The following is a 42,158-nucleotide window of genomic DNA, read 5'->3' on the forward strand; positions in this document are numbered from 1 at the left end:
GTAACTGCAGCCGTCGGGAGCGCGGCGCACAGTATAGTCAAGCGATCCGGCACACGACAGAACGACGCTCCGCACCGTACCATCCGCCAAGCACCTCAGCGCCCCGTCACCATCCCGCCGTCGACGTTGTACAACTGCCCGCTGACCCACGAACCCTGCTCACTGCACAGATAGACGACCATGTTCGCGACATCGAGTCCGCTGCCGGCGCGGCGCAATGGCACGTAGCTCATCAGCAGGCGCTGCCATTCCTCGCCACGCCCCATATCGTCGATGCGATAGGTGTCGATGATTCCCGGGCAGATCGCGTTGACGCGGATTCCGTGCGGACCGACCTCGGCGGCCATCGCGCAGGTGAGCGCGTGAATGCCTGCCTTCGACGCCGCATAAGCCGCCGTCTGTGCAGCCATCAGCTTGCCGCCGACCGACGAGATGTTCACGATGCTGCCTCCCTGGCCCTGCTCCACCAGCACGCGGCCGAAGGCTCGGCTCATGTAGAAGCTGCCGTTGAGGTTCACGTCGATGACCTTGCGCCAGGCATCGAGATCGAGATCGATGACCGCCGCGCGATCGTCGCCGCGTGCGGCGCCGGCATTGTTCACGACGATATCCACGCGCCCGAACTCCGCGAGCGTACGTGCCACCAGCGCATCGACCGCGTCCGCGTCCGACACATCGCTGACCAGCGCCAGCGCCCTGCGCCCGAGTGCACGCACCTCCCCGGCCACCGATTCGATGTCATGCCAGCCGGCGGCCTGCTCTTCAACCGGATAACGCTCGCGTGCCCGTCCAGTACCCGTCAGCACCACGTCGCAGCCCGCGCGCGCAAGCTCCACCGCGATCGGACGCCCGATCGAGCGCATCCGTCCCGCCCCGGTCACCACCGCCACCTTGCCCTCGAGCCCCGTGATCTGCATGCTTCCGCCTCCCGTCCGGTTTTCACAGCCTGCGATTCTAGCCGCAAGCCACGCCTATAATCGCGCTTCGCAACGACGCACCCCGGACGCACGATGGCCCTGAAGGCGACCAATACGCCCACGATCGGTGACCCCTCGCTGCTGTCGGCGGAAGCACTGAGCGCGCTCCTGGCTACCGATCCGCTGCACGGGCTCGACGATGCGGAGGCCGCGCGTCGCCTGCTTGCCGACGGACCGAACCAGCTCGCCAGGCAGCGCTCGCCAGCACGCTGGCAGCGTTTCCTGGCCCAGTGCCAGGATCCACTTATCTACCTGCTGCTGGCAGCGGTTGCGGTCACGCTGCTGGCGTGGCTCATCGACGGCATGCACGGCGTACCGATCGACGCCATCGTGATCGTCACCATCGTGCTGCTGAACGCGGCGATCGGCTTCCTGCAGGAGCAGCGAGCCGAACGTGCAGCCGACGCGCTTGCACGCCTTTCGGCGCGACATTCAACGGTGATCCGGAGCGGGCGGCGCGAGCGCATCAGCAGCACCGCGCTGGTGCGTGGCGACGTGCTGGTGCTCGAGGAAGGTGACAGCGTGGGCGCCGATGCACGGCTGTTCGCGGCCAGCGCGCTGCGCGCGCAGGAGGCCACTCTCACCGGCGAAAGCGAAACCGTGACCAAGGACCCGGCGCCGCTCGCTCAGGCGCGCCCGCTCGCCGAGCGCAGCAACATGGTGTTCAGTGGCACCGCCATCACCCAGGGAACGGGCACCGCGATCGTCACCGCGACCGGCATGGCGACCGAGATCGGCGCGATCGCCCATCTGCTCGCCACCACTGCCGAGGAATCCACCCCGTTGCAGCGCGAGGTGCGCGAACTGGGACGGCGACTCGGCTTTGCGGTGGTCGCAATCGCCGTGGTCCTGGTATGCACGCTGTTCGCACTGAACGGCTTCGGTGATGTGCAGGACCGTATCGACGTGCTGATGCTGGGGGTCTGCCTCGCGGTTGCAGCGGTACCGGAAGGACTGCCGGCGATCCTGTCGCTGGTACTGGCAATCGGGGTCGAACGCATGGCGAAGCAGCGCGCGATCGTGAAGAAGCTCGCGTCGGTGGAGACGCTCGGTTCCGCTTCGGTGATCTGCTCCGACAAGACCGGCACGTTGACGCGCTGCGAGATGACGATCCAGCGTGCGGTAACGGCTTCCGGAACGATTCGCATCGGCGGTACGGGCTATATGCCACAGGGGCGCATCGAGCGTGACGACGGCGCCGTGGTCGACGGCGCGCTGCGCGCCGAACTCGTCGCCCTGCTGAGTGTCGGCAGTCTCGCCGGCACCGCCGGGCTGCGCGAGGCAGCACCCGGGCGCTGGGAGATCCACGGCGATCCGACCGACGCAGCATTTCTGGTGGCCGAACGCAAGCTCGGGGTGCACGAATGGCGCAACCGCCGCTTCCGGACCATCGCGACGATTCCGTTCACGGCAGAGCGTCGCATGATGTCGGCCGTCGTGTGCGATCGCGAGAACGATGGCGAGCGGGTGCTCGTCTGCAAGGGGGCGCCCGATGTGCTGCTGCGCCACTGCACACATCTGCTCAACGCAAGCACGGCGGTCGCGCTCGATGCGCAGGAACGTGCCAAGCTGCTCGCCGGCGTGGAGACGCTGGCCGATGCCGCACTGCGTACGCTCGCCGTCGCGTATCGCCCACTGGGCAGCGCTGAAACGGCAGACGACGGCAGCGCGCTCGAACACGATCTGGTGTTCATCGGCATTGCCGGCATCATCGATCCACCGCGCGAGGAAGCGCAGGAGGCGATTCATGAAGCGCAGTGTGCCGGTATCCGCGTGATCATGATCACCGGCGACCATCCACGCACGGCGCGGCGCATCGCGAGCGATCTGGGCATTGCCCACGACGGCGGCGCGGTGCTGAGCGCGCGCGAACTCGATGCGATGGACGCACCCGGCCTCGCTGCTGCAGTCGCCACGACTTCGGTCTACGCGCGCGTGACCCCGGCACACAAGATGCGCATCGTCGGCGCGCTACAGGCGGGCGGACACATCGTCGCGATGACCGGCGACGGCGTCAACGACGCCCCTGCCCTGAAGGCTGCCGACATCGGCGTCGCGATGGGGCAAGGAGGTACCGAGGTTGCACGCGAAGCAGCACGCATGATCCTCGCCGACGACAACTTCGCCACGATCATCGTCGCGGTGCGCGAGGGGCGGATCGTCTTCGACAATATCCGCAAGTTCCTTCGCTACCTGCTGTCGTCGAATATCGGCGAGATCCTGACGGTCGTGCTCGGCATCATCGGTGCGGCGGCGATAGGGCTGGACGCCGGCGACGGCAGCGTGGTGCTGCCCTTGCTGGCAACGCAGATCCTCTGGATCAACCTGATCACCGACTCTGCACCTGCGCTGGCGATGGGAATCGACCCGCCAGGCGAAAACGTGATGCGCCGCGCTCCACGCCCGCCCACACGGCGCGTGCTCGATACGCAGATGTGGTCAAGCGTGCTGCAGACCGGACTCGTGATGGCGCTCGCAGCGTTGTTCGCACTCGACCTGCAACTGCCCGGCGGCCTCGTCGAGGGAGAGCGCACGCTGCAGAGCGCGCGCACCGCGAGCTTCACGACACTGGCATTCGCACAGTTGTTCAACTGCTTCAACACACGCTCCGCGATCGCGAGCGTGCGGCACGGGCTGTTCACCAACGTCTGGCTGTGGGGCAGCGTCGTGCTGGCAGCGGTGTTGCAGGTTGCGGTCGTGCAGTTGCCGGCGGGCAATGCGGCATTCGGCACGGTACCGCTCACGCTCACCGACTGGCTCGTCTGCACCGGGCTCGGATCCAGCGTGCTCGTGCACGGCGAGCTCCGCAAGCTGGCGCTGCGCGCCTTCGCCGCCCGCAGCCGCCGGGCGGCTGCCCGGCGCGCGGCTTACACCAGACCCTGCGGATTCTCCGGCAGGTAGGTACGGAACAGATCACCGAGGCCGGCCGCCGCATGCGGCGGCACCCGGTACCAGGTACGGATCTGCACCGAACCATCGGCTTCGAAACGATAGGTCTCGATGCTGTACTCGAAGCGATCCACACCACGATCGCTGAAGTGGTTTTCCAGCAGCCACGCGACCTCGTTGGCACAGATCAGCAGACTGCCTGGATGGATACGAAAGCGTACCCGCGGCTGGAACAGGTCGAACGAGGCAAGCGCGCATTCCTCGAAGCCGTGCTTCGGTGCGGTACCGACCGGATCCAGCATCGTGAAATCACCCGGCGCAACGGCACGCCAGTTGCGTGCCCAGGCGTCACGATCACTCGCATTCCACAGCCGTACATAGTTCTCGGCCCAGTTCTTCAGCTCTGCGAACGTCGGCACTGCCATCGCCTTTCCTCCTTCCTCGATTGTCCGTGACCGCAGTATGCACTCATCCCCCGGCCACGCGGCGCCGCATCGCAAGCAGATTGCCTGCGACGATCAGCACGACCCCACCCACGGCTGCCACCGTCCAGCGGTAGTCTTCAAAAAACGTCGAGATCAGCAGCGCAACGATCGGGATCATCAGTGAGGTGTAACCAGCCCGGTCCGGTCCGATCAGCGCAAGCAGGCGCACGTAGGCACCAAAGGCCACGACCGAACCGAACACGGCCAGATAGAGCAGTGCGATCGCGAACGACGCTCGCTGCGGAAACCCGAACTCGACCCCCTTGAACACGCCGATCACGAGCAGCAGCATGGTGCCGTAGAACATGCCCCATGCGTTGATCGAAATCACCGGCAGGCCGAAGGTGGCGTTGCGTGTGGCGGCGATATTGCCGAGCGATGCGCAGTACGTTGCCGCCAGCGCCAGCAGCAGCCCGTGCATGGCGCCTGCTGCCGATTCGAGCCGCTCGATTTCGGGCCAGAACAGCAGCGCGACTCCGCCCAGACCCAGCACGCCACCGGCGAGCACCATCGGCGCCACCGGCCAGCGCAGGAACAATGCGGCGTTGAAGGAGTTCATCAGCACCGTGAGCGCGAACACCACCGCGACCACGCCACCGGTGAGGTAGACCTCGGACGAATAGGTCAGCCAGACATTGAAGCCAAACATACATGCGCCCTGCAGCGCAACGAATGCGTGCTCGCGCAGGCTGAGGCGAATGCGCGCGCGTGCCAGCAGGCACCAGCCGAACAGCAGCGCCGAAGCGATCGCAAAACGGTAGATCACCGAGACCATCGGGTCGATCTCGCCGAGCTGGAACTTGATGGCGATCCATGTCGACCCCCAGGTCAGCACGCAGATCGCATACAGGAAGAACGCTTGCAGCGTTATGGCACGAGTTTGCATCAGGGAGACACGGTGGCAGCAAGCTGCGTATCCTGAAGCGATATGGAGTTCGTCGCAATCGCCATGCCGCGATGCTCCGCCTCGACGAAGGAACAGCAGATGGGAAAGAAGTCGCTACGGCAAGACCCGGTGGAACCTGCCTCCCCCGGTGCCTTCGCAGCACTGGCTGCGTTGCGCGGCACGCTGCCCGCTGGTCCCGAGCCGCAGGCGGTGGCTGCGAGCGCACAGTCGCCATTCGCAGGACGTATCGTGGTCACGCGCGAGCGCAAGGGACGCGGCGGGAAAATCGTGACACGGGTGTGCGGCATCGATCTCGACGGCGACGCCCTCGAGGCACTGGCGCGCGAGATGCGGCAGGCGTTGGGCACCGGAGGAGCGGTGGAAGGCGACGCCATCGTATTGCACGGAGAACAGTCGGCACGCGTCACCGGATGGCTTGCAGCACGCGGTGCGACACGGGTAGTCAAGGGCAACTGATACGCACGGATCCGCCATCGTGAACGTGTGCATGCTCGATGCCATGGGCGCACACCGGCTGCAACCGGAGCATCACGCATGCAATGGCCAGATCAGCGGTATCGCCGCGATCGTGACCGCCGCCACCAGGCAGTTCATCGGAATGCCGATGCGCAGGAAATCCGAGAAGCGGTAACCGCCCGGTCCGTAGACCATCAGGTTGCACTGGTAGCCGATCGGTGTCGCGAAACTCGCCGAAGCGGCCATCATGACCGCCATCACGTACGGCACATCGTGGAGCCCCGCACGCTGGGCAACCGCGAGTGCAACCGGCAGCATCAGCATGGCGGCAGCGTTGTTGGTGATCATCTCGGTCAGCATCATCACGCTGAGGTAGACCAGCGCGAGCAGCAGCCACGGATTCCCCCCCGCAAAGCCGACGATGCCATTGCCAAGAAAGCTCGCGGCTCCGGTCTTCTCCAGCGCATTGCCGAGCGCGAAGCTCGCCGCGATCGTGACCAGCACGGGCAGGTCGAGGCTGCGTCGCGCTTCGTTCGTGCTGATGCAGCCCGTGGCAAGCATCGCCGCCACGCCGAACAACCCTGCGTACAGCATGCTCAGCACGCCGCTGGTCGCGAGTGCGACGATCGCAACGAGGATTCCCCACGAGATCCACGCGTGTGAATGGTCCGGCAACTCGTGTTCGAGCACGTTCATCAGCAGGAAATCACGCGAGTGTTTGAGCCGGTTGACGACGGCCGGCCGCGCCTCGAGGAGCAGCAGATCACCCGGCTCGAGAATGATCGAACTCAGACGTCCGCGTATGTGTTCGCCGTTACGCGCCACCGCAAGCACGACCGCGCCGTAGAGGTCACGAAAACGCCCGTCGCGGATCGTCTGCCCTACCACCTCGCAGTGTTCGGCTACAACCGCTTCGACCAGCCTGCGCTCCGGCACATGGCGCTCCAGCGCCGGCTTGCTGCCTACCGCGGGAACCAGCCCGTTGATGCGCAGGATATCGACGATCGCCTCGGTCTCGCCGACGAACACCAGACGATCACCGCCTCGCAGAATCTCCTCTGGCGCGACTGCGGTGATGACGCCGCCATCACGCTCGATCTCGGCCAGGTAGATACGCTCCAGATTGCGCAGACTGGCCTGCTGGATCGTCTTGCCGACCATCGGACCATCCTGTGCGACCGCGACTTCGAAGGTGAACTTGCGCGTATCGGCAAACGTCTGGTCCGGACTGCGTCGTACCCGCAGCAACTTCGGCGCCACGATCACGACGAACAGGGTGCCGGCGGCCGCCACGATCAGCCCGAGCGGCGCAATGTCGAACAATGCGAAGCCGGGCTTGCCGGTCAGCGCCTGGTACTGTCCGTTCACGACCAGGTTGGTGCTGGTACCGATCAGCGTGATCGTGCCGCCGAGGATCGACGCGTAGCTCAGCGGAATCATCAGCGTCGAACTCGGGACGCGGATGCGTCGTGCCCACTGGCTCACGGCCGGGATCATCGTCGCCACCACCGGCGTGTTGTTCAGAAACGCCGAAAGTCCCACCACAGGCACCATCAGGCGCACCAGCGCATGCCGCGGTCCCGTCGGCTTGCCAAGGACTTTCTCGACGACCAGATCGACACCGCCGGAAGCGCGAATTCCTGCTGCGATGACGAACATCGCGGCCACGGTCATCAGGCCGGTATTCGCAAAGCCGGCCAGCGCCTCATCCGGCGTGAGGATTCCGGTCGCGCCGAGCAGCAACAGTGCCCCCATCAGCACCACATCGGTACCCAGGCGCGGCACGGTTATCAGCGTTGCCAGCACGGCCACGGTAAGAGCAACCGTGAACCACCCTTGCCAGTCCATCGATGGACCTCCCCGAACGGACAGGCGCACATTCTAGAAGGAAGCAGGATTCGCATGACAATGCCGAATCGGCATTAGGATATGCGCCGCGCAGCATCGGATCCTCCCGCCGCTGGCAGGCAGCTCACACTGCGGCGCTGACAATCCTCCACACAAGTTCTAGCATAGCGCCGGTCGCAGGCGCAGCATCCACCGGGCACACGATGAGCGAACCGCAAAAGACCGCCGAGGCTTCACTGGAGACGCTGCATCGCATCTTCACCGTCCCCGAGGCACCCGACTCCACGCTGGCGCGCCTGGAAGCCGGGATATCGGCCAACCTGCACGGCTTCCTGCGCGAGCACATCGTTGCGACCCGGCGCAGCATGAGCGACATCGAAGACGACTTCACGGACACACGCATTCCCGAAGACCCTGTGTTCGTCTCGGAACAGGCCGAGTTCCTGATGCGCAAGGTGGTCGCGGAATCGGTTCATACCGCCTCACCGACCTTCGTCGGCCACATGACTTCGGCGCTGCCGTACTTCATGTTGCCGCTGGCGAAGATGATGATCGCGCTGAACCAGAACACCGTGAAGACCGAGACGTCCAAGGCGTTCACGCCGCTCGAGCGCCAGGTGCTCGGCATCCTGCACCGGCTGGTATTCGGCAACGATGATGCGTTCTACGCACGCTACGTGCAGGACTCCCGGCACGCACTTGGCGCGTTCTGCTCCGGCGGCACGGTCGCGAATCTCACCGCGCTGTGGGTTGCGCGCAACAATGCACTGCCAGCAGACGGAAGTTTCGAAGGCGTGAGCCGCGAAGGACTGCATCGGGCACTGGCGCACCATGGCTACGATGACGCTGCAATCGTGGTGTCGCGTCTCGGGCACTACTCGATCGGCAAGGCGGCCGACCTGCTGGGGCTGGGAGTGAAATCGGTGCATGCAGTCGAGGTCGACGCTCACAACCACGTCGATCTCACCGCGATGGAGCGTACCTGTCGCCGGCTGCGCGCGCGTGGCGTGAAGATCATCGCACTGATCGGGCTGGCCGGGACCACCGAGACCGGCAGCGTCGACGCACTGGCACCGCTGGCCGAACTCGCTGCCGGAATCGGCACCCACTTCCATGTCGACGCCGCATGGGGTGGACCAACGCTGTTTTCCTCGCGCTGGCGCCACCTGCTCGCAGGCATCGAGCACGCCGACTCGGTGACCCTCGATGCCCACAAGCAGCTCTACGTACCCATGGGCTCCGGCATGACGCTGTTCCGTGATCCGAGCGCCGCGCGCGTCATCGAACATCACGCGCGCTACGTGATTCGCGAGGGATCACGCGATCTTGGCAGCAAGACGCTGGAAGGATCGCGCCCCGGCATGGCGATGCTCGTCCACTCGGGTCTCGCGATCCTCGGACGCCGTGGCTACGAGCTGCTGATCGACACCGGCATCGACAACGCGCAGCACTTTGCGGCGATGGTGCGGGCCGCACCCGATTTCGAACTCACCAGCGAACCGGAACTCAATATCCTGACCTATCGCCACGTTCCGCAATCGCTGCAACAGGCTCTGGCCACCGCCGACGCGCAGACCGCAGCCCACATCAACGAGGAACTCAACGCGGTCACGCGCGACATCCAGCGCCTGCAGCGTGCAGCGGGCAAATCCTTCGTGTCGCGCACCACGCTGCATGCCCCCAGGCACCGGGGCCAGGCCATCGACGTATTCCGCGTGGTGCTCGCAAACCCGTTGACCGACCTCGCGATCCTTGCGCAGATCCTCGACGAGCAGCGTGCGCTCGCCGCGGGCGACGCGGTGGCTGCACGCCTCGCCGCCTGCCTGGCCGCGCTTGGACTGCCTGCGACACGGCCGCTACAATCGCGCGCTTTCCCTGCCCCCGGGTGATCCGCCCCCATGAATCTGCGCGACCAGCTCAACAGCGCCGTCGAGACCGCGATGCGCGCCGTCGGTATCCCGTCCGACTGCCAGGCTCTGCTCACGCAGAGTACACGCCCCGAGTTCGGCGACTATCAGGCCAACGGCGCGATGGCGGCAGCGAAGCGCATGCGCAGCAACCCGCGCGAGCTCGCGGCGCGCATCGTCGCCGCATTCGACGGTGGTGCGATGGTCGAGCGGCTCGAGATTGCCGGACCAGGGTTCATCAACATCCACCTCTCGGACGATTTTCTCGCCACGCACATCGAGACCGCTGCCGGCGATCCACGGCTCGGCATCGCCGCGCGGGCCGATCCGCACACCGTGGTGGTGGACTATTCCTCGCCGAACCTCGCCAAGGAGATGCACGTCGGGCACCTGCGCAGCACGATCATCGGCGATGCGGTGGTACGTGCACTCGAGTTCTGCGGCGAACGCGTGATCCGCCAGAACCACGTCGGCGACTGGGGCACGCAGTTCGGCATGCTGATCGCGCACCTCGAACGCATCGCAGCCGGCGGTGGCACCATCGACGGGGCCGCACTGGCCGATCTCGAGGCGTTCTATCGCGACGCCAAGCTCGCCTTCGACAGCGACCCGGTGTTTGCCGACAAGGCGCGTGAATACGTGGTGCGCCTGCAGTCCGGCGATGCGCACTGCAGGCTGCTGTGGCAGCGGTTCATCGATATCTCGATCGCGCACAGCGAGGAGATCTACCGCAAGCTCAACGTGTCGCTGGCGCGCGCCGACATTCGCGCCGAGAGCGCCTACAACGACGACCTGCCGCAGATCATCGCCGAACTGGACGCACGCGGCCTGCTGGCGCTCAGCGAAGGCGCACGCGTGGTCTACCTCGACGAGATGCGGGACCGCGAGGGCGGTCCGATGGCGGTGATCGTGCAGAAGGCCGACGGAGGCTATCTGTATGCGACCACCGACCTCGCGGCAGCGCGCTATCGCGCGCACGGGCTGCATGCGGACCGCATCCTGTACTTCATCGACGACCGCCAGAAGCTGCACATGCAGCAGGTGTTCGCGATCGCACGCCGGGCCGGCTTCGCCCCCGCTGCGGTATCGCTCGAGCATCATCCATTCGGCAAGATGCTCGGCGAGGACGGACGGCCGTTCAAGACACGTTCGGGCGGCACCGTGAAGCTGGCCGAGCTGCTCGACGAGGCGGTCGATCACGCGGCACGACTGCTCGCCGAACGCAACGCGGACCTGACGGACGCCGAACGCAACACCGTTGCACGCCAGGTCGGGATCGGTGCGGTGAAATACGCCGATCTTTCGAAGAACCGCACCAGCGACTACGTGTTCAGCTGGGAACACATGCTGAGCTTCGACGGCAACACGGCTCCGTACCTGCAGTACGCCTGCACCCGCGTGCGCAGTGTCTTCCGCAAGGCGGGAATCGATCCACGCTCCGTTGCCGCTGCGGTGCGCATCACGGCACCCGAGGAACGCGCGCTGGCGCTGCGGCTGTTGCAGTTCGCCGAGGCACTGCATGCGGTCACCCACGATGCGGCACCACACCTGCTGTGCGCCTACCTGTACGAGCTGGCAGGACTGTTCATGCGGTTCTACGAAGGCTGCCCGATCCTGCGCGACGATATCGACGATGCCACGCGTGCGTCGCGACTGCGCCTCGCCGACATGACCGCACGCACGCTCGCCACCGGCCTCGATCTTCTGGGCATCGAAACTCCCGAGCGCATGTAAACTGCGGGGATAGCGTGTTCGAAACCGAAAGCCTGCTGCTCGCCGTACTGATCCTGATCGCTGCGATCCTGTATGCCGCGATCGGTCACGCAGGCGCTTCCGGCTACCTGGCCGCAATGGCTCTGTTCGGTGTCGCGCCAGCGGTGATGCGACCCACTGCGCTCACGCTGAACATCCTCGTTGCCCTGATCGCGACCTGGAAGTTCTATCGCATCGGTGCGTTTTCCTGGCGCGTCTTCGTGCCACTCGCCGCGGGTTCGGTGCCGTTCGCATGGCTGGGCGGCACACTGACGCCGCCCGCAGGCGTCTACAAGGCACTGGTCGGAGCCGTGCTGATCTACGCGGCACTGATGTCGCTGAAGCGTGCCGGCCAACCGCCTGGCGATACGCTGCGCGCACCACCGCCGGCGCTGCTGCTGGTTGCCGGAGGCGGACTCGGTTTGCTGTCGGGACTCACCGGTGTCGGCGGGGGCATTTTTCTCAGCCCCTTGCTGCTGCTGATGCGCTGGGCTGAAGTCAGGCAGGTGTCGGGAATCGCTGCGGCATTCATCCTGCTGAACTCGATCGCCGGACTGGCAGGCGTGGTGCGCGTGGCACCGGCGCTGCCGGAGGCACTGCCGCTGTGGGCGATGGCAGCGGTGTGCGGCGGACTGGTGGGCGCCGAACTCGGCAGCCGGCGCATCGGCAGCACGGCGATCCAGCGCCTGGTCGCGGTGGTGCTGGTGATCGCCGGCATCAAGATGATCGCCACCGCATGAGCAGCACGGCAGTGCAGCAGGTCCGGCGATCACGCGCTAGAACACGCGGTACCGCTTGCGTACGTGGCGTTCGCGCACCGCGATCTGGCGCCGCCGCTCGCGGGCATCGATCAGCGGCGTATCCGGCGGCAGGCATTCGCGGATGCGATCGAACCCCACCTTGCGCGCCGTGATCTGCGGCCACTGGTCCTGCGGTGGCCTCTGGCTGTAGGCCCAGCGCGCCGACAGGAAGCCCTGCTCCAGACCCGTGGTATCCAGCCAGTTCGGCACACCGGGATCCCGGTGTGCGACCACCAGCCGGATCGCACCGTCACCATCGACGCGCGACTGCCCGCCGTTCAGCGAGGTGATCCGGTTCGCGTATTCGAGTGATTCGCCCCACAGATTGCCAAGCTGGAAACCGATATAGGTCGGCGCCGTGCTGACCCGGCTCTCGATCACCAGCGCTTCGTCGGGCCCGAGGTCCCACACACCGCCCGCGTACAGATTCGTGCTCATGCCGCCGCCGGTGGCGCCGGATGCGGCGTTGACGCGATTGAATCCGTTGCGTGGGAACGCCATGCCGGGCGCAGTACCGGGACGCTCACCGTAGGTACCCATCGTGATGGTCCAGAAGGCGTTCCAGAAGTGCATCTGGCCGCGCACGATCGCACCCATGCGGCGCATGTCGGCGGCGGCACGCTCGGGCGTGTACGCCTGTACCGCGTCGACCTCCCCGTCGAGCGGGGTCATCTCGAAATGGATCGCATCCTCACGGGTCCAGTCGTAGAACAACTGGCGACCGCTGATGTAGTCCGCATGGCGTTCGACTGCCGACTGCGGATCGGCAGCATCCCGGGATGCAACCCGCTTCATCGTCGCGATGAAGTTTCCGGTGTGACCCGCCGGGCGCTCGGGAGCAAGCAGGATGTCGAAACTGCCGTCGGCGTTGATCTCGATCATCGAACAGTCGAGCATCCCGGTGCGCGCCTTCACACCGGGGCGCAACTCCGCGAGATCACCGCTGTCGCCCGAAAGCTGCCCGCAGCTGACCTCGAAGATCAGGTAGTGCGGTGCCTTGCGACCGAGTGCCGTCGCCGGCTCGCCCTTCCAGTGCCGCGCATCGCCCATGACACCGCGCAGCCGATAGCTGCGCCTGCCGTCGATCGGTGCGTAGAAGTACACCGCATCCGGATTGTCGATGGTGCTGCGGTTCACGATGCTCAGCGCGTTGCGAAACTGCGGTCGCAACACGTCTTCGTGGAACGCTCGCTCCACCGCGTGATGCACGAAACCCATCAGGTAGCGGTAACCCTCGGCGAGCGTGCGGTCGGTCGGCGGTGGCGGCATCAGCGCCGGATCGTCGATCGCATCGCGTGCGCGTTGCAGCTCCGCGATCAACGCGTCCCAACCCGCGCGCAAGGTCTCTCTGGCATCACTCATCGGCTTCTCCTGCAGGCCCGCCGTTTCGATTCGTATCTGTAGATGCTGTCGCAAATGCCTTCGATCGTCGATGCGAGCAGCACTGGACGATCCCTTTGCACCGGTGGGACGCCGCAAATGCATCCCTGCAGGCTCGAGTGCCGCATCCCTGCGGCACACGCTCCCCGATGCAAAGGGATCGTCCCGCGCTTCACGGCGTTTTACGACACCCTCTGTAACTGCAACTACGCTCAACCGGGCGCATAGCCCATGACCGCCTTCGTTTCGAGGAAATCATGGAAGCCATACGCCCCCCATTCACGACCGTTGCCGGATTGTCTGTAGCCCCCGAACGGTGCGCCCAGATCGGGTGGGGCGCCGTTCAGATGCACCATGCCGGTGCGCAACGCTCGCGCGACCCGTTGCGCACGACCCGCATCCGCCGAGCTGACATAGCCCGACAAGCCGTACGGCGTATCGTTCGCGATCCGGATCGCATCGGCCTCGTCACGATACGGGATGATCACGAGCACCGGTCCGAATATCTCCTCGCGTGCAATCGTCATCGCATTGTCGACACCGGCGAACACGGTCGGCCTGACATGGTAGCCCGTCTCGAGCCCCTCCGGCCTTCCGATGCCACCGCAGACGAGCTCGGCACCCTCGTCGATCCCGTTCTGGATCAGCCGCTGGATGCGTTCATGCTGCCGATGGCTCACCACCGGCCCCAGCGTCGTCGCCTCGTCGCGCGGGTCGCCTGCACGTACCAGCGCTGCAGCTTCGCGCGCCAGGCGGGCAACCTCGTCCATGCGATCGGCCGGAACCAGCATCCGCGACGGCGCGTTGCACGATTGACCGCTGTTGCTGAAACAGTGCAGTACGTCGCGTGGCACCACCGTCGCGAAGTCGGCATCGTCGAGCAGGATGTTCGCCGACTTGCCACCGAGCTCCTGGCACACGCGCTTCACCGTATCCGCGGCTGCCTTGGCGACCAGGATACCTGCGCGCGTGGAGCCGGTGAACGACACCATGTCGACCTCCGGGTGCGCAGCGAGCGCGCTGCCCACGCCGGGGCCGTCACCGTTGACGAGGTTGAACACGCCCGCTGGTACGCCGGCCTCGTGCAGCACCTCGGCAAACAGGATCGCGTCGATCGGCGCAATCTCGCTCGGCTTCAGCACCATCGTGCAGCCCGTTGCCAACGCCGGAGCGACCTTGCAGGCAATCTGGTTGCCGGGCCAGTTCCACGGCGTGATCAGCGCGCACACGCCGATCGGCTCGCGGAATACGCGCGTCGTTCCCATGTCATCCTCGAACGGGTAGTGGCGAAGCGCTTCGATTGCGGTCGCGAAGTGCGCCACCGCCATCGCCGCCTGCGCACGGGTCGCAAGTCCGATCGGCGCACCCATCTCGCGCGAGATCGCATCCGCGAATTCCTGATAGCGTCGCTGGTAGACCGCGACGATGCGCTCGAGCAAAGCGATACGCTCCTCGCGTGTGGTTGCGGCAAAGGCAGGAAACGCGGCACGCGCGGCACAGCAGGCACGATCGACGTCTGCCGATGAGCCGATCGCGATCGTCGCAAATGCTGCCTCGGTCGAGGGGTCGATCACGTCGAGCGTACGTCGTTCGAGCGGTTCGACCCATGCGCCGTCGATATAGAAGCGTTCGTAGTGCGTCATGTTTGCCATCCCTCCAATTCGACGTGCCACAGCCTCGTCGGCATGAATGCCGACCCGCGTGGGTCGGGTTTCAACCCGACGGGCCAGTCCCTGTCGGCATGAATGCCGACCTACGTGGCATGAATGCCAATCCACGGCGCGATGCCGATCCGCGTGGGTCGGGTTTCAACCCGACGGGGCCGATCCCTGTCGGCATGAATGCCGACCTACGTGGCATGAATGCCAATCCACGGCGCGATGCCGACCCGCGTGGGTCGGGTTTCAACCCGACGGGGCCCGATCCCTGTCGGCATGAATGCCGACCTACGTGGCATGAATGCCGACCCACGGCGCGATGCCGACCCACGTGGGTCGGGTTTCAACCCGACGGGCCGATCCCTGTCGGCATGAATGCCGACCTACGCGAGCAGCGCCTCGTCCAGACTCATGACGGCTTCGGCTCCGGCACGCACGACTTCGGCGTGCATGTGCGCACGCGGCAGGATCTGCTCCGCGTAGAAACGCGCCGTCACCAGCTTCGCCGTGCAGAACGTCTCGTCCACATCGCTGACGGCCAGTCTCCGCGCCGCCGCCCGCGCAGCCACTGCAAGCTGCCAGCCGCCGGCAACCGTGCCTGCCAGCATCAGGAAGTGGTAGGCGACACTCCCGGCCAGCACGCCGTCACGATCGGCGTTTGCCGCAATCCATCCGGCCGTGTCCTGCAGCGCCACGATCGCCTGTGCCAGCCTGGCTCCGACATCGGCCAGCGGACCGTTGTCCAACGTGGCAGCAACATCGTGCATCTCGGCGATCAGCGAACGCAACCCTGCACCACCGTCGCGCAGGAACTTGCGCCCGACCAGATCCAGCGCCTGGATGCCATTCGTGCCTTCGTAAATCGGCAGGATGCGCGCATCGCGCAGATGCTGGGCCGCACCGGCTTCCTCGATGAAGCCCATGCCACCGTGGACCTGTACCCCCAGCGAGGCGACCTCGACCGCCATCTCGGTGCACCAGCCCTTGACGATCGGCGTGAGCAGCGCAAGGCGTACCTGAGCCTGTGCGTCACCACCACGGTGAATGTGATCCTGCCCGGCCATCGCCACATGGACCAGCGCGCGTCCCGCCTCGGTCAGCGCACGCATCTGCAGCAGCATGCGGCGCACGTCCGGATGGTGCACGATCGTCACGCGCGCAGCGCTTCCGGGCGCAGTTCCCTGCACACGCTCGCGCGCGTAGGCCACGGCCTGCTGGCGTGCGCGCTCCGCAACCGCGACCCCCTGCAGGCCGACCGTGAGCCGTGCGTGGTTCATCATCGTGAACATGCACACCAGCCCTTCGTTCTCGCGCCCGACCAGGAAGCCCATCGCGCCGCCGCCATCACCGAAGCTCATCACGCAGGTCGGACTCGCATGGATACCCAGCTTGTGCTCCACCGACACCGGGCGCACATCGTTGCGTTCCCCAAGGCTGCCGTCGGCATTCACGAGGAACTTCGGCACCAGGAACAGTGAGATACCCTTCACACCGGCAGGCGCATCAGGCAGGCGCGCCAGCACCAGGTGGATCACGTTGTCGGTCATGCCGTGATCACCCCAGGTGATGAAGATCTTGGTGCCGCTGATCCGGTAGTGTCCGCCCTCGCGCTCGGCGCGCGCCCGTACCGCCGCGAGGTCCGAACCGGCCTGCGGTTCGGTGAGGTTCATCGTGCCGGCCCACTCGCCGACAATCATCTTCGGCAGGTAGGTGCGCTGCAGTTCGGCATCGGCATGCTGCATGAGCGCATCGATCGCACCCTGCGTGAGCAACGGGCAGAGGCTGAACGCGAGGTTGGCCGATTGCACCATTTCCTGCACCGCGGTGGCGAGCGCCTGCGGCAACCCCTGCCCGCCATGGCGGGTCGGAAACGGCAAACTGTTCCAGCCGCCTTCGATGTACTGCCGGTACGCATCGCGAAAGCCTGCCGCCTCGACGACCCGGCCGTCCTCGATACGCGCTCCCTCGCGATCACCACTGCGGTTCAGCGGTGCAATGACCTGCGCCGTCAGTTGTGCCGCGCCGCCGAGCACGGCCGCGACCAGGTCGGGAGTCACTTCTTCAAACCCCGGCAGTCGCGCGAAGTCACGAATCAGCACGTGCTCGTCGAGCACGAAGGCAATGTCCGCCAGCGGCGGGTTGAACTCACTCATCGGGATCCTCCGTGCTTGTCCCGGTCGCAGTGTCGCATCGACCATCACCAAACCGGTAGCGCTTCAGTCGTTCGCGCAGATCCTTCTTGCTGAGCTTGCCGGTAGCCGTGTGCGGCAGTTCATCGAAGAACAGCACGTCGTCCGGCACCCACCAGCTCGCCACCCTGCCATCGAACCAGTCGAGCAGTTCCTCGCGCGTTGCGTCTGCGCCCGCACGCAGCACCACGCAGAGCAGTGGCCGCTCGTCCCAGCGCGGGTGAGGCGCACCGATCACCGCCGCCTCGGCGACCGCCGGATGCGCCATCACGGTGTTCTCGAGCGTGATCGAGCTGATCCATTCGCCGCCCGACTTGATCACGTCCTTTGCACGATCGGTGATCGTCACGTATCCACGCACGTCGATGGTCGCGATGTCGCCGGTATCGAACCAACCGTCGTCGCGATGCGCATCGCTGCGACCGACACGGAAATACTCTGCGCACACCCACGGCCCGCGTACCAGCAGCGAACCCGGGGTCTTGCCATCCCACGGTTGCTCCTGCCCCGTCGCATCGACGACGCGCACCTCCACGCCCCAGACCGGACGCCCCACGCTCAGGCGCTGGCGCCACTGATCCTCCGGCGACAGTGCCGCAAAATCGGCACTCGGCGAGTTGAAGGTACCAACCGGGCTCGTCTCGGTCATGCCCCAGGCGTGGTGTACGTGGACGCCGTGCACCGTCTCGAACTCTTCCATGATCGCGCGCGGGCACGCCGCCCCACCGACGATCACACGCCGCAACGACGGCAGGCGCTCGCCGCTGGCCCGCAGATGCGCAAGCAAGCCAAGCCAGACGGTCGGCACACCCGCGGCGACGTTCACCGCCTCGGTCGCGATCAGGCGGGCAAGCGCGGCACCATCACCCATGCGCGGCCCCGGCAACACCAGTTTCGCACCGGCGACCGCGGCACCGTACGGAATGCTCCATGCGTTGACGTGAAACATCGGCACCACCGGCAGTACCACGTCGCGCGCGGTGGCGCCCATCACGTCGGGCATCAGGCAGGCGTAGGTATGCAGTACCAACGCCCGGTGGTCGTACAGCACTCCTTTCGGATTGCCGGTGGTTCCCGACGTGTAGCACAGGGCACAGGCGCCGCGCTCATCGAGTTCGGGCCAGTCGAACACGGGCTCGCAGGCTGCCAGCAGCGTCTCGTAGTCGTGCGCATTGCGCAGGCCCGAGCCGGCCGCGGCGCCGGCCGGCCCCAGGATCACGAAGCCTGCCACGCAATCGAGTCGATCCTGCAACGCGACCAGCAACGGCACGAACAGCGGATCGACGAACAGCCAGCGGTCGGCCGCATCGCGGATGATGAACTCGATCTGGGCCGGAAACAGGCGCGGGTTGATCGTATGACAGACGAAGCCGGCACACGAGGTGGCGAAATACAGCTCGAAATGACGATGATCGTTCCACGCCAGCGTGCCGATGCGATCGCCGCTCACCGCTCCGAGCCGGCGCAACGCGCCCGCCAGTTGCGCCGCTCGTGCAAAGGCATCGCGGTAGCTGTAGCGATGCAAGGGTTGGTCAGCAGTCACCGAGACGATTTCCCTGTCCCCGTGCAGGCGTCGCGCGTGTTCCATGATCGAAGTCAGGATCAATGGCCGATCCTGCATGAGTCCGAGCATCCGGTCTCCTCCTTGCACCATGGTGACGTAGTCCCGGTCTGGTATCGTAGAAACGACACGCGAGTGACCAGTGTAGCGCCAAGCGATAACCGGTCCAGCAACACTTCCGGAGCCAGATCGCATGGGCGATGACAGCAGTGAGCATTCCTCCTTCGGGAAACTCGTCGGCGAGGTCCTGCCGCTGAAGGGCGACGTGGTGGTCAACCTGAAATGCGCCCGCGAGATCACTCCCGGCACGCTGGAGCGCCGTCGTGCAGCCGAGGCGCTGGCGGCCGGGAACGCCAATTCGCTGCCGACCGAACACATCCCGCTGGTGGAGCCGCACGCCGAACTCGCTTTCGTTCGCCCCGGCGTGCAGCACGGTGTGTACCGCCGGCTGCGACTCGGTGAATACCGTTGCGATTCGCGGCTGGATCTGCACGGGCTCACGGTCGCACAGGCTCGCGAGATACTGTGGCGTTTCGTCGCCGACTGCATGCGCCACGACATCCGCGTCGGACTGGTCACGCACGGACGTGGCGTGGGCCGCAGCACGCCGGCCCTGCTGAAAAGCTGCGTCGCTCTGTGGCTGCCGTGCTTTCCCGACGTACTCGCCTTCCATTCCGCGCCGCGCCATCTGGGCGGCACCGGCGCGACGCTGGTGTTGCTGCGCAAGAGCGAGCGCGCGCGCAGCGAGAATTTCGAGCGCCACGGCAAACGCACGCGCTGAGCGCGTGCCGCTCGCATCACCAGCCCATGACGTCCTTCACGAACGGGATGCTGAGTCGCCGGCCGGCGCCCAGCGAGGCCGCGTCGAGGCGATCGAGCACGGCGATCAGCGCCCCCATCGAGCGCTGGCTGCGCGACCAGACGAAGCGTGCCACCTCGGGGTCCAGCACCAGGCCACGGTTGCGCGCCCGCAACCGCAACGCGTCGATGCACGCCTCGTCATCGGGCAGCGCGAGCGCGACAAACTCGCCGCCCTGCAGGCGCGAACGCAGATCGGCGAGGCGAAAGCCCGCCTGGGCCGGCGGCAGCGTTGCCGCGATCAGCAACCTGCATCCCGTCTCTACACAGCGGTTGTGCAGATGAAACAGCGTCTCTTCCCATCCGGGCAGGCCAGCCACGGCGTCGGCATCGTCCAGGCACACCAGTGCATACGCTTCCAGACCGGCCAGCAGCTCGCCCGGCGGCGCGTCGCGCAACGCGGCAAGCGGCAGGTAGACGATCACGACTCCGTTCGCCTCCAGCGCGTGACACGCAGCCTGCAGCAGGTGCGTGCGCCCGCTACCCGGTGGCCCGTGCAGGTACAGACTGCCCGATCCGCCCATGACGAAATGTTCGATACGCGCGACGGCAGAGCGGTTCGCTTCGCAGAGATGGAAATTCGCAAACGATGCGTCGTCGGACAGGCGCACCGGCAACGGCAGTTGCAGTGCCATCAGGCCGCGCCCGATTCCGGCGGCTGCGCATCAGCCGGTGATCGCGTACCAGCCGGCGACTGCGCGGGCACTTCCGCCACCGCGATGTCAGCCGCCACAGGGCCATAGAACACGCTGGCGCGGTAGCGTTCGTGTACATGGCGCAGCAGCACCATGATCACGGCCGAGACGGGCAGTGCGAGCAGCACACCGGTGAAGCCGAACAGTTGCCCCCCCGCCATCACCGCGAAGATCACCACCACCGGATGCAACCCGATCCGGTTACCCACCAGCCGTGGCGTCAGGTACATGCCCTCCAGCGCCTGGCTCGCGACGAACACCGCAAGCACCCACAACAGCTGCGGCCAGTCACCGAACTGCACCAGCGTCGCGATCGCCGCCGATCCCAGCCCGAGCACCAAACCCAGATAGGGCACGATACTCGCGAGGCCGGCCAGCATGCCGATCAACAGCGCGAGATCGAGTCCCACCAGCATCAACCCGACCGTGTAGCACACACCGAGCGCGAGCATCACCAGCAGTTGCCCGCGAATGAACGCACTGACGACCTCGTCGCACTCGCACGCAAGCTCCAGCACCGTGCGCTCCCATGCGCGTGGCAGCACGTCGTGCATGCGTGTGAGCAAGCGATCCCAGTCGCGCAACAGATAAAAGGTCACGACCGGGATCAGCACCAGATTCACGACCCAGCCGACGAGCGCGATCGACGAGGCAGTCGCCGAGCTCAGCAGGCGCTGTGCGAAACCGCCCGCGCTCTGCCAGTTTGCGACCAGCGCATCACCAAGCGCCTGGATCGGCAGGTCACCCTCCGCGATACCGAAGCGGCGCTGCAACCACGGCAGCAGCGTGCTGCTGAACCATTCGATGACGACCGGGACCTTCGCCGCCATCACGTGCATCTGCCGTCCCAGCAGCGGCACCAGCACCAGCACCAGGCCCGCCAGCAACAGACCCATGCACAGGAAGACCACACATACTGCCAGCGTGCGCCCCAGCCCGGCACGCTGCATGCGATCGACTGCGGGATCCCAGAGGTACGCGAGTGCCATGCCGGTCAGAAACGGCATCAGTATCGGGCCGAGCAGGTGCAGCAACCAGCCGACGGCCACCACCACGCCGAGTACGAGCGCTCGCTGTGCGACACTCGTCGAAGTAACTGCCTCGTCCATGCGCGCTCAGCTCCCGGACCAGCGATAGTGCAGTTCGGCGGTGTCCCCGTGCGGCAGCAGTTGCGGCAGCAGTGACAGTTCGCGCAATACGGAGTCGGTGTCGCTCGCGGTCACCAGATCGAAAAAGAACGAATCGCGATCGACCAGCACGAGCTGGACCCGGCGTACCGACGTCATCTCGCGCAACAGCCTGTAGGTGCGGTAGTACGCCTGGAACGTACTCAGCCCGTCCACGCGAAGGCGCAATTGCTCGCCCTCGGTCTCGGCAGCGCGCACCGCATAGCGTGCCGCCACACCTTCGGCACCGAAGTCGACGATCTCGCCGGCGAGCGTCTCGACGGCTGGCGCGCTGCCCTGCCCTGCGCTCGTCTGTTCGCCATCGAGGTACAGCCATTCGCCGAACCACCCCCCATCGCTGCCAAGCGCGAGCTTCGCGATCAGCACCGGACCCGAGCCATAGCGCTCGCTCGCCGCACGCAGTGCCTGCGCATCGAGCCCCCACACCGGTTCGACACCAACGGTGGCGCTGTCCTGCAGGTCCATTTCCGGAAAGCGCAGCGGAATGTCACGCCGCGCACCGTGCCAGCGCAGCCAGGCTGCGAGCGTCGCGTCGGTGTCACGATCGAACAGACGCGGCCCCGCACCCGATCCATCGTCGATCGCCAGCCACAACAGGATCGCCGGTCGATTCGGCGGCAGAATCGGTTCGCCGGCCCGCTGCAACACGCTCGCGATCATCTGCGGAGAGAACACGGCGTGCAGGCCGAGTTCCTCGGCGGGTCCCTGGCTGCGTGGCGGATACACCAGGCGAGTGAAATAGAACTGCTGCAGTTGCCGGTCGGCGTCCCGGATCGCTGCCGCCACGACCGGGTTGCCCAGCACGTGTTGCGAGCCGCTGCTCTTCACGAACACTTCCGCCAGCGCAGCAGCAGCCGCTGCCGAGCGTGCCGCACTGTCCTGCGCCGCGACCGGCACCTCGGCCTCGTTCAGCGTGATGGCGCTCGCCGCCAGCGCCCACGACGCAAGCACCCACAGCACGAGCAACGGGAAACCCGTCCGGAAAATGCGTGGATTCATGAAGCGGATGCCGTTGCACCGAGGATGGCGTTGCGCGCCATTGTAGCAAGGCTGCTCCGGTTTGCCGCTGCGAAGCGCCGACTGCTAGAATCGCGCGCCCCGAACGAGCGGCGAGCGCCCATGTCCGAAGCCAGCAACCGTGGTCTTTCCTACAAGGATGCCGGCGTCGACATCGACGCCGGCAACGCGCTGGTCGGGCGCATCCGCGACATCGCACGCCGTACACGCCGTCCCGAGGTGCTCGGTGGAATCGGCGGCTTCGGCGCACTGTGCGAACTGCCTGCACGCTACCGCGAGCCGGTACTGGTGGCGGGTACCGACGGCGTCGGCACCAAACTCAGGCTGGCGATCCAGCTCGGCATCCACGACACGATCGGCATCGACCTGGTCGCAATGTGCGTGAACGACCTGGTGGTGGCAGGAGCCGAGCCGCTGTTCTTCCTTGATTACTACGCCACCGGCCACCTCGACGTCGAGGTCGCTGCCAGCGTGATCCGCGGCATCGGCGCCGGCTGCGAACAGGCCGGCTGCGCGCTGGTCGGCGGCGAGACCGCCGAAATGCCGGGCATGTACGCCGGCGACGACTACGACCTTGCCGGTTTCTGCGTCGGCGTGGTCGAGAAGAGTCGCATCATCGACGGCAGCCGGGTTGCACCCGGTGACGCACTGATCGGACTCGCGTCGAGCGGCGCGCATTCGAACGGCTATTCGCTGATCCGCAAGATTCTCGAAGTGAGTGGCGCCGATCTCGAGGCCGATCTCGACGGGCGCCCGCTTGCGGCAGCGCTGTTGGCCCCGACGCGCATCTACGTGAAACCACTGCTCGCGCTGATCGCAAGCTGTCGCGTCCACGCACTTGCGCACATCACCGGCGGCGGCCTGCTGGAGAACGTGCCACGCGTGCTGCCCACGGGCTGCGCCGCAGTGATCGACACCGCGAGCTGGGAGGAGCCGCAACTGTTCCGCTGGCTCGCCAGTGCCGGCGGCGTCGCACGCCAGGAGATGTATCGCACCTTCAACTGCGGGGTCGGCATGGTGGTCTGCGTACCGGAGCAGGACTGCGAGCGTGCGATCGGCGAGCTGAACGCCGCCGGCGAACAGGCGTGGCGCATCGGACGCATCGAAACGATCGGCAGCGACGGCGAACAGGTGCGCCTGCTTGGCTGCTGAAACGATACAGCGCTGCCGTCTGGTCATCCTGGTCTCCGGCAGCGGCAGCAACCTGCAGGCGTTCATCGACGCCTGCCGCGATCCCGCGTATCCATGCACGGTCGTCGCGGTGATCAGCAATCGTCCCGGCGTGCACGGCCTGGTGCGTGCCGAAGCCGCCGGAATTCCGGCCGAGGTGCTCGATCACACCCGGTTCGCGAGCCGCGAGGAATTCGACGCAGCACTGCTCGCGCGCATCGACCTGCACGCGCCGGACCTGGTGATCCTGGCCGGCTTCATGCGCATCCTGACGCCCGCGTTCGTACAGCACTACGCAGGACGACTGCTGAACATCCATCCCTCACTGCTGCCGAAATACCCCGGCCTGCATACGCACCGCCGTGCACTGGAGGCCGGCGATCGTGAACACGGTGCGACCGTGCACTTCGTGAGTACAGACCTCGACGGTGGCCCGGCGATCGTACAGGCTCGTGTGCCGGTACTGCCGCAAGACGATGAGTCAACGCTCGCCGCGCGCGTGCTCGAGCGCGAGCACCTGATCTATCCGTTCGCCGCACACCTGTTCGCTGCAGGCCGCCTGCGGCTGAACGCAGGCCGGGCCGAACTCGACGGGACCGCGCTGCCCGCGTATGGCATGGCGTTCGAGCCGGCAGGCACCGAACCCGACCAGCACCGGCAGGGTGGCGAATGATTCGCCTCAGGCTCGCGGCAACGTGACTCCGGTCTGGCCCTGGTACTTGCCACCGCGGTCACGGTACGAAGTCTCGCAGACCTCGTCACTCTCGAAGAACAGCATCTGCGCCACACCCTCGTGCGCGTAGATCTTCGCCGGCAGGTTCGTGGTGTTCGAGAACTCCAGCGTCACATGCCCTTCCCACTCGGGTTCGAGCGGCGTGACGTTGACGATGATGCCGCAGCGCGCGTAGGTCGACTTGCCGAGGCAGATCGTCAGCACACTGCGCGGGATCCGGAAGTACTCGACCGTGCGCGCCAGTGCGAACGAGTTCGGCGGGATGATGCAACTGTCAGACTTCACGTCGACGAAACTGCGCGGGTCGAAGTTCTTCGGGTCGACCGTCGCCGAATACACGTTGGTGAAGATCTTGAACTCGTCGGAGCAGCGCACATCGTAGCCGTAGCTCGACGTGCCGAAGGAAATCACCTTGCCCGCCTGCGTATGGCGCACCTGATCGGGCTCGAAGGGCTCGATCATTCCGTGCTCGCGCGCCATGCGGCGTATCCACCGGTCCGCCTTGATCGTCATCGTCGTTACTGCCGCTTCAGTCGTTGGTTACCTGGATATCCGGTGCGGCACGTACGCTCGATACGTTGCGCCGGTGCAGCGTGAGCGCCATGCGGCGCGCACAGTCGAGATAGAGCGCCGCGAGCGGTCCGTCCGGATCTGCGGCCACGGTCGGCTTGCCGCCGTCGGCCTGTTCACGGATACGGATGTCGAGCGGCAGCGCACCGAGCAGCGGCACCGCGTATTCGCGTGCAATGCGCTCGCCACCGCCGGCACCGAACAGGTGCTCGGCATGGCCGCACTGGCTGCACACGTGTACCGCCATGTTCTCGACCACACCGAGTACCGGAATGTCGACCTTGGTGAACATTTCGATGCCCTTGCGGCAATCGAGCAGCGCGATGTCCTGCGGCGTGGTGACGATCACCGCTCCGCTCACCGGCACCTTCTGCGCCAGCGTGAGCTGGATATCGCCGGTGCCGGGCGGCATGTCGACGACGAGGTAGTCGAGGTTGCGCCACAGCGTCTGCGTAAGCATCTGCTGCAGTGCACTGCTCGCCATCGGCCCACGCCACACCATCGCGGTCTTCTCGGTGACCAGATAGCCCATCGACATCGTCTGCAGACCGTATGCCTCGATCGGCACCAGGAAGCGCTCGTCGCGCCCTTCCGGGCGCTGATGCTCGGGAATGCCCAGCATGATCTGCTGGCTCGGACCGTAGACATCGGCGTCGAGCAGGCCTACCCGCGCGCCTTCATGCGCGAGTGCCAGCGCCAGGTTCACGGCCGTGGTGGACTTGCCGACTCCGCCCTTGCCGGAGGCGACCGCGATCACGTTGCGCACGCTCTCGAGTCCGGGACTCTGGGTGCGCCTGGGAGCAGCCACGACACGCGTTTCGCAGTCCACACGGATCGTCGCGCCATCTGCACGCGGCGCAAGCACGCGACGCACCTCGGCGGCCAGCGCCTCGCGCCGACCCGCCGCAGGTATCGCCACCGCGATCGAAACCACCACGGTGTCCCTGCGGCGCTCGATCGCCGCGACTTCGGTCCACTCGCCCAGCGGTGCGTCCATGCCCTCGATACGACTGGCGGCGAGCGCTGCCCTTGCTGCCTGCAGGTCGAGACCGGCCATCACATGCTCCTCCGCTTAAGCAATAAAACGCCTGCATCTTAAAGGTCCGTCCGCTGCAGCGGAAGGCGCGCGCGCACCCGAGCGCTACTTTCCACGATGAAATGCATCAAGGATACCGCTATTATCGCGCTTCCCTACGCGACCGCCCCTGCACACCGGATCATGCCCGCGATGCCAGCCCGACGCCGTATCCTCGTCACCAGTGCACTGCCGTACGCCAACGGTCCGTTGCATCTGGGGCACATCATCGAGCAGATCCAGACCGATATCTGGGCACGCTTCCAGCGCCTGCGCGGCAACGACTGCCTCTACGTATGCGCAAGCGACGCGCACGGCACACCGGTGATGCTGCGCGCCGCCAAGGAAGGGCTGACACCGGAGGAACTGATCGCGGACGTCCAGGCCAGCCATCGGGCCGACTCGGCCGGATTCCTGATCGACTGCGCGAATTTCTACACCACGCACTCGGCCGAGAACCGCCATTTCGCCGAGCTGATCTACACCCGCCTGCGCGCCGGCGGCCATATCGCGCAGCGTGCAATCGAGCAGGCCTACGATCCCGAGCGCGGCATGTTCCTGCCCGACCGCTACATCAAGGGGGAATGTCCGCGCTGTGGTGCACCCGACCAGTACGGCGACTCCTGCGAGGCCTGCAGCGCGACCTACACCCCGCTCGAGCTGCGCAATCCGGTCTCGGTGCTGTCCGGCGCGACGCCGGTGCGACGCGAGTCGGAACACTTCTTCTTCCGCCTCGGCGACTTCGAGACAATGCTGCGCGAGTGGACCAGCGGCGAACGCGTGCAGCCGGAAGTGGCGAACAAGCTGCAGGAATGGTTTGGCGAGGGCTTGCGCGACTGGGATATCTCGCGCGACGCACCGTATTTCGGCTTCGAGATCCCGGACTCCCCCGGCAAGTACTTCTACGTATGGGTCGACGCACCAATCGGCTACATGGCGAGTTTCCAGAACTACTGCAACCGCGAAGGACTCGACTTCGACGGCTACTGGGCAGCGGGCAGCGATGCCGAGCTGTATCACTTCATCGGCAAGGACATCGCGTACTTCCACACGCTGTTCTGGCCTGCGATGCTCCACGGTGCAGGATTCCGCACCCCGAGTGCGGTCTTCTGCCACGGCTTCCTGACCGTGAACGGTCAGAAGATGTCGAAGTCACGCGGCACATTCATCCTCGCACGCACCTACCTCGAGCACCTCGACCCGGAATACTTCCGCTACTACATCGCAGCCAAGCTCGGCGCCGGACTCGAAGACATCGACCTCAACCTCGAGGATTTCGTGCAGCGCGTGAATGCCGACCTGGTCGGCAAGGTGGTCAACATCGCGAGCCGCTGCGCCGGTTTCCTGAACCGACACTTCGGCGGCGTGCTCGCTCCTGGCGATGCGGCAGGCGAACTGCGCGCCGAGTGCGTCAGCGCGGGCGAGGCGATCGCCGCCTGCTATGAGGCGCGCGAATACGGCAAGGCGATGCGCCAGATCATGGCGCTCGCCGATCGTGCCAACCAGTACATCGATCAGGAAAAGCCGTGGGCGCTGGCGAAGGATCCCGCGCAATCGGCGCGGGTACAGGCCGTGTGCTCGGCGGGCATCGACCTGTTCCGCATCCTCGCAACCTACCTCGCCCCGGTGCTGCCGGAACTGGCCACGCGCGCCAGTGCATTCCTGCGCTGGCGGCTCGACTGGGTATCCCTGCACGATTCGCTGCAGGGCCACACGATCGACACCTTCACCCCGCTGATGAGCCGCATCGACGCAGAGCGCATCGCTGCGATGATCGAAGGCAGCAAGGAACATACCGCGACGAAGTCACCCAGCCCGCCCGCTTCCGCGTACGCACCAATCGCAGCCACGATCGCAATCGAGGATTTCGCGAAGGTCGATCTGCGCGTCGCGCGTATCGTCGCTGCAGAGCCGGTGGCAGGCGCCGACAAGCTGCTCGCGCTGACGCTCGATCTGGGCGGCATGCAGCGCACTGTGTTCGCCGGCATCAAGTCGGCCTACGCCCCGGGGGATCTCGTCGGCCGGCTGACCGTGATGGTCGCCAACCTTGCGCCGCGCAAGATGCGTTTCGGTGTTTCCGAAGGGATGGTGCTGGCTGCAGGCCCGGGCGGCAAGGACATCTTCCTGCTCGCGCCAGACAGCGGAGCCGAACCCGGCATGCAGGTCAAATGAGGACTGTAACGACGTGATCGCCGAGCTGACCCTGTTCCTGATTGCCATCGTGCTGGTCAACAACGTCGTGCTGGTGCAGTTCCTGGGGCTGTGCCCGTTCATGGGCGTTTCGACGCGGCTGGAATCGGCGTTCGGCATGGCGATGGCCACCGCGTTCGTGCTCACGCTGACCTCCGCCGCCACCCATATCGTGTTCCACTTCGTGCTCGAGCCGCTGGGGCTGCAATACCTGCAGACCATCGCGTTCATTCTGGTGATCGCTGCAGTCGTGCAGTTCACCGAAATGTTCGTGCGCAAGGCGAGCCCACTGCTGCACCGCGTGCTGGGCGTGTTCCTGCCGCTGATCACCGTGAACTGCGCAGTGCTCGGCGTGGCACTGATCAACGTGAACCGCGAGCACGACTTCGTGCACTCGGTGCTCTACGGCTTCGGTGCCGGTGCCGGCTTCGCACTGGTACTGGTGCTGTTCGCCGCAATGCGCGAGCGCATCGCAGCCGCTGACGTGCCGCAGCCGTTTCGCGGCGCCGCGATCGGCATGGTGACGGCCGGACTGGTGTCGCTCGCTTTCATGGGCTTCGCAGGACTGGTGTGATCCGATGATCGATCTGCTCGCCCAGCACCCGGTGCTTGCAGCGCTCGCGGCGCTGGCCGGGCTCGCGCTGGTGTTCGGCGCGCTGCTCGGCTTCGCCAGTGAACGCTTCGCGGTCGATGAGGATCCGATCGTCGAGCAGATCCTCGACAAGCTGCCGCAGACGCAGTGCGGACAGTGCGGATACCCGGGCTGCCGGCCGTATGCCGAGGCGATCGCTGCCGGCGAAGCAATCAACAAATGCCCTCCGGGCGGGCAGGCGACGATCAACGCGCTGGCGACGCTGCTGAACGTGGAGGCACCCGCACTCGATGCCGAGCACGGCATGGAAAAGCCGCGCATGGTCGCCTGGATCCGTGAAGACGAGTGCATTGGCTGCACCAAGTGCATCCAGGCCTGCCCGGTGGATGCAATTCTCGGCGCCGCGAAGCAGATGCACACCGTGATCAGCAGCGAGTGCACCGGCTGCGACCTCTGCGTAGAGCCCTGCCCGGTGGACTGCATCGAGATGATACCGGTACCGAGCACGCCGCAGACATGGCGTTGGGAGCTGCCGCAGCGCGAAGCGGCAGCGATACCGGCACCCACGCGTGCGCAGATCATCGCGACCGATGCACCCGGCCGCGAGGGTATCGCATGAGACGCCTGCACGACATCCACGGTGGCGTGCATCCGCCATCGAACAAGGCGCAATCGCTCACGCGAGCGATCGCACGCGCGCCACTGCCCGAGGAGCTGGTGCTGCCGCTGTCGCAGCACGCCGGGGCTCCGTCCGAACCGATCGTCACGGTCGGCGATCAGGTGCTGAAAGGACAGATGATCGCGCGTGCGGCGGCCACGTTGAGCGTGGCGCTGCATGCTCCGACCTCGGGAGAGATCGTCGCGATCGCACCGCGCCCGTTGCCGCACCCATCGGGCATGGACGGCATGGCGATCGTGCTGCGCGCCGACGGCGCCGACCGCTGGATCGAACGCACGGCGCCCCGCAACTGGCGCGAACGTTCGCGCGAGGAGGCGCTCGCGGCGATTCGCGACGCCGGTATCGCCGGCCTCGGTGGCGCGGGCTTTCCAACCGCCGTAAAGCTCGCACCGGGCCCGGCTCGCCGCGTGCGTACGCTGATCCTGAACGGCGCCGAATGCGAACCGTACATCACGGCTGACGAGAGCCTGATGATCGAACGTGCCGCCGAAGTCGTCGAAGGTGCACGCATCATCGCGTGGCTGCTCGACGCGGAAGAAACACTGATCGCGATCGAGGACGACAAGCCGCGCGCGATCGCGGCGATGCGCGCGGCCGCCGACCCCGACCAGGAAGTGGTGGCATTCCCCGCGAAGTACCCTTCCGGCGGCGAAAGGCAGTTGATCCGCATCCTCACCGGCATGGAAGTGCCTGCAGGCAAGCTCCCGGCCGATATCGGCGCGAGCTGTCACAACGTGGGCACCGCCGCAGCCGTATATCGTGCGCTGGTGCACGCCGAGCCACTGATCTCGCGGATCGTCACCGTCACCGGCGGCGCCGTCACCCTGGCTGGCAACGTCGAGGTGCTGCTCGGCACACCGATGCGCGTACTGCTCGACATCGCAGGCTGCGATCGTGCACGGTTGTCGCGGCTGCTGATGGGCGGACCGATGATGGGCTTTGCATTGCCCGACGACACGTTGCCGGTGATCAAGACCACGAACTGTGTGCTGGCCGCCACGGCGGGAGAGCTGACGACCGAAGACGACGAGGGGCCTTGCATACGCTGTGGTCAGTGTTCCGAGGCGTGCCCGGCCTCGCTGCTGCCGCAGCAACTGTACTGGTACGCACGCGCCGAAGACCACGCCGGGCTGGAGAAGCACCATCTGTTCGACTGCATCGAGTGCGGTGCCTGTGCGTGGGCCTGTCCGGCGGACATTCCGCTGGTGCAGTACTTCCGTGCCTCCAAGTCCGCCATCCACGAGAGCCGTGAGCAGCAAGGAAAGGCGGAAGTCGCCAGACAGCGCTTCGAACAGCGTCAGGCGCGCCTCGAGCGCGAGGAGCGCGCCAGGGAAACACGTCGCAAGGAACGCAAGGCCGCCGCGCCACCGCCCGGTGCGGCACCCGTGCCGACACCCGGCCTGGCTGCGGCTGCACCTGCCGCGACCGCAGCCGGCGGCAAAGCACCGCGGGAGGAGTCCGCAGGCACCGTATCCCGTGACCCCACCGTGCCCGCCACCGCACCCTGCGAACCCGCCGTGCCCGTCACTGCGACCAGCGACGCGGCTGCGCAGCGCGCGCGGGAAGTGGAAGCCGCAATCGAACGCGCCAGGGCAAAAAAGCTCGCGAATACGCAGGAACCCACGCACAGCATCGTTTCCGAGGCGATCGAACGCGCACGGCAACAGGCACTCGAGCGCGCCGCTGCCACACCGGCAGCCGCACCGCAGGCGCCACCGCCGCGTGAAGTGCTGCAAAATCGCCTCGCCGTGACCGAAAAAAAGTTGTTGCGCTCCGCCGAAAAGCTCGCCGAGGAAGAAGCCAGCGCCAACCCGGACCAGGCGACGCTGGAGCTGCTGAACCGTACGCGCGCCGATCTGCTGAAGCGGCGCGACACGCTGCGCGCGGAACTCGGCATGACCGCGCAATTGCAGGACTGAGACGACGATGGCGCTACCCCGACCAAGCTCACCGCACCTGCACGGAACCGCCAGCACCGCGCGCACGATGCGTGACGTGCTGTTCGCATGCATCCCCGGGCTGATCGCGCTGACGGTCTGCTTCGGCTGGGGAACACTGGTGAACCTGCTGTGGTCGGTTCCGGTCGCACTGGCGTGCGAAGCGGCGATGCTGCACACGCGCGGGCTGCCGATACGGCCAGCACTCGCCGACTCGAGTGCACTGGTCACTGCGGTGCTGCTCGGCCTCGCCTTGCCGCCGGCAGCGCCGTGGTGGCTGGTGGCTCTCGGCACGGCGATGGCGGTCATGGTAGCGAAGCATCTCTACGGCGGGCTCGGTCAGAACCCGTTCAATCCGGCGATGATCGGCTACGTGGTGCTGCTGATCTCGTTTCCGGTGGAAATGACGCGCTGGATGGCGCCACTCGGCGCGAGCGATGCGGCAGCGCCTGGACCGGTGGAGGCACTGCGTGCTGCGCTGGGTGTGCTCGAACCGGCACGCCTCGATGCGCTGACGATGGCCACCCCGCTCGACCTGCTGCACCAGAACCACACTCTGCTGATCGCTGAACTCTGGCGTGACAACCCGCAATTCGGCCACTTCGGAGGCACCGGCTGGGAGTGGGTCAACGCGGGCTTCCTGCTCGGCGGGGTCTACCTGCTGTGGCGGCGCGTGTTCACATGGCATGCACCACTCGGAATGCTGGGTGCAATCGTGCTGATGGCAGCACTGTTTCACGACGGAGGCAGCGCCGCGAGTGGCGGCTCGCCGCTGTTTCACCTGTTCACGGGCGCCACGATGCTCGGCGCGTTCTTCATCGTGACCGACCCGGTTACGGCTCCGGTCAGCACGCGCGGACGGCTGCTCGGCGGCGCGCTGGTCGGCGTCCTCGTCTACCTGATCCGGCACTGGGGCAACTACCCGGATGCCGTCGCCTTCTCGGTGCTGCTGATGAATTTCGCAGCTCCGATGATCGACCACCTGATGCAGCCACGCGCATACGGTCATGGTGGCGGAGACACGACCGCATGATGCGACAGGCCATTTCACGCAACGCTACCGTACTGACCACGTTCGCGCTCGGGTTTGCGCTGATCCTCGGCGTGACCGAGTGGTTTACGCGCGAGCCGATCGCGACGGCACGGCGAGCCGCCGAAGCCCGCGCCTACGAACAGATACTGCCGCACACGCGCTACGACAACGTGCTCCTCGACGACGTGATCACGCTCGCCGACCGCAAGCTGCTCGGCTTGCGGGCACCCCGTAACGCGCTGGTCGCGCGCATGGGCGGACGGGTCGAGGCGGTGATCCTGCCGTTCAGCGCAGCAGACGGCTACGGCGGCGCGATCGACATGATCGCTGCGGTGAATGCCGACGGCACGATCGCCGGCGTGCGCACGGTGGCGCACCATGAGACACCAGGGCTTGGCGATCGCATCGAAAGACGCAAGTCGGACTGGATCGAAAGTTTCCGCGGCCGCTCGCTCGCCGACCCGCCACCCGCGCGCTGGACCGTCAGAAAGGATGGTGGCGACTTCGACCAGTTCACCGGCGCCACGATCACACCGCGCGCAGTGACTGCCGCAGTCCGGCGTGCACTGCAGTACTTCGAGGCAAACCGGGCTACGCTCACGGCGCCACGGGCAGCGGAGAATCGCAACGATGAGTGACAGCCGCTACATGCAGGTGCTGCGCGACGGACTGTGGCGCAACAACGGCGTACTGGTGCAACTGCTCGGGCTGTGCCCACTGCTCGCGGTCAGTGGCTCGGTCGTGAACGCGCTCGGCATGGGGCTGGCGACGATCGCCGTGCTCGCCGCCTCCAGTGCGCTGGTCGCAACCACACGCCTCGTGGTGCCGAACGCGATCCGCTTGCCGGTGTTCGTGCTGATCATCGCCTCGTCGGTGACGGTGGTGGAACTGCTGATGCAGGCGCTCGCCTACGGCATGTACGAGGTACTCGGTATCTTCCTGCCGCTGATCACCACCAACTGCATCGTGCTCGGTCGGGCCGAAGCCTTCGCAAGCCGCAACCCGGTGGCGATCTCCGCGTTCGAGGGCATGGTGATGGGCAGCGGTTTCGCCGCCACGCTGATCGTGCTGGGCGCGCTGCGCGAACTGTTCGGCAACGGCACGCTGTTCGCCGGCATGGACCTGCTGTTCGGCCCGGCAGCGGCTGGCTGGGAGATCCGTCCGTTCGGCGAGTACAAGCACTTCCTGCTCGCGGTACTGCCGCCCGGTGCGTTCATCTTCACGGGCCTGCTGATCGCTGCGAAGAACGGTGTCGACGCGCAACTGCAGGCACGGCGTGCACGCACCACGGCGCACGTCGCGGTACCAGGCAGCAAGCGCGTGCGCGTGACGGGCAACATCGGATGAACGCGGCCAAACGGCGCGAGATCTTCCGCCGCCTGCAGGCGGCGAACCCGGCGCCGCGCACCGAACTCGAATACCGTTCACCGTTCGAACTGCTGATCGCGGTGATCCTTTCGGCACAGGCAACCGACGCCAGCGTGAACAGGGCAACCCGGGAGCTCTATGCAGTTGCGAACACGCCGCAAGCGATCCTCACGCTCGGCGAGGATGGCCTGAAGCGCTACATCCGTCATATTGGCCTGTTCAACGCCAAGGCGCGCAATATCGTCGCCACCTGCAAGGCCCTGCTCGAACACCACGGCGGCGAGGTGCCCGCCGAGCGCGAGGCGCTGCAGGCCCTGCCTGGCGTCGGACGCAAGACCGCAAACGTGATCCTGAACACGGCGTTCGGCGAACCGACGATGGCGGTCGATACGCATATCTTCCGCCTTGCGAACCGCATCCGCCTTGCCCCCGGCAAGACCGTGCGCGAAGTCGAGGACAAGCTGCTGAAAACCACGCCGCGCGAGTACCTGCACGACGCGCACCACTGGCTGATCCTGCACGGTCGCTACATCTGTACGGCGCGCAGCCCGAAGTGCCCCGAATGCGTGATCGCCGATCTGTGCGAATATCCTGCAAAGACCTGCTCGGTCCCGCCGCAACAGGACATCACGTCGGGCATCGTCGAACCTGATCCCGGATAGACCCAACGCCGCAGACGATTCACAGCCGACCAGACATGCTGACGCATCCGATCCGGAGACCAAGATGGACATCGACATCGATCAATTGACCGAAGCACAACTGGTCGACCTGAACAACAGGGTCATCGCTCGCCTGCGTTTTCTGCAGCAGATGAAGACACACCATCAGATGCTCGAGTTCAGCATCGGTGACCGGGTTGCATTCAGTCCTGCCGGCAGGGAGACGAAAGTCGGCATGCTCACCCGTTACAACAGGAAGACCGTGACGGTAATCACCGAGACGGGGGAGCAGTGGAACGTGGCACCCGCATTCCTGCGCCGGGCCGAGACGATCGTCGACACCGAGGCAGAAAAGGATAATTCCGTCATGTCCCAGTGGAAGCAAACCCGATGATCATCGTGATTTCTCCGGCGAAGGCGCTCGACTACGAGAGCCCTGTGCACAGCACATCCTTCAGCCAGCCGGATTTTCTGGATCGCTCGGCACAACTGATCGACATCCTGCGGGTGCAGACACCGGCACGGATCGCGGAACTGATGTCGTTGTCGGATGCACTTGTCGAACTCAACGTCGCACGCTACGCGCAGTGGGCGCGGCCATTCACTCCGGACAACGCCAGGCAGGCCCTGTTCGCGTTCAACGGTGATGTCTACGAGGGACTGGGTGCCTCCAGCCTGTCGGAGGCCGATCTGGCGTGGTCGCAGGAGCACCTGCGTATCCTCTCCGGTCTGTACGGCGTGTTGCGTCCGCTCGACCTGATGCAAGCGTATCGGCTCGAAATGGGCACACGACTGCAAAACGCCCACGGCAAGGATCTGTACGCGTTCTGGAACGAAGCCATCACCAGCGAATTGAACCGCCTGCTCGCGGCCGAAGCAGAAGCCGGACGCGAACCCGTCCTGCTCAACCTGGCGTCTGACGAATACTTCAGGGCGGTGAAGGCGAAGCGACTCGCAGGGCGTATCGTCCACACCGCATTCGAGGACTGGAAGGGCGGACGCTACAAGATCATCAGCTTCTTCGCCAAGCGCGCGCGTGGCCTGATGAGCCGTTTCATCATCTGCAACCGCATCGACAGCGTCGCCAGGCTGCGGGATTTTGCCGCCGAAGGCTATGCCTTCGCACCCGCCGCATCCAGCAACGAGCGACTGGTGTTTCGCCGCCGCGAGCAGTGAGCTCAGCCCGCGAATCTCCCACCACTTCCGAACAGCCGGCTCATCGACGCGCGCAGCTCGTTTGCCCGGATCGACCGCAGGATGCGGTTCAGCGAGGCTCCAGCGTCGCAAGGATCTCGGCGATCGCCGCGTCATCCATGCCTGCATCCTCGGGCAGGCAGTGATAGCCGGCGTAGACGAAGTGCGCACCCTGGCGCAGGAACCACTCGCGCCAGTGTGCTTCGGCGTCGTCATGCTCGAACAGTCGTCCCCGCCAGTCGCCGACGAGGACTGCCTGTGACCGCAATCCAATGTCGAGCAAATCGCGGCTGAACTCTTCCAGGTCCTCTTCGGCAACCTCGCCCTCATCGAGCACCAGTGCGGAGATCTCGAGGCAACTCACGCCATCCTCGTCGCCGATCACGACCACGTCGTCGTCGTGCTCTGCCGCCCACTCCTCGGGCAACTCCAGCGTCCACGATTCGGTGCTTACGATGGGCATGATCCGTTCTCCCTGGCTATGGATCGGGACATCAGGAGCGCGTCTTCGCGCCCGGTCGTCGTACGGTAGTAGTCCCTGCGTCGTCCCGTCACCGCAAAGCCCGCAGAATGGTAGAAGGCTTGCGCCGAAGCGTTGGACTCGCGCACCTCGAGCAGGCAGCGTGTCGCACCGCGATCGGCCGCCGCACGCTGCGCTGCCTCGAGCAGTCGGCTTGCCCTTCCCGCTCGCCGGTACTCTGGATCGATGGCGATATCGAGAATCTCGCACTCGTCCGCCACGACCGTGAACAGCACGAAGCCGGCCAGTGCGCCATCAGGCATGCAAAACACGAAACCTCCCGCGCGCTGCAGCGTCTCGCGTACCGCATCGGCACTCCACGGCGACGCGTTGACGCGCGCATCGAGCGCCGCGATCGCCGGCGCATCGTCGGTGCTTGCCTCTCTCATTCAGTCGCCATGGGCAGCACGCGCTGCACACAGCTCACGCCACGCGTCACGCTTCAGTTCCGGCGTGCCAAGCATGCTGTCCGCCGCCAGAGTTACCAGCGCCCCGAGCTGCAGGCCGACGACGCGCTGCACCAGCGGCACCCGCTGTGCGTAGGTACGCTCGTCCCAGCCGAGCAGCAATCCCGCCGCAGCCGGACCGAGCAGGATCAGGTACTCCGGATCCATCGACTCGGTGAGCTTGATCAGCCATCCAAGCAACACATCACGTGCTCCGGCACGATCCGGTGCAACACCACTCGCAACCGGATCGAAGCGCTGCATGCTGGCTGCGACGCGCTCACCGCTCAACGCGAACCCGATTGCCGCTGCGAGCGCTGCTACCCGCGCGTCGCGCTGCGCATCACCTGCCTGGTCGATGAACAGATGACGCCCTGCCACCACCAGCAGCAACGCGGGCACGGGTTCAGCAGGCGTTGCCGGCGATACCTTGCCACGCGTGCGGGGCGTCGCTGCACCTGCACCCGTAACGGATCGATGCTGGCCGTCCGGCCCAAGCAGCTCCTGTGCAAGCCGACCCGGGGCGAGACCGAAACCGGCTGGCACCGATGCCGTCACGGGTGGCGCAAATGCCGGTTCTGCCTCTACCTCGACTGCCTCCGCAACCTCCACCTCCGCCGCGCCGCGCAGCACCCACACCGGGATTTCCATCGCGGCGAGATAGGCCAGACGCAGCGCCTCGTCCATAGGTGCGAACTTCCGGTGCGCCTCAGACACCGTCGATCTGCGGATGCGCGCGCGCAGCACTACCCATCACGTTCAGCGCGTGCAGATATGCCTTCGCCGATGCGACGATGATGTCGGTATCGGCCCCGGCACCGTTGACGATGCGCGAATCGCGTTCGAGGCGCACCATGACCTCCGCCTGCGAGTCAGTGCCGGAAGTGATCGCATTGATCGAGAACAACAGCAGCCTGGTACCGCTGTGCACCTTGTTCTCGATCGCCTTGAATACTGCATCGACCGGACCGTCACCCTCCGCGGCACTGTCGTGCTCGACCCCGTCGATCTTCAGCGTGACGTGCGCACGTGGCTTCTCGCCCGTGTGCGATACCGCCTCCAGCGCAACCAGCTCGAAACGCTCCACGGCATCCCCAACGCTGACGTTGGTGGCGATCGCCTGCAGATCCTCATCGAAGATCTCGTGCTTCTTGTCCGCCAGTTCCTTGAAGCGATGGAACGCACTTTCGAGCTCTTCGCGCGTCTCGAAGCTGATACCGAGCTCCTCGAAACGCGCCCGCACCGCTGCACGTCCCGAGTGCTTGCCGAGCACGAGCCGGTTGGTGCTCCAGCCCACGTCCTGCGCGCGCATGATCTCGTAGGTCTCGCGATGCTTGAGCACCCCGTCCTGATGGATGCCAGCCTCGTGCGCGAACGCATTTGCACCCACGATCGCCTTGTTCGGTTGCACCGGAAAGCCGGTGACCGACGAAACCAGACGCGAGGTCGGCACAATCTCTTCGGTCACGATGCGCGTCTCGACCGGAAAGATGTCTGCGCGCGTGCGCACTGCCATCACGATTTCTTCCAGCGAAGCGTTGCCGGCACGCTCGCCGAGCCCGTTGATCGTGCATTCGACCTGGCGTGCACCGTTCATCACTGCCGACAGCGAGTTCGCAACTGCAAGCCCGAGGTCATTGTGGCAGTGCACCGAGAACACCGCCTTGTCCGCATTCGGTACCGTGCGAATCAGCCTGCCGATGAATTCCCCGTACTGCCCGGGCTCACCGTAGCCGACTGTATCGGGCAGGTTGATCGTGGTTGCCCCGGCAGCAATCGTCGCTTCGATGATCCGGCACAGGAAGTCGAACTCCGAACGGCTGGCGTCTTCACACGAGAACTCGACGTCGTCAGTGTGGTTACGGGCCTGGCGCACCGACCGCACCGCCTGATCGAGTACCTGCTCCGGCGTCATCTGCAGCTTGTACTGCATGTGGATCGGCGATGTCGCAATGAATGTATGGATACGCGGGCGCACCGCATTCTTCAGCGCTGCAGCCGCCTCCGCGATATCGCGTGCAGCGGCGCGTGCAAGGCTCGCCACCGAACAGTTCTTCACTGTCTCGGCCACTGCCTTCACGGCCTCGAAGTCCCCCGGACTCGCGATCGCGAAGCCGGCTTCGATCACGTCGACGTTCAGTCGTTCCAGTGCGCGCGCGATGCGGATTTTCTCGTCACGGGTCATCGACGCACCGGGGCTCTGTTCGCCGTCGCGCATCGTGGTATCGAAAATGATCAAATGGTCCTTGCTCATGACTGGTCCTCATGCCCGGACGGCCACACACGGGTGCGACCATTCCGGTGAATTCGTGATGACGGTTGAATTGTGAGCGCGAAAGATATGCTGCCCCTCAGGGCAGCAGCAGGGCAAGCAGCAACCCGCGCAGGCGGCGCGATGCGTGAATGCTGATCATTTGACCCTGAATGCTCATCGAGAATGCCTGTGCTGGCGAGCTGCACGAACGGTAATGCACCGATCTTAGTGAATGCCGGGGCACGATGCCAGAGGCATCGAGGAAATCTGCAGGGAAATAGTTGCAGCCGAATGGAAGCAGCAGACGACCCTGTCATCAGCCCCCCTTCAAGAACGCGAAAGCCCAGCCACGCTGAGGTGGCTGGGCTTTGTTGTAAGCGCCTGGCGATGACCTACTCTCGCATGGGGAGACCCCACACTACCATCGGCGATGACGCGTTTCACTTCTGAGTTCGGGATGGGATCAGGTGGTTCCACGTCTCTATGGTCGCCAGGCAAACGGGTTTGCCTTGCGGCAAGTCGGTGAAGGTGTGACAGCGTGTTGGTCGAGTGCACATCCGTTACGCGGTATTGCGTTGGTGCACGACGGTTGTTTGGGCTATATGGTCAAGCCACACGGGCAATTAGTATGGGTTAGCTCAACGCCTCACAGCGCTTACACACCCCACCTATCAACGTCCTGGTCTTGAACAGCCCTTCAGGGGGATCGAGTCCCCGGGGAGATCTCATCTTGGGAGAGGCTTCCCGCTTAGATGCTTTCAGCGGTTATCCCGTCCGAACATAGCTACCGGGCAATGCCACTGGCGTGACAACCCGAACACCAGAGGTTCGTCCACTCCGGTCCTCTCGTACTAGGAGCAGCTTCCCTCAAATCTCCAACGCCCACGGCAGATAGGGACCGAACTGTCTCACGACGTTCTAAACCCAGCTCGCGTACCACTTTAAATGGCGAACAGCCATACCCTTGGGACCGGCTTCAGCCCCAGGATGTGATGAGCCGACATCGAGGTGCCAAACACCGCCGTCGATATGAACTCTTGGGCGGTATCAGCCTGTTATCCCCGGAGTACCTTTTATCCGTTGAGCGATGGCCCTTCCATACAGAACCACCGGATCACTAGAACCAACTTTCGTTCCTGCTCGACATGTCTGTCTCGCAGTCAAGCACCCTTATGCTCTTGCACTCAATGCGCGATTTCCGACCGCGCTGAGGGTACCTTCGCGCTCCTCCGTTACGCTTTTGGAGGAGACCGCCCCAGTCAAACTACCCACCATGCACTGTCCCTGACCCGGCTTACGGGCCTAGGTTAGAATTCCAAGTCAGCCAGGGTGGTATTTCAAGGTTGGCTCCACCAGAACTGGCGTCCTGGTTTCAAAGCCTCCCACCTATCCTACACAAACTAACTCAGAATCCAGTGCAAAGCTATAGTCAAGGTTCACGGGGTCTTTCCGTCTTGCCGCGGGTACACTGCATCTTCACAGCGATTTCAATTTCACTGAGTCTCGGGTGGAGACAGTGTGGCCATCGTTACGCCATTCGTGCAGGTCGGAACTTACCCGACAAGGAATTTCGCTACCTTAGGACCGTTATAGTTACGGCCGCCGTTTACCGGGGCTTCGATCAAGAGCTTCGCTTGCGGCTGACCCCATCAATTAACCTTCCGGCACCGGGCAGGCGTCACACCCTATACGTCCACTTTCGTGTTTGCAGAGTGCTGTGTTTTTAATAAACAGTCGCAGCCACCTGGTCACTTCGACCACCCCAGGCTCCGGACGCGAGGTCCTTCACCCGAAGCGGCGTACCTTCTCCCGAAGTTACGGTACCATTTTGCCTAGTTCCTTCACCCGAGTTCTCTCAAGCGCCTTGGGATTCTCTCCCTGCCCACCTGTGTCGGTTTGGGGTACGGTCTCTCGTTACCTGAAGCTTAGAGGCTTTTCCTGGAAGCAGGGCATCAACCACTTCGCCATCGGACCGAAGTCTCGACGGCTCGTTATCACGTCTCGGAATTGACCCACCGGATTTGCCTAACGGGTCTTCCTACTCGCTTGAACGCGGACAACCAACGCCGCGCTGGCCTAGCCTTCTCCGTCCCCCCATCGCAGTAACAAAAGGTACTGGAATATTAACCAGTCTCCCATCGACTACGGCTCTCGCCCTCGCCTTAGGGGCCGACTCACCCTGCGCCGATTACCGTTGCGCAGGAACCCTTGGTCTTCCGGCGGGGAGGTTTTTCACCTCCCTTGTCGTTACTCATGTCAGCATTCGCACTTCCGATACCTCCAGAGAACCTCCCGATTCTCCTTCACTGGCCTACGGAACGCTCCGCTACCGCGCCCACGCAAGCGTGAGCACCCGCAGCTTCGGTTACTGGTTTGAGCCCCGTTAAATCTTCCGCGCAGGCCGACTCGACTAGTGAGCTATTACGCTTTCTTTAAAGGATGGCTGCTTCTAAGCCAACCTCCTAGCTGTCTGTGCCTTCCCACATCGTTTCCCACTTAACCAGTATTGGGGACCTTAGCTGGCGGTCTGGGTTGTTTCCCTTTTCACGACGGACGTTAGCACCCGCCGTGTGTCTGCCAGGCTGTACTCCACGGTATTCGGAGTTTGCATCGGTTTGGTAAGTCGGGATGACCCCCTAGCCGAAACAGTGCTCTACCCCGTGGGTAATCACCTGACGCGCTACCTAAATAGCTTTCGCGGAGAACCAGCTATCTCCGGGCTTGATTAGCCTTTCACTCCTAGCCACAGATCATCCGAATCTTTTTCAACAGATCCCGGTTCGGGCCTCCAGTCCGTGTTACCGAACCTTCACCCTGTCCATGGCTAGATCGCCCGGTTTCGGGTCTACTACCAGCGACTGAAACGCCCTATTAAGACTCGGTTTCCCTACGCCTCCCCTAGACGGTTAAGCTTGCCACTGACAGTAAGTCGCTGACCCATTATACAAAAGGTACGCAGTCACCCCTAACAAAGTGGGCTCCCACTGCTTGTACGCATACGGTTTCAGGATCTATTTCACTCCCCTCTCCGGGGTTCTTTTCGCCTTTCCCTCACGGTACTGGTTCACTATCGGTCAGCTGGGAGTATTTAGCCTTGGAGGATGGTCCCCCCGTCTTCAACCAGGATTTCACGTGTCCCGGCCTACTCATCGCACTCAACTCGCCGCGC

At 65.1% G+C, this 42,158-nt stretch carries 35 protein-coding genes and 2 rRNA genes (1 of these 37 cut by a window edge); 18 read left to right on the top strand and 19 right to left on the bottom strand.

Annotated features, from left to right (window positions below; genetic code table 11):
- Window positions 1-95: 95 nt before the first annotated feature.
- Complete coding sequence (locus H7A12_13360; GenBank protein ID MCP5321794.1) at window positions 96-917, bottom strand: SDR family oxidoreductase; 822 nt, start codon at window positions 915-917, stop codon at window positions 96-98.
- 93 nt (window positions 918-1,010) lie between these two features.
- On the opposite strand from H7A12_13360, the gene H7A12_13365 reads away from it, so the two are divergent.
- Window positions 1,011-3,878 (top strand): cation-translocating P-type ATPase, encoded by a 2,868-nt coding sequence (locus H7A12_13365; protein MCP5321795.1) that lies wholly within the window; start codon window positions 1,011-1,013, stop codon window positions 3,876-3,878.
- On the opposite strand, the gene H7A12_13370 is transcribed toward H7A12_13365, so the two are convergent.
- Together H7A12_13370 and H7A12_13375 are read right to left on the bottom strand one after the other, a co-directional pair.
- Window positions 3,845-4,291 carry a hypothetical protein gene (locus H7A12_13370; GenBank protein MCP5321796.1) on the bottom strand — a complete coding sequence of 149 codons (447 nt, stop codon included), beginning with the start codon at window positions 4,289-4,291 and terminating at the stop codon, window positions 3,845-3,847. The two genes, H7A12_13365 and H7A12_13370, sit on opposite strands and share 34 nt — an antisense overlap.
- Window positions 4,292-4,334: 43 nt before the next feature.
- Entirely contained in the window at window positions 4,335-5,237 is a 903-nt protein-coding gene (locus H7A12_13375) for a DMT family transporter (GenBank protein MCP5321797.1), read from the bottom strand.
- Window positions 5,238-5,336: 99 nt separating this feature from the next.
- Between H7A12_13375 and H7A12_13380 the strand changes: the two genes are divergently transcribed.
- On the top strand, window positions 5,337-5,714 hold the full coding sequence (locus H7A12_13380) for a translation initiation factor (protein ID MCP5321798.1): 378 nt from the start codon (window positions 5,337-5,339) through the stop codon (window positions 5,712-5,714).
- A gap of 72 nt (window positions 5,715-5,786) precedes the next feature.
- Here the strand turns inward: H7A12_13380 and H7A12_13385 are convergent, their stop codons facing one another.
- Window positions 5,787-7,562 carry an anion permease gene (locus tag H7A12_13385; GenBank protein ID MCP5321799.1) on the bottom strand — a complete coding sequence of 592 codons (1,776 nt, stop codon included), beginning with the start codon at window positions 7,560-7,562 and terminating at the stop codon, window positions 5,787-5,789.
- Window positions 7,563-7,765: 203 nt separating this feature from the next.
- Between H7A12_13385 and panP the strand changes: the two genes are divergently transcribed.
- Genes panP through H7A12_13400 form a run of 3 tightly spaced genes read left to right on the top strand, consistent with a single transcriptional unit; the run spans window position 7,766 to window position 11,961 of the window.
- The gene (panP, locus tag H7A12_13390; protein MCP5321800.1) at window positions 7,766-9,451 is read left to right on the top strand and encodes a putative pyridoxal-dependent aspartate 1-decarboxylase; all 1,686 of its coding nucleotides are present in this window, start codon (window positions 7,766-7,768) and stop codon (window positions 9,449-9,451) included.
- A 9-nt stretch (window positions 9,452-9,460) separates the two neighbouring features.
- A complete protein-coding gene (argS, locus tag H7A12_13395) occupies window positions 9,461-11,203 on the top strand; it encodes an arginine--tRNA ligase (GenBank protein MCP5321801.1) in 1,743 nt (580 codons plus the stop codon).
- Between the two features lie 14 nt (window positions 11,204-11,217).
- Entirely contained in the window at window positions 11,218-11,961 is a 744-nt protein-coding gene (locus H7A12_13400) for a sulfite exporter TauE/SafE family protein (GenBank protein ID MCP5321802.1), read from the top strand.
- A gap of 36 nt (window positions 11,962-11,997) precedes the next feature.
- On the opposite strand, the gene H7A12_13405 is transcribed toward H7A12_13400, so the two are convergent.
- From H7A12_13405 to H7A12_13420, 4 genes are all read right to left on the bottom strand, one after another.
- A complete protein-coding gene (locus tag H7A12_13405; GenBank protein ID MCP5321803.1) occupies window positions 11,998-13,383 on the bottom strand; it encodes a hypothetical protein in 1,386 nt (461 codons plus the stop codon).
- Between the two features lie 230 nt (window positions 13,384-13,613).
- Window positions 13,614-15,044, bottom strand: coding sequence for an aldehyde dehydrogenase family protein (locus H7A12_13410; GenBank protein ID MCP5321804.1), 1,431 nt, complete (start codon window positions 15,042-15,044; stop codon window positions 13,614-13,616).
- Between the two features lie 398 nt (window positions 15,045-15,442).
- The gene (locus H7A12_13415) at window positions 15,443-17,212 is read right to left on the bottom strand and encodes an acyl-CoA dehydrogenase (GenBank protein ID MCP5321805.1); all 1,770 of its coding nucleotides are present in this window, start codon (window positions 17,210-17,212) and stop codon (window positions 15,443-15,445) included.
- Window positions 17,205-18,881 carry a long-chain fatty acid--CoA ligase gene (locus H7A12_13420; protein MCP5321806.1) on the bottom strand — a complete coding sequence of 559 codons (1,677 nt, stop codon included), beginning with the start codon at window positions 18,879-18,881 and terminating at the stop codon, window positions 17,205-17,207. Before H7A12_13420 ends, H7A12_13415 begins: the two co-directional genes overlap by 8 nt.
- 121 nt (window positions 18,882-19,002) lie before the next feature.
- Between H7A12_13420 and smrA the strand changes: the two genes are divergently transcribed.
- Entirely contained in the window at window positions 19,003-19,590 is a 588-nt protein-coding gene (gene smrA, locus H7A12_13425) for a DNA endonuclease SmrA (protein MCP5321807.1), read from the top strand.
- A gap of 16 nt (window positions 19,591-19,606) precedes the next feature.
- Here smrA and hda read toward each other — a convergent pair whose 3' ends face one another.
- Genes hda through H7A12_13440 form a run of 3 tightly spaced genes read right to left on the bottom strand, consistent with a single transcriptional unit; the run spans window position 19,607 to window position 22,548 of the window.
- On the bottom strand, window positions 19,607-20,305 hold the full coding sequence (gene hda / locus H7A12_13430; protein ID MCP5321808.1) for a DnaA regulatory inactivator Hda: 699 nt from the start codon (window positions 20,303-20,305) through the stop codon (window positions 19,607-19,609).
- Window positions 20,302-21,471, bottom strand: a complete 1,170-nt coding sequence (locus H7A12_13435) for an AI-2E family transporter (GenBank protein MCP5321809.1) — start codon at window positions 21,469-21,471, stop codon at window positions 20,302-20,304. Before H7A12_13435 ends, hda begins: the two co-directional genes overlap by 4 nt.
- A gap of 6 nt (window positions 21,472-21,477) precedes the next feature.
- Window positions 21,478-22,548: a DUF2066 domain-containing protein gene (locus tag H7A12_13440; GenBank protein ID MCP5321810.1), complete on the bottom strand. Its 1,071-nt coding sequence runs from the start codon at window positions 22,546-22,548 to the stop codon at window positions 21,478-21,480.
- 120 nt (window positions 22,549-22,668) lie between these two features.
- On the opposite strand from H7A12_13440, the gene purM reads away from it, so the two are divergent.
- The gene (gene purM, locus H7A12_13445) at window positions 22,669-23,718 is read left to right on the top strand and encodes a phosphoribosylformylglycinamidine cyclo-ligase (GenBank protein ID MCP5321811.1); all 1,050 of its coding nucleotides are present in this window, start codon (window positions 22,669-22,671) and stop codon (window positions 23,716-23,718) included.
- Between the two features lie 4 nt (window positions 23,719-23,722).
- Window positions 23,723-24,409, top strand: a complete 687-nt coding sequence (gene purN / locus H7A12_13450) for a phosphoribosylglycinamide formyltransferase (GenBank protein MCP5321812.1) — start codon at window positions 23,723-23,725, stop codon at window positions 24,407-24,409.
- 6 nt (window positions 24,410-24,415) lie between these two features.
- On the opposite strand, the gene H7A12_13455 is transcribed toward purN, so the two are convergent.
- Together H7A12_13455 and apbC are read right to left on the bottom strand one after the other, a co-directional pair.
- Window positions 24,416-24,982 carry a dCTP deaminase gene (locus H7A12_13455; protein MCP5321813.1) on the bottom strand — a complete coding sequence of 189 codons (567 nt, stop codon included), beginning with the start codon at window positions 24,980-24,982 and terminating at the stop codon, window positions 24,416-24,418.
- 16 nt (window positions 24,983-24,998) lie between these two features.
- A complete protein-coding gene (gene apbC, locus H7A12_13460) occupies window positions 24,999-26,096 on the bottom strand; it encodes an iron-sulfur cluster carrier protein ApbC (GenBank protein ID MCP5321814.1) in 1,098 nt (365 codons plus the stop codon).
- Window positions 26,097-26,267: 171 nt separating this feature from the next.
- Between apbC and metG the strand changes: the two genes are divergently transcribed.
- The 10 genes from metG to yaaA all read left to right on the top strand — a co-directional run bounded on the left by metG (window position 26,268) and on the right by yaaA (window position 35,751).
- Window positions 26,268-28,286 carry a methionine--tRNA ligase gene (gene metG, locus H7A12_13465; protein MCP5321815.1) on the top strand — a complete coding sequence of 673 codons (2,019 nt, stop codon included), beginning with the start codon at window positions 26,268-26,270 and terminating at the stop codon, window positions 28,284-28,286.
- A gap of 13 nt (window positions 28,287-28,299) precedes the next feature.
- Entirely contained in the window at window positions 28,300-28,878 is a 579-nt protein-coding gene (rsxA, locus tag H7A12_13470) for an electron transport complex subunit RsxA (GenBank protein ID MCP5321816.1), read from the top strand.
- A gap of 4 nt (window positions 28,879-28,882) precedes the next feature.
- The gene (rsxB, locus tag H7A12_13475) at window positions 28,883-29,515 is read left to right on the top strand and encodes an electron transport complex subunit RsxB (GenBank protein MCP5321817.1); all 633 of its coding nucleotides are present in this window, start codon (window positions 28,883-28,885) and stop codon (window positions 29,513-29,515) included.
- Window positions 29,512-31,494: an electron transport complex subunit RsxC gene (gene rsxC / locus H7A12_13480; GenBank protein ID MCP5321818.1), complete on the top strand. Its 1,983-nt coding sequence runs from the start codon at window positions 29,512-29,514 to the stop codon at window positions 31,492-31,494. The genes rsxB and rsxC overlap by 4 nt, the downstream gene beginning before the upstream one ends.
- Window positions 31,495-31,501: 7 nt before the next feature.
- Window positions 31,502-32,545, top strand: coding sequence for an RnfABCDGE type electron transport complex subunit D (locus tag H7A12_13485; GenBank protein MCP5321819.1), 1,044 nt, complete (start codon window positions 31,502-31,504; stop codon window positions 32,543-32,545).
- Window positions 32,542-33,183, top strand: a complete 642-nt coding sequence (gene rsxG, locus H7A12_13490; GenBank protein MCP5321820.1) for an electron transport complex subunit RsxG — start codon at window positions 32,542-32,544, stop codon at window positions 33,181-33,183. Before H7A12_13485 ends, rsxG begins: the two co-directional genes overlap by 4 nt.
- Window positions 33,176-33,892, top strand: a complete 717-nt coding sequence (locus H7A12_13495; protein ID MCP5321821.1) for an electron transport complex subunit E — start codon at window positions 33,176-33,178, stop codon at window positions 33,890-33,892. The genes rsxG and H7A12_13495 overlap by 8 nt, the downstream gene beginning before the upstream one ends.
- A complete protein-coding gene (nth, locus tag H7A12_13500) occupies window positions 33,889-34,575 on the top strand; it encodes an endonuclease III (GenBank protein ID MCP5321822.1) in 687 nt (228 codons plus the stop codon). Before H7A12_13495 ends, nth begins: the two co-directional genes overlap by 4 nt.
- 64 nt (window positions 34,576-34,639) lie before the next feature.
- Complete coding sequence (locus H7A12_13505; GenBank protein MCP5321823.1) at window positions 34,640-34,969, top strand: hypothetical protein; 330 nt, start codon at window positions 34,640-34,642, stop codon at window positions 34,967-34,969.
- Window positions 34,966-35,751 carry a peroxide stress protein YaaA gene (gene yaaA, locus H7A12_13510; GenBank protein MCP5321824.1) on the top strand — a complete coding sequence of 262 codons (786 nt, stop codon included), beginning with the start codon at window positions 34,966-34,968 and terminating at the stop codon, window positions 35,749-35,751. The genes H7A12_13505 and yaaA overlap by 4 nt, the downstream gene beginning before the upstream one ends.
- Before the next feature lie 88 nt (window positions 35,752-35,839).
- Here the strand turns inward: yaaA and H7A12_13515 are convergent, their stop codons facing one another.
- The 6 genes from H7A12_13515 to H7A12_13540 all read right to left on the bottom strand — a co-directional run.
- Entirely contained in the window at window positions 35,840-36,232 is a 393-nt protein-coding gene (locus H7A12_13515) for a hypothetical protein (GenBank protein ID MCP5321825.1), read from the bottom strand.
- On the bottom strand, window positions 36,220-36,678 hold the full coding sequence (gene rimI / locus H7A12_13520) for a ribosomal protein S18-alanine N-acetyltransferase (protein ID MCP5321826.1): 459 nt from the start codon (window positions 36,676-36,678) through the stop codon (window positions 36,220-36,222). The genes H7A12_13515 and rimI overlap by 13 nt, the downstream gene beginning before the upstream one ends.
- The gene (locus tag H7A12_13525; GenBank protein ID MCP5321827.1) at window positions 36,679-37,422 is read right to left on the bottom strand and encodes a hypothetical protein; all 744 of its coding nucleotides are present in this window, start codon (window positions 37,420-37,422) and stop codon (window positions 36,679-36,681) included.
- Between the two features lie 22 nt (window positions 37,423-37,444).
- Entirely contained in the window at window positions 37,445-38,989 is a 1,545-nt protein-coding gene (locus H7A12_13530; GenBank protein MCP5321828.1) for a 2-isopropylmalate synthase, read from the bottom strand.
- 379 nt (window positions 38,990-39,368) lie between these two features.
- A 5S ribosomal RNA gene (gene rrf / locus H7A12_13535) occupies window positions 39,369-39,484 on the bottom strand.
- Between the two features lie 97 nt (window positions 39,485-39,581).
- Window positions 39,582-42,158, bottom strand: a 23S ribosomal RNA gene (locus H7A12_13540); it runs 354 nt beyond the window's last position.

It is taken from the genome of Pseudomonadales bacterium (assembly GCA_024234165.1).
Taxonomy (GTDB): domain Bacteria; phylum Pseudomonadota; class Gammaproteobacteria; order Pseudomonadales; family UBA5518; genus UBA5518.

What these genes read in the sequence shown, in the direction of transcription:
- H7A12_13360 (MCP5321794.1), bottom strand. Translation starts at nt 917, where the DNA reads ATGCAGATCACGGGGCTCGAGGGCAAGGTGGCGGTGGTGACCGGGGCG.
- H7A12_13365 (MCP5321795.1), top strand. Translation starts at nt 1,011, where the DNA reads ATGGCCCTGAAGGCGACCAATACGCCCACGATCGGTGACCCCTCGCTG.
- H7A12_13370 (MCP5321796.1), bottom strand. Translation starts at nt 4,291, where the DNA reads ATGGCAGTGCCGACGTTCGCAGAGCTGAAGAACTGGGCCGAGAACTAT.
- H7A12_13375 (MCP5321797.1), bottom strand. Translation starts at nt 5,237, where the DNA reads ATGCAAACTCGTGCCATAACGCTGCAAGCGTTCTTCCTGTATGCGATC.
- H7A12_13380 (MCP5321798.1), top strand. Translation starts at nt 5,337, where the DNA reads ATGGGAAAGAAGTCGCTACGGCAAGACCCGGTGGAACCTGCCTCCCCC.
- H7A12_13385 (MCP5321799.1), bottom strand. Translation starts at nt 7,562, where the DNA reads ATGGACTGGCAAGGGTGGTTCACGGTTGCTCTTACCGTGGCCGTGCTG.
- panP (MCP5321800.1), top strand. Translation starts at nt 7,766, where the DNA reads ATGAGCGAACCGCAAAAGACCGCCGAGGCTTCACTGGAGACGCTGCAT.
- argS (MCP5321801.1), top strand. Translation starts at nt 9,461, where the DNA reads ATGAATCTGCGCGACCAGCTCAACAGCGCCGTCGAGACCGCGATGCGC.
- H7A12_13405 (MCP5321803.1), bottom strand. Translation starts at nt 13,383, where the DNA reads ATGAGTGATGCCAGAGAGACCTTGCGCGCGGGTTGGGACGCGTTGATC.
- H7A12_13410 (MCP5321804.1), bottom strand. Translation starts at nt 15,044, where the DNA reads ATGACGCACTACGAACGCTTCTATATCGACGGCGCATGGGTCGAACCG.
- H7A12_13415 (MCP5321805.1), bottom strand. Translation starts at nt 17,212, where the DNA reads ATGAGTGAGTTCAACCCGCCGCTGGCGGACATTGCCTTCGTGCTCGAC.
- H7A12_13420 (MCP5321806.1), bottom strand. Translation starts at nt 18,881, where the DNA reads ATGCTCGGACTCATGCAGGATCGGCCATTGATCCTGACTTCGATCATG.
- smrA (MCP5321807.1), top strand. Translation starts at nt 19,003, where the DNA reads ATGGGCGATGACAGCAGTGAGCATTCCTCCTTCGGGAAACTCGTCGGC.
- H7A12_13435 (MCP5321809.1), bottom strand. Translation starts at nt 21,471, where the DNA reads ATGGACGAGGCAGTTACTTCGACGAGTGTCGCACAGCGAGCGCTCGTA.
- H7A12_13440 (MCP5321810.1), bottom strand. Translation starts at nt 22,548, where the DNA reads ATGAATCCACGCATTTTCCGGACGGGTTTCCCGTTGCTCGTGCTGTGG.
- purM (MCP5321811.1), top strand. Translation starts at nt 22,669, where the DNA reads ATGTCCGAAGCCAGCAACCGTGGTCTTTCCTACAAGGATGCCGGCGTC.
- H7A12_13455 (MCP5321813.1), bottom strand. Translation starts at nt 24,982, where the DNA reads ATGACGATCAAGGCGGACCGGTGGATACGCCGCATGGCGCGCGAGCAC.
- apbC (MCP5321814.1), bottom strand. Translation starts at nt 26,096, where the DNA reads ATGGCCGGTCTCGACCTGCAGGCAGCAAGGGCAGCGCTCGCCGCCAGT.
- metG (MCP5321815.1), top strand. Translation starts at nt 26,268, where the DNA reads ATGCCAGCCCGACGCCGTATCCTCGTCACCAGTGCACTGCCGTACGCC.
- rsxB (MCP5321817.1), top strand. Translation starts at nt 28,883, where the DNA reads ATGATCGATCTGCTCGCCCAGCACCCGGTGCTTGCAGCGCTCGCGGCG.
- rsxC (MCP5321818.1), top strand. Translation starts at nt 29,512, where the DNA reads ATGAGACGCCTGCACGACATCCACGGTGGCGTGCATCCGCCATCGAAC.
- H7A12_13485 (MCP5321819.1), top strand. Translation starts at nt 31,502, where the DNA reads ATGGCGCTACCCCGACCAAGCTCACCGCACCTGCACGGAACCGCCAGC.
- rsxG (MCP5321820.1), top strand. Translation starts at nt 32,542, where the DNA reads ATGATGCGACAGGCCATTTCACGCAACGCTACCGTACTGACCACGTTC.
- H7A12_13495 (MCP5321821.1), top strand. Translation starts at nt 33,176, where the DNA reads ATGAGTGACAGCCGCTACATGCAGGTGCTGCGCGACGGACTGTGGCGC.
- nth (MCP5321822.1), top strand. Translation starts at nt 33,889, where the DNA reads ATGAACGCGGCCAAACGGCGCGAGATCTTCCGCCGCCTGCAGGCGGCG.
- H7A12_13505 (MCP5321823.1), top strand. Translation starts at nt 34,640, where the DNA reads ATGGACATCGACATCGATCAATTGACCGAAGCACAACTGGTCGACCTG.
- yaaA (MCP5321824.1), top strand. Translation starts at nt 34,966, where the DNA reads ATGATCATCGTGATTTCTCCGGCGAAGGCGCTCGACTACGAGAGCCCT.
- H7A12_13515 (MCP5321825.1), bottom strand. Translation starts at nt 36,232, where the DNA reads ATGCCCATCGTAAGCACCGAATCGTGGACGCTGGAGTTGCCCGAGGAG.
- rimI (MCP5321826.1), bottom strand. Translation starts at nt 36,678, where the DNA reads ATGAGAGAGGCAAGCACCGACGATGCGCCGGCGATCGCGGCGCTCGAT.
- H7A12_13525 (MCP5321827.1), bottom strand. Translation starts at nt 37,422, where the DNA reads ATGGACGAGGCGCTGCGTCTGGCCTATCTCGCCGCGATGGAAATCCCG.
- H7A12_13530 (MCP5321828.1), bottom strand. Translation starts at nt 38,989, where the DNA reads ATGAGCAAGGACCATTTGATCATTTTCGATACCACGATGCGCGACGGC.